Origin of the sequence: Brevibacillus choshinensis, assembly GCF_001420695.1 — a bacterium.
GTDB lineage: Bacteria > Bacillota > Bacilli > Brevibacillales > Brevibacillaceae > Brevibacillus > Brevibacillus choshinensis.
In genome coordinates this window covers 2023734-2079936 of sequence record NZ_LJJB01000010.1, presented here as the reverse complement: position 1 = coordinate 2079936, position 56203 = coordinate 2023734, and the positions used below count along the sequence as shown (strand labels likewise).

The following is a 56203-nucleotide window of genomic DNA, read 5'->3' as shown; positions in this document are numbered from 1 at the left end:
GACATCATGAGCGCGATCTCATGTACAGGAACACCAATCTTCCCAAAGGGGCCGAGCAAGCGCTCCAGTCCTTCCGTCAAGTCAATAGGAGAGGTCGTCAACGTCAACAAGGAGCTGATCAGGACGAGAAGTCCCAATCGCAAGGAAATAAAGATCGCTTGTCGAACGCCTTCTTGCTCAATCGTGAAACTTCCCCATTGATAATAGACGGTCCCACCTTTTGTAATGAAAATATGAAGGACAACCGTAAACAGGATTAAAATCCAGACTGGCTTCAAGCTTTTCAAAATATAGGAGAGAGAGAGTCGAGATAACAACGCCGTAAAAAGCGTAAACGCGATGAGTACCGAGTAAGTTACCATATTGTTCGCCAAAAATACCAAAGTAGCAAAAAGGATGATAAAGAGCAGTTTGCTCCGTGGATCCGCACGATGGAGAAAGGACTGTCCCGGCACGTATTGACCAATCGCAATATTCTGCAGCATGCCTAACTCTCCTTTGGCACGGACAGCCGTTTTTGCAAATGGTCAATCAGCTCTTCTTCCCGATAAAGGGAATGTGGCAGATGTGCGTTGTCCGGCAACAATTGATTCATAAGGGAAACTATCGCAACTGTTTCCGGTACATCGAGAGACAGTTGCTTCAACAAATCAGCTTGCATAAATACCTCACTCGGTGTTCCCTGCAAGACAACTTGTCCAGCCGCCATCACGAGTAAATAATCCGCATAACGAGCTGCTTCTTCCATACTGTGTGTGACCAGCAATGTCGTCAGTTGCTGTTCCCGATGAATGCGATTGATGCCCTCCAGAATCGCCTTTCGACCGGAAGGGTCCAGTCCTGCTGTCGGCTCATCCAATACAAGTACTTTCGGCTGCATGGCCAGTACCCCCGCGATCGCAACACGCCTCATCTGCCCGCCACTCAACTGGAAAGGAGAACGATCTTTTATCGTTTCATAATCGAGTCCGACGATCTCCAATGATTCCCGCGTCCGTGATTCAACCATTTCCGCTGGCAAATCAAAATTGAGTGGTCCAAAAGAGATGTCTTTGGCTACAGTCTCTTCAAACAACTGATGCTCAGGATACTGAAAAACCAGACCAATATCTTTTCGTCGAGCATGAGGCAGTCGCTGGGAAGGTGTTATGACCGCGTCTCCTAGAAGAATTCGGCCAGAAGTCGGTGCAAGCAACCCGTTCAGATGCTGAATTAAGGTAGACTTGCCGGAGCCGGTTTGTCCAATAATGCCAACAAAAGAACCTGACGGAATCGTCAAGGAAATCTCATTGAGGGCAAGTCGTTCAAACGGTGTTCCTTTCCCGTACAAGTGGCTTACTTGGTCAAAAGTAATCTGCATACGTGCTCCACCAGCTCCTCTTGGTGCAGTACAAACGGTAGATGAATTCCCTTGGCAGCGAGTGCATACCGTATTCGAACGGAAAACGGTACATCCAACCCGGCTGACTGGAGTCGCTCTACCTGACTGAATACGTCATGCGGTGACCCTTCCATCAGGACTTCTCCAGCATTCATAACAGTCACCCGATCAGAAAAGACAGCTTCCTCGGGAAAATGCGTGATGTTGATGATCGTAATGCCCTCTTCACGGTTGAGACGGCGAGCCAGCATCATGACTTCCTGACGCCCCTGTGGATCCAGCATAGCAGTAGCTTCATCTAAAATGATGACAGACGGTCTCATCGCCATGATTCCTGCGATCGCCACCCGTTGCTTTTGTCCGCCGGATAAACGGTGCGGCTGTGCCATCAGATACTTTTCCATCCCTACCGAGAGCAACGCTTCGTCAATTCGCTTACGCATCTCCTGAGGGTCCACACCCATGTTTTCCAGGCCAAATGCCACGTCGTCCTCGACAGTAGCTCCGACAATTTGATTGTCCGGATTTTGAAAGACCATTCCCACATGTCTGCGGATCTCCCACAGCATTTCTTCGTCTTTGGTATCAAAACCGCTAACGAGTATGACGCCGTCTTCTGGCAAAAGCAAAGCGTTCATGAGCTTTGCCAGAGTGGATTTTCCCGAGCCATTGTGTCCCAGTACGGAAACAAAAGTGCCTTTTTCGATCGTCAGGTCTACGCTTTTAAGCACCGGTACTCGCTGTCCCTCATCCCCATCGTAGGAAAAAGAAACATTACGAAATGCCAGCAAGCTCTCCTCATTCATGAGGCGTTCACATCCTCCCCAGCCTTCACAGGGAAATGAGCAGCAAAACAATAGAATTCATATTTCTCTAGATAAAGGAAAAAAGGGTTGAATCAGAGTCCAGCCTATGACCAGATCTGCCCCCACCCTTTTCGCGGTTGTTTCAGGTCAGGGAACAAGTCCCATGTCCTTGGTGAAACGACCAGATTGTATGGATCTATTAAACCAATTCGATGTAAGCCATCGGTGCAGCATCGCCACGACGAGGGCCGGTTTTGAGGATACGAGTGTATCCACCGTTACGCTCTTTGAAACGAGGAGCGATTTCATCGAACAGTTTTTGAACTGCATCGCGACCTTCTTCGTTCGCTACTTCTTTACGAACGAAAGCAGATACTTGACGACGAGCGTGCAGATCGCCACGTTTCGCGAGCGTAATCATTTTCTCAGCGATTGGGCGCAATTCTTTCGCCTTCATCTCTGTAGTTTCGATGCGCTCGTTGATGATCAGGTCAGTTACCAAGTCGCGGAACAGCGCTTTACGAGCATCGCTACGACGACCCAATTTACGTTGTGCCATGTTCTTACCTCCCTCTTACTCGAGAGAACAGAGCGTGCTTTCGGGTATACTAATGTCTCTAGTCGTCGCTGCGAAGGGACAGGCCCAACTCAGCCAACTTTTCTTGTACTTCTTCCAGAGATTTGCGTCCCAGGTTGCGCACTTTCATCATGTCCTCTTCGGTCTTCTGCGTCAGCTCTTGCACGGTGTTGATACCGGCACGCTTCAAGCAGTTGTAGGAACGAACAGAAAGATCGAGCTCTTCGATAGTCATCTCGAGCACTTTCTCTTTCTTGTCTTCTTCCTTTTCCACCATGATTTCTGCATCTTTCGCCTCGTCGGTCAGACCGACAAACAGGTTCAAGTGCTCCGTCATGATTTTGGCGCCGAGGCTAACGGCCTCTTCCGGACTGATGCTGCCGTTTGCCCAAACCTCAAGGGTCAACTTGTCATAGTTGGTCATTTGCCCTACACGGGTATTTTCCACTTGATAGTTAACACGCTTGATCGGCGTGTAGATCGAATCAATCGGAATCACACCAATCGGTAGATCCTCCGATTTATTTCCATCTGATTGAACATAACCACGACCACGTCCAGCTGTCATGCGGATATGCAGACGACCGCCATTGGCCAACGTTGCAATATGAAGATCAGGGTTTAAGACCTCCACATCACTGTCAGCACGGATATCTCCCGCTTTGACAACGCCTTCGCCTTCTGCATCGATCTCGATTACTTTTTCTTCATCGGAATGGATCTTCAGCGCCAAGCCTTTGATGTTCAGGATGATCTCGGTTACATCTTCAACGACGCCTTCAACCGTAGAGAACTCGTGAAGAACCCCATCGATTTGCACGGTACGAACTGCCGCGCCTGGCAAGGACGAAAGTAGAATTCGTCTCAGCGAGTTGCCAAGGGTAGTTCCATATCCACGCTCAAGAGGTTCTACAACAAACTTTCCGTACGAGTTGTCGTCGCTAACTTCCACAACCTCGATTTTTGGTTTTTCTATTTCTATCATTAAACAAAACCCTCCTTCAAAACGTCGAAATCCTTGGGTGGGCCGCATACGTGCCCACTCAGGAATTTCCCCGGCGGTTTACCGTTTGCGTGCATGACAAGCTATAAATCAGAATTTACCATTCTAGTATGGACATGTTCTGAACGATATAAACCAGTTACACGCGGCGACGTTTTGGTGGACGGCAACCGTTGTGCGGAATTGGCGTCACGTCTTTAATCATGTTCACTTCAAGACCAGTAGCTTGCAGGGAACGGATCGCAGCTTCACGACCTGCACCAGGGCCTTTTACTGATACTTCAAGAGAACGCATGCCGTGTTCCATCGCAACACGAGCAGCCGATTCAGCAGCCATTTGCGCAGCAAATGGAGTGCTTTTGCGGGAACCCTTGAAACCGAGGGAACCAGCACTGGACCAAGAGATCGCGTTTCCGTGTGGATCAGTGATCGTCACAATCGTGTTGTTGAATGTGGAGCGGATGTGTGCTACGCCGACTTCCACATTTTTGCGATCACGACGACGGGTACGAGCAGCTGTAGCCTGTTTTCTTTTCGCCATGTCAGATTACCCTCCTTTACTTCTTCTTGTTAGCTACTGTACGGCGTGGACCTTTACGCGTACGAGCATTTGTTTTTGAGCGTTGACCGCGAACAGGGAGCCCACGACGATGACGAATACCGCGGAAGCAGCCGATTTCCATCAGGCGCTTGATGTTCAGGGAGATCTCACGACGGAGATCGCCTTCCACCTTCACGGTTTTGTCAATGTACTCACGAAGTTTAGCAACTTCTTCTTCTGTCAGATCACGAACACGAGTGTTCGCACTTACGCCAGTGGCGGACAGAATTTTTTGAGACGTGGGGCGGCCAATACCAAAGATGTAGGTAAGAGCGACTTCAGCGCGTTTTTCGCGCGGCAAGTCAACGCCTGCAATACGTGCCATGTGTAAAAAGCACCTCCTTGTTTACCCTTGTTTTTGCTTATGCTTAGGATTTTCACAAATAACCATTACGTTACCTTTACGACGGATAACCTTGCATTTCTCGCAGATCGGTTTAACCGAAGGTCTCACTTTCATGGTTCTTGCCTCCCTTTTCTAGGGGTTTTACTAACTATTTATAGCGGTACGTAATACGTCCGCGGGTTAAGTCGTACGGCGACAGTTCAACAGTTACTTTATCCCCAGGCAGGATACGGATAAAGTGCATGCGGATTTTTCCGGAAACGTGAGCAAGGATCTTATGTCCATTCTCTAATTCTACCCGAAACATAGCATTAGGCAAAGGTTCGATTACCGTACCTTCCACCTCAATTACATCATCTTTTGCCATGGTAAACTCTCCTTTCTTCTGCTCTTCAGTCAGACCATGAGTTTTGCGAAATGATCACACAACGAACTTATCGTCGACACGTTGGACGACAATCCCAATCTAAAGGAATCCTCGTTTACGCCCGTGTAAAAATCTCATAGCCATCTTCCGTAATCGCGATGGTGTGTTCAAAATGAGCACATGTTTTCCGATCCACTGTTACTACCGTCCAATTGTCCTCCAATGTGCGGACATAACGTTCGCCGGCATTTACCATTGGCTCAATTGCCAACACCATGCCTGGTTTCAACCGTGGACCTCGATCTGGAGGGCCATAGTTAGGAACCTGCGGATCTTCGTGCAAGTTTTGCCCAATCCCATGCCCCACATACTCGCGAACGAGTGTGAAGCCGGCAGCTTCTGCATGAACCTGAATCGCATGTGAGATATCAGACAATCGTGCACCCGGTATCGCTTTTTCAAGCCCCTTGAACAACGACTCTTCTGTTACTCGCAAGAGATTCTGATTTTCTGTAGAAATTGTGCCTACCGGACACGTCCAAGCGGAGTCTCCATGGTAGCCCTCAAACTGGGCACCGATGTCTAGACTGATGATGTCTCCCTCTTGTAACGTCCGTTTTCCTGGGATCCCGTGTACGAGTTCTTCATTGACTGAAGCACAGATACTTCCTGGAAAGCCACCGTAGCCTTTGAATGACGGAACCGCGGCCATGCTACGGATAAACGTCTCGGCAATTTCGTCAAGTTGCTTCGTCGTGACACCAGGCTTGATGGCCTTGGCCAGTTCTTGATGGGTGAGTGCGACGATACGACCAGCTTCGCGCATAACCTCAAGTTCTGCTTTCGACTTTAGGATAATCATTCGCAATTACCCTCGCAACAAAGACTTAATTTCCGCAAACACTACCTGGATATCTTGTTCCCCATTGATATCTCGCAGGAGCTCCTGAGCGGAGTAATAATCGATGAGTGGTTGTGTCTGAGCAATGTTGACATCAAGTCGTTGTGCTACCACTTCCGGCTTGTCGTCTTCACGCTGATACAGTTTGCCACCATCTTTATCACACACGCCAGCCTCTTTTGGAGGGTTGAACATCGTATGATAGCTAGCTCCACACACTGGGCAGATCCAGCGACCGGTCAGACGTTCAATCAGCAGTTCCCTACGAACATTGATATTAATCACATGATTAATATCGCGTCCCAGCTCCTTTACAGTAGCTGTCAACGCTTCCGCCTGCGGAACGGTGCGAGGAAATCCATCTAACAGGAATCCTTTTTCGCAGTCGTCCATCGACAGACGTTCCCGCACAATCCCGATGACAACCTCATCGGGAACGAGCAGACCTTTATCCATATAGGATTTAGCCTCTAGTCCGAGCGGCGTTTCATTTTTGACCGCTGCTCGGAACATATCACCAGTCGAAATGTGCGGGATGTCAAACTCTTCAATGATTCGTTCTGCCTGTGTACCTTTACCAGCGCCAGGCAGCCCCATCAGAATTATATTCACGTCCATTCCCTCCGTCCCATAAAGAAAAGCTTACAGAGGCTTTTCTGTAAAAACATAGGTATTACTTGATGAACCCTTGGTAGTGGCGCTTGATCATCTGGCTTTCGATCTGTTTCATCGTATCCAGGGCAACCCCGATTACGATCAACAGCGAAGTACCACCGATGTAAATCGACTGCGGCAGATTCGCCAACTTGCTGAAGAAGAACGGCAAGACGGAAATCAGCATCAGGAAGAGAGCGCCCGCCAATGTTAAGCGGTTCAATGTACGAGTAATGTACACCTCAGTGTTTTTACCAGGTCGAATACCAGGAATGTAACCGCCATTTTTCCTCATGTTCTCTGCCATTTGTACAGGATTCATCTGTACAAAGGTGTAGAAGTAGGTAAACCCGATAATCAAGATGGCGTACAGCGCCATTCCAAGCGGTGCACTGACTTGGAAGTTTTGATAAATCCAGTTGGCAATACCTGTTCCAGATTGATCAACCCAGAACTGAGCAATTGTCGAAGGGAAAATTACGAGCGAGATGGAGAAGATGACAGGAATAACACCAGCAGAGTTGATTTTCAGTGGAATGTGGGTAGATTGACCACCGTACATTTTCCGTCCAACCACGCGCTTAGCATATTGCACTGGAATCTTACGCACACCTTGCTGCATAAAGATAACCCCGACAATAATAGCGAGGATCACCAGCAAGATAATCACAACTTTGACGATGCTGAAGAAAATGTTTTGGGATGGATCAGCAAACTGAGTGGAATAGATCGTCTCAATTCCACCAGGGATGTTCGCGACGATACCGGAAACGATCAGGATCGAAATCCCGTTACCGATTCCTTTCTCAGTAATCTGTTCACCCATCCACATCAAGAACGCGGTACCTGCTGTCAGTGTCAACGCAATGAGTGCATAGCTGCCAACGGACGTATCCTTCAACAAGCCAGGCGCCATATTGTTGAAACCAATTGTCATCCCGATGGATTGAATCGCACCGAGAATAATTGTACTGTAGCGGGTAACCGTAGCGATCTTGCGTCGACCAACCTCTCCTTCACGTGACCATTGCGTAAGCTTTGGAATCACGTCCATCGACAACAGCTGCATGATAATCGACGCCGTAATATACGGCATGATACCCATGGCAAAAATCGAGAAATTTTTCAGAGCTCCACCCGAAAAGGTGTTTAACAATCCAAGCAAGTGGTTTGTGTTCTGCTGAAACAACTCGACGTTTACGTTAGGAACTGGTACAAAACTTCCGATTCGGAACACTACCAACATCATGAGCGTAAACAGGATTTTACGACGCAGGTCGCTAATCTTAAAAATGTTAGTAAAGGACGCTAACATTAGATCACCTCGGTTGTTCCACCGACTTGTGCGATCTTCTCAGCAGCAGCTCCGGAGAACTTGTGAGCTTTTACAGTCAGCTTCACTGTCAGTTCGCCGTTAGCAAGAACCTTAACACCGTCGCGCAGCGCACTGATAACACCAGTTTCTTTCAGAAGCTCAGGTGTTACTACAGTACCCTCTTCAAAACGGTTCAGCGCGTCCAGGCTAACAATCGCGTATTCTTTACGACTGATGTTAGTGAAACCGCGTTTAGGCAGACGACGGTACAATGGGTTTTGACCACCCTCGAAACCTGGGCGTACGCCGCCACCGGAACGAGCGTTTTGACCTTTGTGACCTTTACCAGCAGTTTTGCCAGTACCGCTACCGATACCGCGACCGATGCGCTTACGAGTGTGACGGGATCCTTCTGCAGGTTGCAGTTCATGCAATTTCATACGTTGCACCTCCTAACTCTTGAGATGTTCAATTATGCTTCTACTTCTTTCACTTCAACCAAGTGCTTCACTTTGAAAACCATTCCACGGATTGCAGCGTTATCTTCCTTCACTACAGTGGAGTTGATTTTGCGAAGACCCAGTGCTTTCACAGTGTCCTGTTGATCGACAGTACGTCCGATCAGGCTGCGTTTGAGGGTGATTTGCAATTTTGCCATTTTCATTCCCTCCTTATTAACCCAACAACTCGTCAACAGTCTTACCGCGCAACTTCGCGACATCTTCCGCTGTTTTCAGACGGCCCAGGCCTTCCAGCGTAGCGTTGACCATGTTGATAGGATTGTTCGAACCAAGAGATTTGCTCAGTACGTCGCCCACACCAGCCAGCTCGAGTACGGCACGGATAGGACCACCCGCGATAACACCAGTACCAGCAGAAGCAGGCTTGATGAGAACTTTACCGGCACCAAATTGGCACAGAACTTCGTGCGGAACAGTTGTTCCTCTCATTGGTACACGGATCAATTTTTTCTTAGCGTCGTCAATCGCTTTGCGAATGGCGTCTGGAACTTCTTGAGCTTTACCCATACCAGCACCTACATGGCCGTTACGGTCACCCACAACAACCAGGGCGCTGAAGCTCATGCGACGTCCACCCTTAACCGTCTTAGCTACGCGGTTAACGGCGACTACTTTTTCTTCGAGCTCTAATTTGCTAGGGTCGATACGCATTCCTTACCCTCCTTGTTGTTAGAATTGCAGACCAGCTTCGCGAGCTGCTTCTGCCAGTGCTTTAATACGTCCATGATAGATGTAACCGCCGCGGTCAAAAATCACTTCAGTTGCACCTTTTTCTTGTGCACGCTTAGCGATCAGTGTACCAACAGCTGTAGCAGCTTCCACGTTAGCGCCATTTTTCAGGCCCAGCTCTTTATCCAGAGAAGATGCAGATACCAGAGTTGCTCCAGTCGCATCGTCAATCAGTTGAGCGTAGATGTGCTTAGAAGAACGGAACACGTTCAGACGCGGGCGAATGGTAGAACCAATCACGCGTTTGCGGATGCGCAGGTGACGTTTTTTCCGAGCTTTGTTTTTATCAGCTTTCGTAAACATTAAGCGGCCTCCTTTCTCATGAAGCTAGAAGCTTATTTACCTTTTTTACCTTCTTTACGACGAACCACTTCATCACTGTACTTAATACCTTTACCTTTGTATGGCTCAGGTTTACGCAGTGAACGGATTTCAGCGGCAATTTGTCCTACGCGCTCTTTGTTGATTCCTTTAACCACCAGAGTGGTTTGGTTTGGCACGTCGATTTCGATACCAGCTTCAGGAGTTACCTCAACTGGATGGGAGAAACCGAGAGAAAGTGTTACACCGGAACCGGTTTTCGCTGCACGGTAACCTACACCGACCAGCTCAAGAGTGCGAGTAAAACCTTCGGATACGCCTTTTACCATGTTGGCAACAAGCGCACGAGTCGTACCGTGAAGGGAACGATGCAGTTTGTTGTCGCTAGGACGCTCTACTACTACTTCGTTCTCAGCGATGTTGATTTTAATATCTTCATGAAAGTTACGAACGAGTTGACCCTTAGGGCCCTTTACCGTCAGCTCAGTTCCGTTCAGAGTGAGGGTAACGCCTGCAGGTACCACGATCGGTTTTCTACCGACACGAGACATGTGGTGCACCTCCTGTGCTTTTCTTCAATCTATTGAATTACCAGATGTATGCTAGTACTTCTCCGCCAACTGCTGCTTGACGAGCTTGCTTGTCCGTCATTACACCAGTGGATGTGGAGATGATCGCGCAACCGAGGCCACCCAAAACCTTTGGAACTTCATTGTTCTTTGCATAAACACGAAGACCTGGTTTAGAGATACGTTTCAGACCTGTGATTACACGCTCGTTCTCAGCACCATATTTCAAGAAAACGCGGATGATTCCTTGTTTGTTGTCCTCAACAAACTCCGCATCGCGGATGAATCCTTCTTCTTTCAGAATGCGCGCGATTTCCTTTTTAATGGTAGACGCCGGGATTTCCACTTTCTCGTGGCGAACCATGTTGGCGTTACGAATGCGTGTCAACATATCTGCGATTGGATCAGTCATAACCATGAGAGAAAACCTCCTTCCCGTTTCAAATTACCAGCTTGCTTTTTTCACGCCTGGAATTTGACCTTTATAAGCAAGTTCACGGAAGCAAATACGGCAGAGTTTAAATTTGCGCAATACGGAGTGAGGACGTCCGCAACGCTCGCAACGTGTGTACGCGCGTACTGCAAACTTCGGCTCCCGCTGTTGCTTGATGATCATTGATTTCTTTGCCACATTCTTCCCTCCTTACGATTGGGTTTATTTACGGAATGGCATACCCATTTGAGTCAGCAATTCACGTGCTTCCTCATCCGTTTTCGCGGAAGTGACAATTACGATGTCCATACCGCGTACCTTGTCAATTTGATCGTACTCGATCTCAGGGAAGATCAGTTGTTCCTTCAGACCAAGTGTGTAGTTACCACGGCCGTCAAATGCCTTGGAAGAAATTCCACGGAAGTCACGGACACGCGGAAGAGATACGTTCATCAGTTTGTCGAGGAATTGGTACATACGCTCGCCGCGCAGAGTAACCTTCGCACCGATCGGCATACCTTCACGCAGTTTGAAACCAGCGATGGATTTCTTAGCGCGTGTTACTACAGGTCGTTGACCAGCGATGATTTGCAGGTCTTCCACTGCAGTATCCAAGGATTTAGCGTTAGCTACCGCTTCGCCTACACCCATGTTGATGATGATCTTTTCAACTTTCGGCACTTGCATGATGGACGAGTAGCTAAACTTGCTCATCAAGCCAGGCACGATTTCATTGGTATACTTTTCTTTCAGTCTTGTTGCCATCTAAGGACATCCTCCTTTCCAACCTGACTACTTGTCGAGTACTTCGCCAGACTTTTTCGCAAAACGAACTTTCTTGCCGTTCTCCAATACTTTGTAACCGATGCGAGTAGCTTTTCCGGACTTCGGATCGATCAAAGATACGTTGGAAACGTGAATCGCTGCTTCTTGAGTCACAATGCCACCTTGCGGGTTAGCTTGAGACGGACGGCTGTGTTTCTTTACGAGGTTGATACCTTCAACCAGAACGCGTTCTTTCTTCGGATAAGCAGCGAGAACGCGACCTTTTTTGCCTTTATCTTTACCCGCATTTACGATAACAGTGTCGCCTTTTTTAACGTGCATCGCTTGGTGCACCTCCTATCGAACAAACTGCCTGAGTTTTTCCGTTCAATTAGATAACCTCTGGAGCCAGAGAGATGATCTTCATGAAATCTTTCTCGCGAAGCTCACGAGCTACAGGTCCAAAGATACGAGTACCACGAGGGGATTTATCATCTTTGATAACTACAGCCGCGTTTTCATCGAAACGGATGTAAGAACCATCTTGACGACGAACGCCACTCACTGTGCGTACTACAACTGCTTTAACTACTTGACCTTTCTTGACAACGCCGCCGGGTGTAGCGGATTTAACGGAGCACACAATAACATCACCGATGTTCGCCGTTTTGCGACCGGAACCACCCAGAACCTTGATGCACATGAGTTCCTTAGCACCGGAGTTGTCAGCAACAGCCAATCTCGTCTGAGTTTGGATCATTTACTGTTCCTCCTTTCGGAATTGTTTATCCGAAAATCAATCTTATACGATTACTGCCTCTTCGACGATACGTACCAAACGAAAACGTTTGTCTTTGGACATTGGACGTGTTTCCATGATTTCTACGATGTCGCCCACTTTAGCCGTGTTGTTCTCGTCGTGAGCCTTGAACTTTTTGGAGAATTTCATGCGTTTACCGTACAATGGGTGTGTCTTGTAAGTTTCAACAAGAACAACAATGGTTTTATCCATCTTGTCGGAAACGACGCGACCTACAACGGTTCGACGCATATTGCGATCTGCGGTCATCGTTCAAACCTCCTTCCTTTAATTAGCCGATTCCCAATTCTCTCTGGCGTAGGATGGTTTTCGCACGTGCGATATCCTTACGCACTTGTTTGATACGAGATGTGGTTTCGAGTTGACCCGTAGCCAGCTGGAAACGAAGGTTGAACAACTCTTCTTTCAAAGAAGTAACGTTTTGTTCGATCTCGGCAGTGGTCAAATTACGGTACTCATTAGCCTTCATGTGCGTCACCACCCACTTCTTCACGCTTCACGAACTTGCACTTGATAGGCAGTTTGTGCATAGCCAGACGCATAGCTTCGCGAGCGACTTCTTCAGGAACCCCAGCAAGTTCAAACATGATCTTGCCTGGCTTCACTACCGCTACCCATTTCTCAGGAGAACCTTTACCGGAACCCATCCGTACTTCGAGCGGTTTTTGTGTAACTGGTTTGTCAGGGAAGATTTTGATCCAAACTTTACCACCACGTTTGATGTAACGAGTCATCGCGATACGAGCAGCCTCGATCTGACGGTTCGTTACCCAAGATGGTTCCATTGCTTGCAATCCGTATTCACCGAACGCAATAGTAGTACCGCCTTTTGCGTTACCAGCCATTTTTCCGCGGTGTTGTTTACGGTGTTTCACGCGTTTTGGCGTCAACATGATTACTTGCCTCCTTCCTCAGTAGCGACGTTCTTTCTCGCTGGAAGGACTTCTCCACGATAGATCCACACTTTTACACCGATACGACCATAAGTGGTATGTGCTTCAGCAGTACCGTAGTCGATGTCAGCACGCAGTGTGTGAAGCGGAACAGTACCTTCGCTGTAACCTTCAGAACGTGCGATGTCAGCACCGCCAAGGCGACCGCTAACCAAAGTTTTGATACCTTTTGCGCCAGAGCGAAGCGTACGAGTGATCGATTGCTTTTGCGCACGGCGGAAAGAAATGCGGTTTTCCAATTGGCGTGCAATATTTTCAGCTACCAGAGTAGCATCCAGGTCAGGACGTTTTACTTCGTTGATGTTGATATGAACGCGTTTGCCAGTCAGTTCAGTAAGGGATTTACGCAAAGTTTCAACTTCTGCTCCACCTTTACCAATTACCATACCAGGCTTAGCGGTGTGAATCGTAACGTTCACGCGATTAGCTGCGCGTTCGATTTCGATAGTGGATACTGCAGCATCTTTCAGACGCCCTTTTACATACTTACGGATTTTCAAGTCTTCGTGCAACAGTGTTGCGAAGTCCTTATCAGCGTACCACTTGGACTCCCAGTCACGAATAACTCCGATCCGAAGACCGACCGGGCTTACCTTTTGACCCACACGTAATCCCTCCTTATTTCTCGTTTAGTACCACTGTAATGTTGCTCGTGCGTTTATGGATGCGGCTAGCGCGACCCATAGCGCGCGGACGGAAACGCTTCAACGTAGGACCTTGATCCACGAAGATTTTGCCAACAACCAAGCTATTTGGATCCAGCTCGAAGTTATGCTCAGCGTTTGCAATAGCGGACTTCAGTAGCTTTTCAACAACCGGAGAAGCTGCTTTAGGCGTGTGTTTCAAGATCGCCAAAGCTTCACCTACTTGCTTGCCTCTGATCAAGTCAACCACCAGGCGGACTTTACGAGACGCGATGCGAATATTGCGTGCAACTGCTTTTGCTTCCATCTTTGTACCTCCTCTCTGTCAAGAGAAAATTAGCGCTTCTTGGATTTCTTGTCGTTGTCGACGTGACCCTTGAAGGTACGAGTTGGTGCGAATTCACCCAATTTATGACCAACCATGTCTTCTGATACGTAAACTGGTACGTGTTTGCGGCCATCATAAACTGCAAACGTGTGTCCAACGAAATCAGGGAAAATGGTGGAACGACGGGACCAAGTTTTGATCACTCGCTTCTCGTTCTTTTCATTTTGCTCGTCAACTTTTTTCATCAAGTGGTCATCCACGAAAGGACCCTTTTTTAAGCTACGTCCCATTAGTGAACCTCCCTTCGCCAAAGGCGTTCGGTTATAGTATCAGCCTAGCTTACTTCTTGCGACGGCGGATAATGTACTGATCGGATTTGTTTTTCTTCTTCCGAGTTTTGAGACCCAGAGTTGGTTTGCCCCAAGGAGTAACAGGTGCTTTACGTCCGATTGGAGCGCGACCTTCACCACCACCGTGTGGGTGATCGTTAGGGTTCATTACGCTACCACGTACAGTCGGGCGAATACCCAACCAGCGGGAACGTCCTGCTTTACCAATGTTCAGCAGTTCATGATCTTGGTTACCTACTTGACCGATGGTAGCACGGCAAACGTTATGAATGCGGCGTGTTTCACCAGAAGATAGGCGCACGATTACGAACTCGCCATCACGACCAAGCAATTGAGCGGAAGTACCAGCTGCACGAACCAGTTGGCCACCTTTACCAGGTTTCAACTCAATGTTATGGATCGTAGTACCTACCGGGATTTTCTCCAAAGGCAGTGCGTTACCGATTTTGATGTCGGCATCTGCTCCGGATACGATCTGGTCGCCCACTTTCAGGTTGTGTGGAGCGATAATGTAACGCTTTTCACCGTCTGCATAGTTGATCAGTGCGATGTTAGCGGAACGGTTTGGATCGTATTCAATGGTTGCTACGCGACCAATGATACCATCTTTGTTACGTTTGAAGTCGATAATACGGTACTTACGTTTGTGACCGCCACCTTGATGACGAACGGTAATTCTACCTTGGTTGTTGCGTCCAGCTTGTTTGCTGAGAGGCGCCAACAAGGATTTTTCAGGAGTCGATGTGGTGATCTCCTCGAAAGTAGAAACCGTCATTTGGCGACGACCAGGAGAAGTCGGTTTAAACTTTTTGATACCCATGTTAATACCCTCCTTTTCGGTAGTCGTCGAGGTTATACTCCCTCGTAGAAGGCCAATTCTTTGCTGTCATCAGTCAGCTTAACGATTGCTTTCTTCCACTCGGATGTGTAACCGGAGTATTTTCCGTAACGTTTTGGTTTTGCAGGAACACGAACGGTGTTAACTGCTTCAACTTTTACGCCAAATACTTTCTCAACCGCTTGCTTGATCTCTGTTTTGTTGGCTTTGAGAGGTACTTCGAAAACGTACTTTTTCTCAGCCATCATATCAGTGGTGCGCTCGGTAATGACAGGGCGTTTAAGGACATCATGAAGGCTCTTCATTAGGCGAGCACCTCCTCTACTTTCGCAATCGCTTCTTTCGTTACGATTACTTTGTCATGCGCTACCAGATCCAGAACGTTAATGCCTGCAGCATCTACGATTTTTGCACCTGGGATGTTGCGGGAAGAGAGCGCTACGTTTTGATCATACTCGGAGGTAACGATCAGAACTTTGCGATCTACTTTCAAGCTGCTCAATACAGCTGTCATTTCTTTGGTCTTAGGAGCTGCGAAATTCAGAGCTTCCAGTACCAGCAGTTCGTTGTTTTGTACTTTTGTGGAGAGTGCAGATTTCAGTGCCAGACGACGAACTTTACGGTTCAGTTTGTAACCGTATTTGCGCGGAGTTGGACCGAATACAACACCGCCACCTTTCCATTGCGGAGAGCGAATGGAACCTTGGCGTGCGCGACCTGTACCTTTTTGGCGCCATGGCTTGCGGCCACCACCACGTACTTCGGAGCGGTTCTTTACATCATGTGTACCTTGACGTTGGGATGCTTGTTGCATCACGATCGCTTCGTACAGAACTGCGCTGTTAGGCTCAATCCCAAATACGCTGTCTGCCAAATCGATTTCGCCAACTTGAGAACCAGTTTGGTTATAAAGAGCTACTTTCGGCATGTCAGTTCCTCCTTTCCTAACTATTTACTCTTGACTGCCGTCGATACCAATACACAACCGTTTTTCGGACCAGGCACGGAGCCTTTTACGAGAATCAGGTTACGATCAGCATCTACTTTAATCACTTCCAGGTTTTGAATGGAAACATTGTCGCCACCCATTTGACCTGGCAATGGTTTGCCTTTAAATACGCGGTTTGGGGCTACAGCACCCATGGAACCTGGTCGACGATGGTAACGCGAACCGTGAGCCATAGGACCGCGGGATTGGTTGTGACGTTTGATCGATCCTTGGAAACCTTTACCCTTGGATACGCCAGCTACGTCAACAATATCTCCCTCGGCAAAAATGTCAGCCTTCAACTCTTGACCAACCTCAAAGTCAGCGAGGTTAACTCCGCGAATTTCGCGAACGAAGCGCTTAGGAGCAGTGTTAGCTTTTGCTGCATGTCCTTTTTCCGGCTTGTTAGCGCGCTGTTCTTTTTTGTCTTCGAAGCCGATTTGGATTGCTTCGTAACCGTCATTCTCCACATCTTTCTTTTGGAGAACTACGTTAGAACCAGCCTCGATGACCGTTACAGCGATCGCTGTTCCGTTTGGACCAAAAACTTGAGTCATTCCAAGTTTTTTCCCTAAGATTCCTTTGGTCATTTGTGCCACCTCCTGTGCTTAATTCAATAAAACGTTTTTAATGTTGTATCAAGTCCCGCCCGATGCGCAGGGGTGCCATTTCAGGGGTTTGTTGCTTGGTATAACACGCTTATCAAGACAACGTCTGCGCGTGTGTCGCGTTTTGGGACCTTACAGTTTGATCTCGATATCCACACCAGATGGTAGATCCAGACGCATCAAAGCATCTACTGTTTGTGGTGTTGGATTCAAAATGTCGATCAAACGTTTGTGTGTACGCATCTCGAATTGCTCACGAGAATCTTTGTACTTATGAACCGCACGCAGGATTGTGTAAACTGCTTTCTCCGTAGGGAGTGGAATTGGACCGGATACATTTGCACCGGAACGCTTCGCAGTGTCTACAATTTTCTCTGCAGACTGATCCAGGATTTTGTGATCATACGCCTTCAAACGAATACGAATCTTTTGCTTTGCCATTTTAGTCCCTCCTTTTTCGCCCATTTTCTAAACAGACATTTCTCCGTGGAAATATCCTGCACCCCGGTCATGGCAAAGGGGCCGGGTGTGTCAGCAACCTCCCACATCATCGCAAGTCCATGACCAACATTCACTATTGTACTAAAAAGCTTTGGGCAACGCAAGTTTTTTCTTAGGCTGCTGCAACTTTTTTGTACAAGCGAGCAAAACGAATTGACTCACTCTGAACATATTACAGAGATCATGGTGGAATAGCAAGCGGGATTGGTTGCCAACTCATTTTCAAAACTATCTATAATAGAAGGAAGACGTTATACTATGAGTGGACTTGTTTACGTAAAGGAGGAGTTCACTGATGTCCAACGACAATCGCACCCCTTATGAAATGATTGGTGGAGCAGATACCTTAGCTCGCCTTGTCGATATTTTTTATGATCATGTAAAACAGCATCCTGATATATCCCCTCTCTTTCCAGATGACTTTACTGAGGTCAAGGAACGACAGTATCAATTTCTTACTCAGTTCCTGGGTGGCCCAACCCTTTATTCCGATCTTCACGGACACCCCATGCTACGTGCTCGTCATATGCGTTTTCCCATCGGCACGGTCCAAGCTGAAGCTTGGTTATCCTGCATGAAGAAAGCAATGGATGAAACCGGGCTCGAAGATAACATTCGTCAACAGATCTTTGATAGGCTGCGCCTCACTGCTCATCACATGGTGAATCAATGGGAACAAAAAGAAGAAGCGTAGGGATTATCCCCTACGCTTTTGTCGTTAAATCGGAAGGCACTACTGTAGGCACGGGTGACGGCTTCGCCTGATTACGAGACCCAAGATACACTCCACCTACGATCATAAGTAATGCTAGCAAGTGCACCAGTTGCAATTGTTCTCCCAAAAACAGTGCAGCAAACAATAAACTGGCCAATGGCATACCATTCAAAAACATCGCTGTTCTACTCGCTCCCAGCTGACGGATACCGTAATTCCATCCCACCGAGCCTATTGCTGTTGAGAGCACGGCCGAAGCCAATATGACAAGCCATTGAAATGGAGTTACTTCCAGACCTATATAATAGGAAGCCGGCTGAATCATTAGTGCAGAAATCCAAAGAAAAAAAACTCCAAACCATTGTGACATTACCGTAATCAGCAAAACGGGTACTCCTCGTAAAGCGAGCTTTCGAATGAGCAATCCACCCGTTACATACATCAGCATTGAGAAGAACATAATGGCGTCTCCCCAGCCATTCATATGAATACCACCATGCTGAGAGATGACAACAATCAACACCCCTGCGAAACCAACCGCGATTCCCAACCCTTTTCGCCAAGACATCCCTTCACCCAGCAATAACATCGCTAACAGCGCAGTCGCTAATGGGTTCAGACCTAAAATAAGTGAAGCATTCCCTGCTGAAGTATACTGTACTCCCGTCGCGAGTGTGATTTGATGAAGAGCAATCGAGCTTGCTCCGACTCCGGCAAGCAATATCCAGTTTGTCGTTCCAACGCGAAGATTTTTACGGTATTGATAAATAATTGGAGCTAAGATAATTCCGGCAATCGTCATTCGGATCGCTGCAACATACATAGGCGGAAACATCGTTAGGTATTTCACCATGACGACATTCAGTCCCCACAGCGTTACTACGCCCGCCAACATTAAAAACAACAAGCGCTCTTTGTTTCTCATCTCTTCTGCCCCCATCCAAATCCTGTTCGTATTGTAGCACATTCCTATCCCACTACCGCCTGAATCATTTTGATGGGAGTTATGAAAATATCCGATAATTGGAAAAGCCAAAATAAAAAAACCCGACAACATATAGCTGTCGGGTTTTTGTATGAATCGATTAGGATTCGATGGAAGCTACAACACCAGCGCCTACTGTACGGCCACCTTCGCGAATAGCGAAGCGAGTACCTTGTTCCATCGCTACTGGAGCGATCAGTTCAACGGTGAACTCAGTGTTGTCGCCAGGCATGATCATTTCAACGCCTTCTGGCAGTTGGATGATACCTGTAACGTCAGTTGTACGGAAGTAGAATTGTGGACGGTAGTTAGCAAAGAAAGGAGTGTGACGTCCGCCTTCTTCTTTGGACAGAACATAAACTTCTGCTTTGAACTTGGTGTAAGGCTTAACGGAACCTGGTTTCGCCAAGCATTGTCCACGCTCGATGTCTTTACGTTCAACACCGCGCAGCAGAGCACCGATGTTGTCACCAGCTTGAGCGGAATCCAGCAATTTGCGGAACATCTCAACACCAGTTACAGTTGTAGTTTTTGTTTCTTCAGCCAAACCGATGATTTCTACTTGCTCACCAACTTTAACAACACCACGTTCTACACGACCAGTAGCAACGGTACCACGACCAGTGATCGTGAACACGTCCTCTACAGGCATCAGGAACGGTTTGTCAGTTGCACGCTCAGGAGTTGGGATGTAGGTGTCAACAGCGTCCATCAACTCAGCGATTTTAGCTGCCCATTCACCAGTTGGGTTGTCCAAAGCTTCTTTAGCAGAACCTTTGATTACTGGAGTGTCGTCACCTGGGAACTCATATTGAGACAGCAGGTCACGGATTTCCATTTCAACCAGTTCCAACAACTCTTCGTCGTCTACCATGTCGCATTTGTTCATGAATACTACGATGTATGGTACACCTACTTGTTTGGACAACAGGATGTGTTCGCGAGTTTGTGGCATTGGGCCATCAGCTGCGGATACAACCAGGATTGCGCCGTCCATTTGAGCAGCACCAGTAATCATGTTTTTCACGTAGTCCGCGTGACCAGGGCAGTCAACGTGAGCATAGTGACGGTTGTCAGTTTCGTACTCAACGTGAGCAGTGTTGATAGTGATACCGCGCTCTTTTTCTTCTGGAGCAGCGTCAATTGCAGCGTAGTTCATAGCTTGTGCTTTACCTTGAGTTGCCAATACAGTTGTGATAGCAGCAGTCAGGGTAGTTTTACCATGGTCAACGTGACCGATAGTACCGATGTTAACGTGTGGTTTATTCCGTTCAAATTTCGCTTTTGCCATGAGAAAAAGCCTCCTTATAATAAGGGTATATGTGTTGAAGAAAGGTTTACCTTACGAATAGTTGTCCCTTCAATATTGTAAACCTTTCCTGTTTCAAGATAAAGTCGAACCAGAAATTATTCGCCTTTGGATTTCTTAACGATTTCTTCAGCGATGAATTTCGGTACTTCTTCGTAGTGGTCGATAACCATGGAGTAAACGCCACGGCCTTGGGTACGGGAACGAAGAACTGTAGAATAACCAAACATCTCGGACAGTGGTACCATAGCACGGATTACTTGTACGTTAGCACGAGCTTCCATACCTTCGATACGACCACGACGGGAGTTCAGGTCACCCATAACATCGCCCATGTACTCTTCAGGCATTGTAACTTCTACTTTCATGATTGGCTCGAGCAATACTGCGCCACATTTTTTCGCAGCTTCCTTCAGTGCGAGGGAACCTGCTACTTTAAATGCCATCTCGGAGGAGTCGACATCATGGTAGCTACCATCTACAACAGTAGCTTTGATATCTACCAGCGGGAAGCCAGCGATAACACCATTTTTCATCGATTCTTCGATACCCGCTTGAACAGCAGGGATGTATTCACGCGGTACTACACCACCGACGATTTTGTTTTCGAATTGGAAGCCTTGACCAGCCTCGAGAGGAGCAAACTCCACCCAAACGTGACCGTATTGACCACGACCACCGGACTGACGAACGAATTTACCTTCCACTTTAGCTGGCTTACGGAATGTTTCACGGTAAGCAACCTGTGGTGCACCTACGTTCGACTCGACTTTAAATTCGCGTTTCAGACGGTCAACAATGATCTCCAGGTGAAGCTCACCCATACCAGAGATGATCGTTTGACCTGTTTCTTCATCTGTACGAGTTCTGAACGTTGGATCCTCTTCAGCCAGTTTGGACAGGCCGATACCCATCTTGTCTTGGTCTGCTTTGGATTTTGGTTCGATCGCAACAGAGATAACTGGCTCTGGGAAATCCATGGACTCCAGAATTACAGGAGACTTTTCATCACACAGAGTGTCACCAGTTGTGGTATCTTTCAAACCAACAGCTGCAGCAATGTCACCGGAGTAAACCGTTTGGATCTCTTCGCGGTGGTTTGCGTGCATTTGCAGGATACGACCAACACGCTCGCGTTTACCTTTGGTAGAGTTGAGCACGTAAGAACCGGAATTCAGAACGCCGGAGTATACGCGGAAGAAAGTCAGACGGCCTACATACGGGTCAGTCATGATCTTGAACGCAAGAGCAGAGAACGGACCGTTGTCGTCAGCAGGACGTTCAACTTCGTCTTCAGTGTCAGGAAGAGTACCTTTGATAGCAGGGATATCTACCGGAGATGGCAGATAAGTTACTACGTTATCGAGCATAGGTTGAACACCTTTGTTACGATAAGAAGAACCGCACATTACAGGTGTCAATTTGCACTCGATAGTACCCTTACGCAGAGCAGCACGAATTTCGTCGTTGGTCAGCTCTTCGCCTTCCAAGTACTTCATCATGAGCTCTTCGTCTTGTTCTGCTGCTGCTTCAACCAAAGCGAGGCGAAGCTCTTCACATCTGTCTTTCAGATCAGCTGGAATTTCAGCAGAGTCAGAAGTTTTACCCAAGTCATCAGTGTATACGATTGCCTTCATTTCGATCAGGTCAACCATGCCTTTGAATTGGTCTTCTGCACCAATTGGATATTGGATTGCTACTGGATTAGCACCCAGGCGAGATTTGATCTGGCCCAAGCACATATCGAAGTTAGCACCGATGATATCCATTTTGTTGATGTAGCACATACGCGGTACGCCGTAGCGGTCAGCTTGGCGCCATACAGTTTCGGTTTGCGGCTCAACGCCACCTTTTGCGTCAAAAACGGTTACAGCACCGTCAAGAACGCGCAGGGAGCGCTCAACTTCTACAGTGAAGTCTACGTGGCCTGGTGTGTCGATGATGTTGATTCGATGACCATTCCATTGAGCAGTAGTAGCAGCCGAAGTGATGGTAATACCGCGCTCTTGCTCTTGTTCCATCCAGTCCATGGTAGCTGCACCTTCGTGCACCTCACCAATTTTATGAACGCGACCAGTGTAGAACAGAATACGCTCAGTCGTTGTCGTTTTACCAGCATCGATGTGAGCCATGATACCGATATTACGCGTATTCGGCAAAGAGAACTCGCGAGCCATTCAGGTATGCTCCTTCCATACTCGTGTTTTTGAATAAACGGGTATCCAAGTCGGACACCCGATTCAATTTCCTACCAACGATAGTGAGCAAACGCTTTGTTCGCTTCAGCCATCTTGTGCGTGTCTTCACGCTTTTTCACTGCTGCACCGGTGTTGTTAGCAGCATCCATGATCTCGTTAGCCAGACGTTGTTCCATGGTTTTCTCACCGCGGTTACGGGAGTAGTTAACCATCCAACGCAGACCAAGAGTGGTGCGGCGCTCCGGTTTTACTTCGATTGGTACTTGGTAGTTAGCACCACCTACACGGCGAGCTTTAACTTCAAGTACTGGCATTACGTTTTTCAGTGCTTCTTCGAAAACTTCCATCGGGTTGCGACCTGTGCGCTCCTGGATGATGTCAAATGCGTTGTAGAGAATGTTCTGAGCTACACCGCGCTTACCATCCAACATCAGACGGTTAATCAAACGAGTAACCAGTTTGCTGTTGTGAATAGGGTCAGGCAGCACGTCACGACGGGTTACAGGACCTTTACGAGGCATCGTATTCCCTCCTTCTTTTCGTTATCAATTCACGCCACTTCACAGGCGTTTTCTTATTTCTTTTTCGCTGCTGCAGCTGCTTGACCTGGCTTCGGACGCTTAGTACCGTATTTGGAACGACCTTGTTTACGGTTGTTCACACCAGCAGTGTCAAGAGCACCACGAACGATATGGTAGCGTACCCCTGGCAAGTCTTTTACACGACCGCCGCGCACAAGCACGACGCTATGCTCTTGCAGGTTGTGGCCAATACCACCGATGTAAGCTGTTACCTCGATACCGTTAGTCAAACGCACACGAGCGTATTTACGCAACGCGGAGTTTGGTTTTTTCGGAGTCATGGTACCTACACGGGTGCAAACACCACGTTTTTGAGGAGAGCTTTGGTTGGTTTGGCTTTTCTTGAAGCTGTTGTACCCTTTTTGAAGAGCTGGGGACTTCGACTTCACAACCTTATCCTCGCGACCTTTACGTACCAATTGGTTAATTGTAGGCATGATGTTACCTCCCTTCTTAATACCCAATCTCAAGACCACAGATCCAGGTGAGTCATTTTGAGGTCAAATAGAAAGTCCTTGTCCAAACTTACGCAACGTGTAAACACGGACAAAAACATCGTTAACCACTTTTTTTAATCGCGGCAGTAGCCGCTCCCACTTCGATTCCGCACGCTTTGCCTAAACGATGCATGGAATCTACATGAATGACTGGAACACCCTTCTCTTTGCAAAGGAGCTCGACTTTTTGGGTCAAACGCTTATCAGCATCAATAGCGATATATACCGCTTCTACCTGTTGGTTTTCAACAGCTTTAATCGTTTGTTTGATACCGATCGTTAACTCCTTGGCCCGCTCTACTTTTTCATAAGACATGATTCTCATATCCTCCAAAGTACAGATGTCAGGCACACTTGAATATAATATCAGGTGGGCTTTCGAATGTCAACGGCCCGACTACTATTTTTTTAATTTGGAAAGCGCCCACGTAAAAGCATGGGCGCTTTTCCCTGACTACTCGACAGAAACTGCTTCTTGTTGCGCGTTCAACGCTTCAAGCTCTGTTTCGTAATCTACTTGACTTGCTACTTTGATATTGCGGTAACGGGACATACCTGTACCAGCTGGTACCAGTTTCCCAATAATTACATTCTCTTTCAGACCTAGCAGGCGGTCCACTTTTCCTTTGATCGCTGCATCGGTAAGAACACGAGTCGTTTCTTGGAAGGAAGCTGCCGACAGGAAGGAGTCGGTTTCGAGGGACGCTTTTGTAATCCCCAAAAGAACCGGACGGCCAACTGCAGGACTTCTGCCTTCGATCAAAACTTTTGCGTTCGCTTGCTCGAACTCAGGAACTTCTACATAAGAGCCTGGCAAGAGATCTGTATCGCCACTGTCGATGACACGCAGTTTGCGGAGCATCTGACGAATCATAACCTCAACGTGCTTGTCGTTAATTTCTACCCCTTGCATACGGTAAACTTTTTGTACCTCTTGCAAGATGTAGTTGGAAACGCCGCGCATGCCGCGAACTTTCAGCATTTCTTTCGGGTCTACAGAACCCTCAGTGAGCTCATCCCCGGCATTCAGCTTGGCACCAACAGAGACCTTGATACGCGAGCCATACGGAGCAGCATACACTTTGTTTTCGGCTTCCCCACGAACTTCAATTTCACGACGATCTTTACCTTCGCGAATATCGACCACTTCCGCGTCGATCTCGGAGATAACGGCTTGCCCTTTCGGATTACGTGCTTCGAAAAGCTCCTGAATACGCGGCAAACCTTGGGTAATATCATCTCCCGCAACCCCACCGGTATGGAAGGTACGCATGGTCAACTGTGTACCAGGCTCACCAATGGACTGAGCAGCGATGATACCAACTGCTTCCCCAACTTCCACTTCGGCACCTGTTGCCAGGTTGCGTCCGTAGCACAACTTGCAGACACCATGGCTGGTACGGCAAGCAAGTACATTACGGATATATACTTCTGTAATGCCTTCATTCTCGATATACTCGGCAACTTCTTCGGAAATCTCCTCGTTGCGGCCGATAATTACTTCTTTGGTTACAGGATGACGCAGCGTCTCGAAGCATGTACGTCCAATGAGACGGTCAGACAGCTTCTCGATTTCTTCCTTACCATCCTTGATAGCTGTAACGCGAATACCTTTATCGGTTCCACAATCTCTTTCGCGGACAATCACGTCTTGGGCAACGTCTACGAGACGACGGGTCAAGTAACCCGAGTCCGCTGTACGCAATGCCGTATCGGCGAGACCTTTCCGCGCACCGTGCGTGGAGATAAAGTACTCCAATACGGTCAGACCTTCACGGAAGTTCGATTTAATCGGCAACTCGATGATTCGACCAGATGGGTTGGCCATCAGACCGCGCATACCAGCCAGCTGAGTGATCTGGGATACGTTACCACGGGCACCGGAGTTCGCCATCATGAAGATCGCATTGAACTTATCCATCGATTTCATCAACACTTCAGTTACCTCATCCTTGGCTTTGGACCAAATGGAGATAACGCGGTCATAGCGCTCGTCTTCGGTAATCAGACCGCGACGGAATTGCGTCATGACAGTTGCGACTTTAGCATCGGCTTCATCGAGGATGTCTTTCTTCTTACCTGGTACAGCAATGTCCGCTACGGCAATCGTGATACCGGCTTTCGTGGAATACGTAAAGCCGAGTTCTTTGATTTTGTCGAGGATCATCGATGTTTTCATAGTACCGAAGCGACGGAAGCACTCGGAGATGATTGTACCCAGGAAGCCTTTTTTCACAGCACCCGGATCTGGAAGAGCTTTGACAAACGCGGTTACATCGGTACCTTTTTCGAAAATAAAGTACTCATCCGGAACCATGTTTTGCAGGTTTGATTTTGTCGGAGAATTAATGAACGGCAGCTCTGGTGGGAAGATCTCATTGAAGATCACTTTCCCTACAGTTGTGACGAGCAGTGCATTCTCTTGACGTTCGGTAAAGCTGGTTTTCTTCAGGCTCTTCGCTGGAATGGCAATACGCGTCTGCAAGCTCACAAAGCCTTGTTGGTACGCTGCAATTGCATCGTGCGGGTCACGATAGATGGTACCCTCACCGCGGTCGCCTTCCCGTTCCAACGTAAGGTAGTAAGAACCAAGCACCATATCCTGGGATGGAGTTACTACTGGCTTACCGTCTTTCGGGTTCAAGATATTTTGCGCTGCCAGCATGAGGATGCGTGCTTCTGCTTGCGCCTCAGCGGACAACGGAACGTGTACAGCCATTTGGTCACCGTCAAAGTCCGCGTTGTATGCAGTACATACGAGTGGATGCAGACGGATTGCGCGACCTTCAACCAATACTGGTTCAAACGCCTGGATACCCAGACGGTGCAAAGTGGGGGCACGGTTCAGCAGTACTGGATGCTCGCGAATAACATCTTCGAGAACGTCCCATACTTCAGGCTGAACGCGTTCTACCTTGCGCTTTGCGCTCTTGATGTTGTGAGCGAGGCCTTTTGCCACCAGTTCTTTCATCACGAACGGCTTGAAGAGTTCCAGTGCCATTTCTTTTGGCAAACCGCACTGATACATCTTCAGGTTTGGTCCTACTACGATAACGGAACGACCGGAGTAGTCAACACGTTTACCGAGCAGGTTTTGGCGGAAGCGTCCTTGTTTCCCTTTCAGCATGTGGCTGAGGGATTTCAACGGACGGTTACCCGGTCCTGTTACTGGACGTCCACGACGACCATTATCGATAAGCGCGTCCACTGCTTCCTGCAGCATCCGCTTTTCGTTTTGTACGATAATGTCAGGAGCACCCAGTTCGAGCAGGCGCTTCAGACGGTTGTTCCGGTTGATCACACGACGGTACAGATCGTTCAGGTCGGAGGTAGCGAAGCGGCCACCATCCAATTGAACCATCGGACGAAGCTCTGGCGGGATCACTGGCAGTACGTCCAGTACCATCCAATCCGGGTGGTTACCGGAGTTGCGGAAAGCCTCGAGTACTTCCAGACGTTTGATCGCACGGTTGCGACGTTGTCCTTGTGCCGTTTTCAGATCTTCTTTCAACGTTTCCACATCTTTATCCAGATCGATCTCAGCGAGCAGACGCTTGATCGCTTCTGCACCCATCATCGCTTGGAAAGAGTGGCCGTATTTTTCCCGATAGTTGCGGTACTCTTTTTCGGAGAGTAGCTGCTTTTTATCGAGAGGTGTATCGCCTGGGTCAGTTACAACATAAGAAGCAAAGTAGATTACTTCTTCCAGGGAACGCGGAGACATATCGAGAACCAAACCCATACGGCTTGGAATCCCTTTGAAGTACCAGATGTGAGAAACTGGGGCAGCCAGTTCAATGTGCCCCATACGCTCACGACGTACTTTGGCGCGAGTCACTTCCACGCCGCAACGATCGCACACAACACCTTTATAACGAACGCGCTTGTATTTACCGCAATGGCACTCCCAGTCTTTGGTCGGTCCAAAGATGCGTTCACAGAACAAGCCGTCTTTTTCCGGTTTCAGTGTACGGTAGTTGATCGTCTCCGGCTTTTTGACTTCCCCGAAAGACCACGAACGGATCTTATCGGGGGAAGCCAAGCCGATCTTCATATATTCGAAGTTGTTCACGTCTATCACAGGGCGTTACCTCCCTTTGTACCGGAATCTTACTCGTCCTCGTTCAAGCTTCCGCCTTCGAGTACGAGGTTCAGTTTTTCACCGCTACCCTCATCCTCGTCTTCCATTTCACGCATTTCAATCTCTTGCTCGTCTCCAGACAGGATCTTCACGTCCATACCCAAGCTTTGCAGTTCCTTGATCAATACTTTGAACGACTCAGGAACGCCTGGTTCTGGAACGTTTTCTCCTTTGACAATCGCTTCGTACGTTTTCACGCGACCCACGACGTCATCGGACTTGACGGTAAGGATTTCCTGCAAGGTGTAGGCAGCACCGTATGCTTCCAGTGCCCAAACCTCCATCTCCCCGAAACGTTGTCCACCAAATTGAGCTTTACCGCCCAATGGCTGCTGGGTAACGAGAGAGTATGGTCCCGTAGAACGGGCGTGGATCTTGTCATCCACCAAGTGAGCCAGTTTCAGCATGTATACACAACCGACTGTAACACGGCGATCAAACGGTTCACCTGTACGACCATCGAACAGGATCGTTTTTCCGTCACGGTCCAACCCGGCTTCATCCAGTGTTTCGAATACTTCTGCTTGGCGCGCACCGTCAAATACCGGTGTTGCCACGTGAATACCCAAGAGCTTGGCTGCCATACCCAAGTGAGTCTCCAGTACCTGACCGATGTTCATCCGCGAAGGTACACCCAACGGGTTGAGAACGATCTCTACTGGCGATCCATCTGGCAGGAACGGCATGTCTTCTTCGGCCATGATCCGGGCAATAACCCCTTTGTTACCATGGCGTCCCGCCATTTTGTCACCCACGGAGATTTTCCGTTTTTGGGCGATGTAGACACGTACAAGTTGATTTACGCCAGGAGGCAGCTCGTCGCCGTTCTCACGTGTAAATACTTTTACGTCTACGATAATACCGGAACCACCATGCGGTACGCGCAGGGATGTATCGCGAACTTCACGTGCTTTTTCTCCGAAAATCGCGTGCAAGAGTCGCTCTTCTGCTGTCAGCTCGGTAACCCCTTTAGGTGTAACCTTACCTACCAGAATATCGCCATCCTGAATTTCCGCACCCACACGGATAATTCCGCGTTCGTCCAGGTTTTTCAGCGCGTCTTCCCCTACGTTCGGGATGTCACGCGTGATTTCTTCTGGACCGAGCTTGGTGTCACGAGCTTCGGATTCGTATTCCTCGATATGGATAGACGTATAAACGTCATCTTTAACCAGTTTTTCACTTAGAAGAATCGCATCTTCATAGTTGTACCCTTCCCACGTCATAAACGCGACGATCACGTTACGACCGAGAGCCAATTCACCTTTTTCAGTGGATGGGCCGTCACCAATGATATCGCCTTTTTCAATCCAGTCGCCGCGGCTTACGATCGGGCGTTGGTTGATACACGTACCCTGGTTGGAACGGATAAATTTATGCATTTTGTACTTGTCGATATCCCCAGCAACTTTCTTGCCGTCGATTTCCTTGTAACGACGAATCCAGATCTCACGGGCAGTCACACGTTCTACTTGACCCGGATGCTTGGCTACGATCGCTACCCCGGAATCCTGTGCTGCTTTGTGTTCCATACCAGTACCGACGAACGGTGCTTGTGGAATCAAAAGCGGAACGGCCTGCCGCTGCATGTTGGAACCCATCAGCGCGCGGTTGGCGTCATCGTTTTCCAGGAACGGAATCAATGCTGTCGCGACAGATACAACCTGTTTCGGCGATACGTCCATGAAGTCAACCTTGTCACGTGGTACGCTCAGGATCTCACCTTTACGTCGGCAAATAACCATGTCGTTGACAAAGCGTCCTACTTCATCGAGTGGTTGGTTTGCCTGAGCCACGTTGAACACATCTTCTTCATCCGCTGTCAGGTAGCTGATATCGGTCAAAACGTAACCGGTCTCTGGGTCTACCTTACGACGAGGCGTCTCAATAAATCCGTAGTCGTTGATGCGTGCAAAGGACGACAGGGAGTTGATCAAACCGATGTTTGGACCCTCTGGCGTTTCAATTGGACACATACGACCGTAGTGGGAATGGTGAACGTCACGCACTTCAAAGCCAGCGCGCTCACGTGTCAAACCACCAGGTCCGAGTGCAGAGAGACGACGTTTGTGCGTCAGCTCAGCAAGCGGGTTTGTTTGGTCCATGAACTGAGACAACTGCGAGCTTCCGAAGAACTCCTTCAGTGAAGCAATCACTGGACGGATGTTGATCAGTGCCTGCGGTGTAATCTGGTTCTGATCCTGGATGGACATGCGCTCGCGTACTACGCGCTCCATACGAGACAACCCGATACGGAACTGGTTCTGCAAGAGCTCACCCACGGAACGAAGACGACGGTTACCCAAGTGGTCAATATCGTCTGTAGAACCTACACCGTGCAGGAGGTTCATGAAGTAGTTAATCGCCGATACAATATCGGAAGGGGTAATATGTTTGAACGATTTATCTACATTTCCGTTTCCGATTACCTTGATGATTTTTCCATCTTCAATCGGAGAGAAAATATTAATTGATTGCAGATGAATCGCTTCGTCTTCCAAAACGCCGCCATGTGTACGAACGTCAATGAAGTTGATGTCCCCTTCAAGTGCTGGCAGGATACGATCCAAGATACGACGATCGATCATTTGACCAGCTTCGGCAAACATCTCGCCCGTGCTCGTATCTACCAATGTTTCTGCCAAACGTTGATTGTACAGGCGGTTTTTCAGATGAAGCTTTTTGTTCATTTTGTAACGACCAACAGAAGCGAGGTCATAACGCTTTGGATCGAAGAAGCGAGAGATCAAAAGGCTCTTCGCGTTTTCGACTGTTGGTGGCTCACCCGGACGAAGGCGCTCATAGATTTCGATCAGCGCTTTCTCAGTAGAGTCGGTATTGTCTTTTTCCAGCGTGTTCTTGATGTACTCGTCTTCACCCAGTAAGTTGAGGATCTCGATGTCAGAACCAAAGCCCAGTGCACGCAAAAGAACCGTTACCGGGATTTTTCGCGTACGGTCGATGCGGACATAAATTACGTCTTTCGCATCGGTCTCCAACTCCAGCCATGCCCCACGATTCGGGATTACAGTAGCTGTAAACGTCTGCTTGCCGTTTTTGTCCACTTTGGTGTTGTAATATACACTGGGGGAACGAACAAGCTGGCTGACAATGACACGCTCAGCCCCGTTAATAATGAAGGTTCCCGTTTCAGTCATGAGCGGGAAATCCCCCATGAAGACTTCTTGTTCCTTCACTTCACCCGTCTCTTTGTTCAACAAACGTACCTTCACACGCAGAGGCGCCGCATAGGTGACGTCACGTTCTTTCGACTCGTCAACATCGTACTTCGGTTCTCCCAAGCTGTAGTCGATAAACTCCAGCACGAGATTACCTGTGAAGTCCTGGATTGGCGAAATGTCTTGGAACATCTCACGGAGCCCCTCATCAAGGAACCATTGGTAGGACTTTTGCTGAATCTCGATGAGATTTGGAAGGCCCAGCACTTCGTTAATACGTGAATACGTACGACGCTGGCGGTGTCGGCCACTTTGAATCACTTTACCTGCCAACTTATTCACCCCTCAGGTTGTGTTTTCACACACAGAAACTTGGCATTCGGCCACTTCAGAACGCAGACGAATGCCTCAAAATTAAAAATGGGTTAAACCAGTAAAGCCATTTTTAACCCAGAGGAACTCTATTTTAAAAGAATTCCCATGTTTTTACTCGAACATTCCTCCCAAAGGAAAAAAGAAGAAAATGCTTGACAGACAGGGAATTACTGAAAAATAGACATTTATCCCATATTGACATTTTATAATGCTACCACAATGAAATATACGCGTCAAGAAAACTTTTCTAAGATTAGTTTCTTGACTTTTTCTATTTCACTGCCCGGAAAATGAAATAGCCTTTGGAACGGTCTACTTCTTCTACTTCACGGTACATTTCCTGCAACTTCTTTAATGCAGACGGAGCGCCCTGCTTCTTTTGAATGACCACCCACATCTCTCCGCCTTCCGCGAGAAGATCGTAGCCTTCCGTAAAGATACGGTGAACAATCTCTTTTCCCGCGCGGATCGGTGGGTTCGTCAAGATGACATCAAACGTTTCGCCTTGCACTCCGCTATAAACATCACTGACGCGGATATCGACATTCTTGATGCCATTTCCTTCCGCATTTCGACGAGCGAGATTGACTGCGCGTTCATTCACGTCAATCATTGTCACTCGCCCTTGCTCAGCGAGTCTGGCAGCAGTCAAGCCGATGGGACCGTAACCACAACCCACATCGAGTACTCGCGCACGGGGAGCTACCTTCATCGTTTCGATTAGCAGTACACTACCGAAGTCGATTCGATCGCGAGAAAAGACTCCCGCATCCGTATAAAAGCGCAGCTCGAACCCACGTAGTAGAAAAGAAAATTGCTGTTCATCATGCGCAGCACCTGGTCGATTGGTGTAGTAGTGATCTGACACGTATGTGATCCACCTTTCCTCATCCATACAACAAGCATTGGTAACGCTCTAACGTACACAGTAAAGACCTACAGAAAAACCCCCTGCCGCAGGCAAGGGGAATTCCATTAGGAAGCTAACTTACTTTACTTCTACTTGAGCGCCAGCTTCTTCGAGTTTTGCTTTGAGAGCTTCTGCTTCGTCTTTGGAAACGCCCTCTTTGAGTGTTTTTGGAGCGTTGTCTACCAGGTCTTTTGCTTCTTTCAGACCCAGACCAGTCAGCTCACGAACAACTTTGATAACGTTGATTTTGGAAGCGCCGCCGCTTACCAGAGTTACGTTGAATTCAGTTTGCTCAGCAGCAGCTTCAGCAGCGCCACCAGCAACTACAGCTACAGGAGCTGCAGCAGTTACACCGAATTCGTCTTCAATTGCTTTTACCAAGTCGTTCAGTTCGAGAACGGACATGCCTTTGATGGCTTCCAAGATTTGCTCTTTAGACATTTTGAAATCCTCCCATTCAAGGAAAAGTTTAGTTGTTAGAACCCGATCAGGCGATTACGCGCCTTGACCTTCTTTTTGCTCGGCCACTGCTTTGACTGCCAGTGCAACGTTGCGCATTGGAGCTTGCAGGACGGAGAGAAGCATGGAAAGGAGACCTTCGCGGGATGGTAGGGATGCCAGTTCCTTGATTTGGTCAGCACCAACTACTTTACCTTCGATTACGCCACCTTTGATTTCCAGCTTGTCGTTTTTCTTCGCGAAGTCAGCGATGATTTTCGCTGGAGCGATAATATCGTCTTTGGAGAACGCCAGAGCGTTCGGGCCAGTCAGATATTGATCCAGTTCAGTCAGGCTTTCCTTCTCTGTAGCAAGACGAGTCAGGGAGTTTTTCAACACCTGGAACTCAACACCCGCTTCACGCAATTGTTTGCGCAGCTCGGTTACTTGGGCTACAGTCAGACCGCGGTAGTCAGCCACTACTGTGGTTTGGCTTTCGCGCAGTTTGCCAGCGATTACGTTGATCGCTTCAACTTTTTCTTCACGAATAACGGTTGGACGAATTTCTGCCATTGTTTACACCTCCCGTGCTCTATCCTAGAAAATGAAGAATGCCCTCGCAGACATTCACGAGGGCATAATGCTATATCGTCAAAGGAAAGCTTCGTTTCCTCTTTCGTACATTACACGCCTCGGAGGGATATTAAGCGTTGCTCTTGCAAGCTTCGCACCTTCTGTCTACGGCATATTCTTTTCATCAACAGGCACTATCGTATCAACTTCCCAAAAGGAAGTCAAGTGTCATTATTTTACAGCAACGCGTACACCAGGTCCCATAGTGGAGCTCAGTGTTACATTTTTCATGTAAATGCCTTTTGCTGCAGCTGGTTTCGCACGGTTCAGTGCATCAGTCAACGCAGCGAGGTTTTCAACCAATTTCTCACCATCGAAGGATGCTTTACCGATAGGAGCGTGGATGTTACCTGCTTTGTCAACGCGGTACTCAATTTTACCAGCTTTGATTTCGTTAACCGCTTTCGTTACATCAAATGTAACAGTACCGGTCTTAGGGTTTGGCATCAGGCCTTTTGGACCGAGTACACGACCCAATTTACCTACTTCACCCATCATATCTGGAGTAGCTACTACGACATCAAAGTCGAACCAGCCACCTTGAATTTTTGCGATCATGTCTGCATCGCCTACGAAGTCTGCTCCAGCTGCTTCTGCATCTTTCGCTTTTTCGCCTTTTGCGAATACCAGAACACGTTGAACTTTACCAGTACCATGAGGCAGTACAACTGCACCACGGATTTGTTGGTCAGCACGCTTAGGGTCTACACCCAGGCGGAATGCTGCTTCAACAGTCTCGTCGAAATTAGCGGTAGCTGCTTTTTTAACCAGCTCAATCGCTTCCGTTACTTCGTAAACTTTGTTTTTATCAACGAGCTTTACAGCCTCTTGATATTTCTTACCTTTTTTGGCCATTTTTTAAATCTCCCTTCAATGTGGTCGTAGCGGTTAATCCTCCCACAGACAGGGGGGCACAGCGTCTGTGCCCCCTTGCACTAAGACAATTAGTCTTCGATTACGATACCCATGGAACGAGCGGTACCTTCTACCATGCGCATAGCCGCTTCAACGGATGCTGCATTCAGGTCAGGACGCTTCAGTTCAGCGATTTCACGAACTTTGTCGCGTTTCAGGGTTGCAACTTTTGTTTTGTTTGGTACGCCAGAACCGGACTCGATGCCAGCAGCTTTTTTCAAGAGAATAGCAGCTGGTGGAGTCTTCGTGATGAAAGTGAAAGAACGGTCTTCAAACACGGTGATTTCTACCGGAATGATCATACCTACTTCGCTTTCAGTGCGAGCGTTGAATTCTTTACAGAATCCCATGATGTTTACACCAGCTTGACCGAGAGCCGGACCTACTGGAGGTGCAGGATTCGCTTTACCTGCTGGGATTTGCAATTTGATTACGCGGATAACCTTCTTAGCCACGTAAGACACCTCCTTACTTCACATGTGGTTATTACGGGGGAATGCCCCCTCCCACCGTTTGGTGAAAGTCTAAAAGACTTTCGATCTATAGTGAGAGTGCAAGAAACCCCAAATATTGTTGTGGGATTGTAAAAACAAGATGAAATGTATCACATAGCGCGACACTTTTCAAGTTGAATCCTAATCCAATTTCTGAACTTGTGTAAAGTCTAGCTCTACCGGTGTTTCGCGACCGAAGATGTCCACCAATACGCGGACCTTCTGCCTGTCCGGGTGAATCTCGATAATCTCCCCGGTGCGATTAGAAAACGGACCATCTGTGACGCGCACCATATCGCGGAGAGCAAAATCGACTCTGATCTTGGGAATTTCGATTCCCATTTGCTTGAGAATCGTATCGGCCTCTTCAGGACGCAGCGCTGTCGGCTTAGAACCGGCGCCCGTGGATCCGACAAAGCCGGTAACCCCAGGAGTGTTGCGCACGACATACCAAGAGTCGTCCGTCATCACCATTTCAACAAGGACGTATCCAGGAAAGACTTTTTTCGTGACGATGCGCTTTTTGCCATCCTTGGTTTCCACCTCTTCTTCAGTGGGAACGAGAACGCGAAAGATCTTGTCTTCCATGCCCATCGACTCAAGTCGCTTCTCTAGATTAGTTTTAACCTTGTTTTCGTAACCTGAGTACGTATGAAGTACATACCATGCTTTTTCCATATCCAACAGGACGATAACCGTCCGTCCCTCCTAAGACTTGCAAAATTACGTTCCTAGAATCAAATCGATCAAGCGCGAGATACCCAAATCAACGACGAAGAAGAATATCGCCAAAAGCACAACAGTAACCATAACAACCAATGTATAGGTCGTTAATTCTTTACGGTTGGGCCAACGCACTTTCTTCAGTTCGGACATTACGTCGCCAAAAAATCCACCGGTTCGGCGAAAACTGGCTCCGATTCGTGCTAAAAAACCCACTTTGCCACCCCCAGACTTCGTCGCATCAACCATTACTTCGTCTCGCGATGAAGGGTTTGCTTCTTGTCACGGGAGCAATACTTTTTCAGTTCAACACGTTCAGTTGTGGTGCGTTTGTTCTTGGTGGAGATATAGTTACGCTCGCCACACTCGGTGCACGCTAACGTGATGTTTACTCGCATTTATTGCCACCTCCATCTCATTTCAAACCTGCTATTAGTTGAAAGTAAACCCGATGATTAATAGTACGGGAAAACCGCTACTTTTTCCAGACCATTTCACCAAAGCAACCATAGAACAAGAGAGATAAGAGTCTATGGCTACCTAAACAAATTTATCACACCCAAAAACTCATGTCAACAAAACGGCTTGACAAGAGGAAAACATTTTGTTCCATTAAAAGCCCAGATTTTACCTAGCTTATGGGAATGGCGGATAAAAGATACTACATGAAAAGAAATAAAAGAGAGATTCTCTGAATTACAGATGAATCTCTCTACCTTCCAGGTAACGCTCCAGCTTGCGCTTGACGCGCTGCAGGGCATTATCGATCGATTTGACGTGACGCTTCAGCTCGACTGCAATCTGCTGATACGATCTGCCATCGAGATAGAGCATCAGCACCTGTCGCTCCAGGTCACTTAAAATCTCACTCATTTTGCCTTCGATATCATCAAACTCTTCTCGGTTGATGAATAACTCCTCGGGATCCGTGACCTTCGTGCCAGAAATGACATCAAGAAGGGTACGGTCTGAGTCCTCATCGTAGATTGGTTTATCCAATGACACGTAGGAGTTGAGAGGAATATGTTTTTGTCTTGTAGCTGTCTTGATAGCCGTAATGATTTGACGTGTGATGCACAGTTCGGCAAATGCCTTGAAAGAAGTGAGCTTGTCCCCTCGGAAGTCGCGAATCGACTTGTACAGGCCAATCATGCCTTCCTGCACGATATCTTCGCGGTCAGCCCCAATAAGAAAATAGGATCTCGCTTTGGCACGCACAAAGTTTTTATACTTGTTAATCAAGTACTCCAACGCTTCGGCGTCATTTTCGCGAACCAGGTCGACAACTTCTTCGTCGGTCATTAGTTCATATTGGGCATGCATTAGCTCCTTGAGGTCAACACTCACAAATGATCCCTCCGCCAACCGGTTTCTCCATAGATAGCGTTATTATACATGTGCCGTAAAAAAGCGTCAACCGAATCCAAGTTATTCCCTTCTCCATTTTTCGAATATTTTCGCTATTTCATCATTCAACGGAATTCGTTTGGAGAAACGTTCTTCCCTGGATTGGACCACTTGCTGCCTGATTTCTTTTCCTGCCACTTCCATGTCAAGTAATAACTCCCGCGCGGATTTGCGCAATGCTCCCTGACCAAAAATGACACGCTGGGAAGTATAGTCTGAGGTAGCTACGTAGATTTGTCGATTTTTCTGCTGAAATTCGGAGACTAGCTGCTCAATTTTTTCGTCAGCCGTCTCCTTTTTCTTCGTGAAATAGACCTCGACCTGATAGTCCTCAATTTGTCGTCCGATCCCCGGCACATTGTAAGCATCAAATACGACGATGACTTTCGTACCTGTAAAGCTCTGGTATTCTGCCATTTTGGAAACCAATTGATCACGGGCCTCGTCCATTCGATCCTGATCTTTCAACAAGCGCAGATCCGGCCAGGCACCGATGATATTGTAGCCATCCACGATCAACAGCTGCTTGGCTTTCTTCTTGGCCATTTTATTTCACCCGCGTAGGTAGTGGACTCCTGGAACGATAAACTTCGTACATCAACAAGGCAGCAGCCACGGATGCGTTGAGCGAGGTGACGTTACCGGCCATAGGCATGCTGTACAGAAAATCACAGTTTTCTCGGACCAATCGGCTCATCCCTTTGCCTTCACTGCCGATGACGATCGCGAGAGGCATGGTGTAATCACCTTGGCGGAAATCTTGCTTGGCGCTTGCGTCCGTGCCTGCAATCCACACTCCACGCTCTTTGAGCTCTTCCATTGTGCGAACCAGATTGGTGACCCTCGCAACTGGTACGTAGTTAATCGCACCAGCAGAAGCCTTGGCTACTGTCGCTGTCAGACTCACCGAACGTCTCTTCGGAATGATGACACCATGAGCTCCCACCGCATCTGCCGTCCTCATGATCGAACCAAGATTATGCGGATCCTCCAGCTCGTCCAACAACAAAATAAATGGAGGCTGGTTCTTCTCTTCTGCCCGCTTCAGGATATCGTCCACTTCTACATAATCATAAGCAGCAACAGAAGCCACTACGCCCTGGTGGTTATCCGAGGAGACAAGCTGATCCAGTTTTTTGCGATTGGCTGTAGTAACGATGACCCCTGCATCCTTTGCCAACGCAAAGACTGGTGCCATCAAGTTTTTATTCGTTCCCTCTGCAATCCAAATCTTATTTATGGTGCGCCCAGAACGCAGCGCTTCGATAACCGGGTTTTTCCCGAGAATCCACTCTTCACTCATTCTTTATTCTCCTTCCACAATTGCAAAAGCCTGCTGCATAATTTCAGCAATCCGCTCTTCTTTCCCATTTAAGTACAGGTATCCGATGAGGGCTTCAAAAGCCGTCGCATGTCGATAGTCAATAATATCCGCATTTTTTGCGGTTGACCCAGACTTGGCATTTCTCCCCCGCTTCACTACGTTTACTTCATCTTCCGGCAAAGTAGGCAGCAGGGTCAACAAAATGTTTGCCTGCGCCTTCGCCGAAACGTAACGGTTTGCCGTTTTGTGGAGCTGGTTTGGTTTCACCAGCCCCTTGGCAATCAAATGATACCTCACACAATGGGCATACGTAGCGTCGCCGAGAAAAGCAAGCACCAATGGATTGGTCTGATTAGGATCTCGGGTCAATTCTTCTTTTTGCATTTCGTCTCTTCGGCCCCTTATTTTCGGCGCCAGCGAACACCCTGTGGAGTGTCTTCCAGCACGATTCCTTTTGCAGCAAGCAGGTCGCGAATTTCGTCTGAACGCGCAAAGTTACGTGCCTTGCGTGCTTCTGTCCGCTCCTCGATCAGCGCATCAATCTCACTGTCCAGCAATTCTTCTTCTTGTTCAAGCACCAGTCCGAGTATGCCAGTAAGCTCCACGAGCAAATCCTTGTAAGCCTGGATCTCGCGGGTACCCACATTATCATGGCGCATGTACAGATTCGCTTCTTTCACCACATCAAACAAAACGGTGATGGCATTTGCCGTATTGAGATCGTCGTCCATTTCGGTGATGAATCTCTCCCGCAGCTCGCCTATGATACGTGCCTGCTCTTCCGCCTGTCCGTTCGGTTCTTCCGCGCGGGACATTCCCAGACGATAGGTCAAGTTGTTGTAAGCCGTCTTGATTCTCTCCAAGCCGTTGGATGCTTGATCCAGCAGGTCATCGCTAAAATTGATCGGGTTGCGATAGTGAGCTAGCAGCATGAAAAAGCGAATCAGCTGACCACCAAATTGTTTAACCAAATCTCTCGCCAACAGGAAGTTACCCAGTGATTTGGACATTTTTTCGTTATTGATATTGAGCATTCCATTGTGCAGCCAGTAACGGGCAAATACCTTGCCTGTAAAGCACTCCGACTGCGCAATCTCATTTTCATGATGGGGGAACACCAGATCGGTACCACCGGCATGAATGTCGATTTCTTCTCCAAGAAACTTCAATGCCATCGCCGAGCACTCAATATGCCACCCAGGGCGACCTTCGCCCCACGGGCTGCTCCAAGCGACTTCACCTGGTTTTGCTGACTTCCATAGAGCGAAATCGAGCGGATGTTCCTTCTTCTCGTTAATTTCTACTCGTGCTCCTGCCTGCAAGTCATCCAATGGTTGGTGGGACAGCTTGCCGTATTCTTCAAATCGACCCGTGCGGAAATATACGTCCCCTTCACTCTCGTACGCGAAGCCTTTTTCGATCAGACCCTCCACGAACTCAATGATTTCAGGGATCGTCTGCATCACGCGCGGCTGGATATCTGGGGGCAACACGTTTAAGGAACGCAAATCTTCGTTATAAGCATCCGTAAAGCGGTCAGCCACTTCTTTGACCGTCGTCCCCTCTTCATTTGCCACACGAATCAGTTTATCGTCCACGTCCGTTATGTTTCGCACGAAGGTCACTTGGTACCCGCGATATTTCAAATATCGACGAAGCGTGTCGAAAACAATTGCCGGACGGGAGTTCCCGATGTGGATGTAGTTGTACACGGTAGGGCCGCACACGTACATTTTCACCTTTCCTGGCTCCAATGTCACAAACGGTTCCTTTCGCCTGGTCAATGTATTAGTCAACTGAATGCTCATGGCTCTTTTTATCCTCCCTCAAATGTTCCAATTCCTTGCGCAAGTGATCAATTTCCCGTTGCATCTGACGGATCGTATCAGCGACAGGGTCAGGTAAATTCACATGGTCCAGATCGCATTTGACGCGCTTTCCATCCTGTATGACGATGCGTGCTTTAATTCCGACCACAGTAGAGTTGGGAGGCACTTCCTGTAACACAACCGCGCCTGCCCCTATCTTTGAATTATCGCCAATCTTGAAGGAACCCAACACTTTGGCTCCCGTAGCAATAATGACATCATTGCCGACAGTAGGATGTCGTTTTCCTTTTTCTTTCCCTGTCCCCCCCAAGGTCACTCCCTGGTAAACGGTCACGTTGTCGCCAATCTCACATGTTTCCCCAATTACGACACCCATTCCGTGATCGATAAACAATCCTCTACCAATTCGCGCGCCCGGATGAATCTCAATGCCCGTAAAAAAGCGAAACATCTGAGATACTGCCCGCGCCAGCGTACACCACTCTGCCTTCCACAACTTGTGGGCAATGCGGTGCCCCCATATCGCGTGCAAACCGGAGTAAGTCATGACAACCTCCAGAGTACTGCGCGCAGCCGGGTCTCGTTCAAATACGACCTGTATGTCGTCTCTTAATTGTGCAAACACTGGGTGGCACCTCCTGCCTGATTTTCTTTCTAAAATAAAAAACGTCCCTGCCCCTTCACATAGAAAGGGACAGAGACGGCTTTTTACCGTGGTTCCACTCTGCTTTCGATCGATTCGCGTGTCGTTCATCAACCACGAAACGATCGAGCTCAATAACCCGATAACGGCGGGCTGCCGATTCACCTACTGATGCCCACTTCAACGGACAGGTTCAGCTCATAGCTCACAGGCGCATTTCCATACGGGACACGTCGGATGGCTCTCACCTTTCCATCCTCTCTGTAGGCGTGCCTACCGCTGTACTTCTCCTGATCTTCGCATGCTTCTATTGTGAAAAGGAAAGGTCTGACCTATTCCCCGTTTGCAATCACTCGGTTCGTGCGATCCAGCACTTTGTCACGGCCTAGCAAGTAGAGCGTCTCCGCGAGATCTCGTCCGTGCGCTTGGCCAGTTGCTCCTACACGTACTGGCATGAACAACGCCTTGCCCTTGTGTCCCGTTTCTTTTTGAACCTCTTTCAGCGCAGCCTTGATAATATCTACATGATATTCCTCTTGTGCTGATAGGTGCTTCACAAATGACGAGAGAACTTCTGGCAATTGCGGTTCTTTCAAAACCAGTCTTGCTTCCTCATCGTACACCACTTCGTCGAGGAAGAAAAGAGCTGCCAGCGGAACGATTTGCGCGCAATATGACATTTGCTCCTGGTACAACCCTACAATACTGCGGACCCAATCGCGTTTGTCACCAGACAACGTCTCTTCGATGAACCCTGCTTTTTGCAGATGAGGAACACACAGATCTGTGATCATATCAAGTGGTTGACGCTTCAGATAGAAGTTGTTCATCCAGTTCATTTTGGTCGCATCAAATACGGCCGGAGACTTGTTGACGCGGTCCATCGAGAACAGCTTGATGAGATCGTCTATGAGAAAAATCTCTTCTTCGCCACCTGGGGACCAGCCTAGAAGCACGAGGAAGTTTACGATCGCTTCTGGCAAGAAGCCCAGGTCGCGGTATTGCTCGATGAACTGGAGAATGCTTTCATCGCGCTTGGACATTTTTTTGCCTTCTTGGTTCAGAATCAGAGCCAAGTGAGCAAATTGTGGTGACTCCCAACCAAACGCCTCATAAATCATCAATTGACGTGGCGTATTGGACAGATGCTCTTCCCCACGAATGACATGGCTGATTTTCATCAGGTAGTCATCAATCACAACTGCAAAATTATAGGTAGGAATTCCATCAGGACGGCAGATGACAAAGTCGCCCATCTCATTGGAATTAAAAGTAACTTGTCCACGAATCATATCATCAACAACGTACTCTCGATCGTCATGGACGAGGAAGTGAATAGATGGAACGCGTCCTTCGGCTTCGAACTGCGCACGTTCTTCATCTGTTACGTGGCGATGCTTTTCCAGAATGCGAGGTGTCTCTCCGCGAGCGATCTGCTCTTCGCGTTCTGCATCCAGCTCTTCCTTGGTTGCGTAGCAATAGTACGCCTTGCCTTCAGCGAGCAATTGTTCGATATAGGTACGATAGATGTCCAGACGTTCCATTTGGCGATATGGCCCATAAGGACCGCCAACGTCTGTACCCTCTTCCCACTTCACACCGAGCCATTTCAGGTTTTTCATTTGCTCTTCGTCAGCATTTTCCTTGTTGCGTGTTTGGTCCGTATCTTCAATCCGAACGATGAACGAACCTCCGTGATGTTTTGCAAACAAGTAATTGAAAAGCGCTGTACGTGCGCCGCCGATATGTAAATGCCCCGTAGGACTAGGAGCATATCGCGTGCGGATTTCTTTCGCCATGGGTAGCACCATCCTTATGAATGTAAACGAAAAAATGTTTTCTAATGCCTTATGTTACACCTTGCCCCTCTACTTGACAAGCAAGCATGCAGCCTGGGCAGCGATTCCTTCTCCCCGACCTGGGAAGCCCAGCTTTTCTGTCGTCGTCGCTTTCACGTTGACTTGCGAGAGATCCTCTGCTTCCAGTACGCGGGCAATGACTTCTTGCATTTGCGGGATGTAAGGAGCCATTTTTGGAGCTTGCGCAATAATGGTCGCATCCACATTCCCCAGTCGGTATCCCCGTTCTTTTACCAGTGCCCACACGTGCTGAAGCAGCTTGACACTATCCGCATCCTTGAAGGCTGGATCGGTATCTGGAAAATGCCTTCCGATATCTCCTTCGCCGATGGCTCCGAGTATTGCATCGCTAATCGCATGCAAAAGCACATCTGCATCCGAATGCCCTAGCAATCCTTTTTCGTAGGGGATCGTAACGCCACCAATGATGCAAGGCCGTCCCTCTACCAGTTGATGCACATCAAACCCTTGTCCAATACGCATGAGTTACTCTCCCTTTCGTTTACGCAAGATCTCTTCACCTAGCCACAAGTCATCAGGGGTGGTGATTTTTATATTCTCATAGCTTCCTTGCATGACTGTCACAGGATGCCCTAACCATTCAACCAGCATAGCGTCGTCTGTTCCCATCTTGCCCGTTTCCACTGCCGTCCGGTGTGCGTCTCGCAGCAAAGACATACGAAAAGCTTGTGGGGTTTGAACAGCCCACAAGCTTTCACGTGCTGGGGTCGACTCGACAATTCCAGTCGTCCCCACCACTTTTATCGTATCCTTCACTGGCACTGCCATGATCGTTGCTTGATCCTGTTGTACTTGTTTGATCATAGCACTGATCTGCTTGCGAGTAACGAAAGGTCGGGCAGCATCGTGAACGAGCACATAGGAGCATTCGTTGGAGAGTGCGGACAGACCATTTCTCACGCTGTCCTGTCTTTCGGCACCGCCCAAGGTAACTGTCACACGGATTCGCTCGCGATCGAGCCATTTCAGTACACTGCTATGGTCTTCTGTGCTGACAACCAGCACGATCTCATCAATCTCTCGGTGTGTCGCAAACAGGCGAACCGTATGAGCCAAAATAGGCTCACCACCCAGAGGCAACCACAGCTTGTTTCGTTCGCCACCCATCCGTTTTCCGGAACCAGCGGCAACGATCACGACTCCCGTACCCACGATCTTCCCTCTCCTGTCTCTCTACAATGCTTTTTCCAACAGCTTTGGCTTAGCGAAAATCATTCGACCCGCCGAAGTTTGCAGCACGCTGGTCACGAGAACATCTACATCGTTGCCGATATACTCGCGTCCGCCTTCTACGACGATCATCGTGCCATCGTCCAGATAAGCAACCCCTTGACCGTGCTCCTTGCCGTCCTTGATGACTTGAACGTTCATTTCTTCACCTGGCAGGACAACCGGCTTGACCGCGTTTGCCAAATCATTGATGTTCAAGACGGAGACACCTTGCAATTCGCATACTTTGTTCAGGTTGAAGTCATTCGTCACGACTTTCCCATTCATGACTTTTGCCAGCTTGATCAGCTTGCTGTCGACCTCGGAGACTTCTTCAAAATCGCCTTCCCAAATTTGCACTTTTACTTTCATCTCTTTTTGAATCTTATTCAAAATATCAAGTCCCCGGCGTCCTCTGTTTCTCTTCAGCACGTCGGAGGAATCAGCAATGTGTTGTAGTTCCTCTAGCACAAATCCCGGAATGACAAGCACACCTTCCAAAAAGCCAGTGCGGCAAATGTCTGCAATGCGACCGTCGATGATAACACTCGTATCCAAGATTTTATTTTCTACGTTCGTCGCGGTATTGCTATTGTCCTTTTTCTTATCCTTCCGACCGATGGAAAAAACCGACATAATTTCATCCCGTTTGCGGAATCCAACTTGGAATCCCAAGTAACCAAGCAAACCAGACACAACCAACGGCAACAGATCACCTATGATAGGGATCGGAATTTTACTGATGGGCAGGAATAATAAAAAGGCAACAATAAGACCACTAATCAACCCCATCGCTCCGAACATGACATCCACAATTGGCATTTTGACGAGTGTCTCTTCTCCCCAACGAATCACCCTCAAAATATAATCCAAGAGCCAATTAGCTAAAAAGAAGAACAAAATGGCACCAAGAACCGCACCAATGTATTGCGTCCCTGCTACTTCTCCGAAATTTAACAGCTTATTTAGCAATGAGAACAAGTCAGCACCGTACTGGTAGCCCAAGCCCCCACCAATCAAAACAAAAAAGATTTTTCCTATGCGGCGTACCATGCCTTCACCTCCTTTTATTAATATAGACAGAAGCCTATAAGTAAAAACCTATTTCTTTCCAAATGGCAAAAACCCTTCTTCACCACTTTCACCCCACTATAGCAAAATTTAATTTACCATGTCAAATAGCCAAAAATTTTAACATAGTTGTCATTTTGCCGTCAACCTCGAACATCCGTTTCCTTCTGAATCAAATTGACAGAGAGCAGACTCCCTTCTTATAATGGCTGTAGCGCAATGTGCGAAAATTGTGACGATAATTATAGCCTAAAGCAGAGGTGAACCATATGGACAAAAGCAATGTAGACGGCTTCCAAACGCAAGTCTCAGAACTCTTGATCAGGCACCGCAGCGTACTCGACGTCATGTCCAAAGTTCAGGAAACTGCATCCCGCATCAACCGTTCGTTGACCAAAGCCATTACAGAATGTGGCTGTGTCGAGGTAGTCGCCAAAAAGCAGACGTACGATTCGAACAAAAACATGGAAGAGAACAAATCACAACTGGATACTCATTTCACTGGCCCCTTGTGTGAGCATTGCCGCGATGTGTTGACCGCTGAGCTGGGAAAAAACCTGTTTTACATTACTGCATTGTGCAACATCACGGACATCAAACTCGAAGACGTGCTGCAAAAAGAATCCAATCGGCTGAATACGTTGGGTGTTTTCAACCTTTCATAGGCCTCCCCTCGTAATACGAACGAACCCCTAAAAAAGTTGCATAAAAAACTCCTATCGATGATTGTTCATGGAGGAGCTTGCACGTAAAAAAAGAAAAACCCGCTCAATTTCAGCGGGTTTTTTCCTTGTTTTGACTCATTCAAAAGGAACGGATTCCTCTTCTTTGTTTTTTCTCTTACGAAACTTTTTGACGAGAAAGTCAACGTTTTTTTTTATTCCGTACAAGGCATAGAAAGCTAGCGGCAAAAAGACGATTTTCGGAAACTGCTGCGGGTATTCGACCGCCACAACAACTACGATGGCGATAATGACAGGAGTAATCCAGTATGCCGATTTAGGAATTCCCACTTTTTTGAAGTTAGGGTATTTGACCTTCGACACCATCAAGAATGCCAGCAAAAGCATGCTCACTGCCAGCATGACTGCATTAAATACCTGATGGTACAGCGCAAGAGTCGCGAGTACTCCGCCTGCAGCCGTAATCGGCAGGCCGATGAAATATCCGGGAACGCCAGCCTGTACGTTAAAACGAGCCAAACGCAACGCCCCACAAATCGGGAAGATCGCTGTGATAAAGATTCCGAGCCAGTTAAAATCATTCAAAACGACGACATACATGATAAAGGCAGGCGCTACACCAAAAGTAATGACATCAGAAAGGGAATCGAGTTCCTTTCCAAACTCACTTTGTGCATTCAACATTCGCGCCACACGACCGTCTAGACCGTCTGCCAGCATGCCTATAATCACCGTAATGGCTGCATAATCGACGAATTCATCGCCCCGAAACGCCAGAATGATTGCTAGTACACCCAGAAACAAGTTACTTACGGTTAGTATGTTCGGTAACGATTTCACGAACATAGACTACCTCCTGATTTCTTTTGCGAAGGAGACGAGTATCCTGTTGACCCTTTTTCATTCGGGTCCCCTAGGCAAATGTTTAATACAAATAATGCCTTAATCCTATTCTACTTTAAATGTGCCTGTCAATGAACACTTGCTCCTGAATCCGTTTCAATCCATCCTTGATGGCTCTCGCACGTACTTCCCCAATACCTTCGACTTCGTCCAATTCCTCGATGGTTGCCATCATAATTCGAGGTAAATTATGAAAATGTTCGACAAGATTAGCGATGATCGACATCGGTAGCCGTGGGATTTTGTGCAGGATCCGGTACCCACGGGGAGAGACAGATTCCTCCAGCATACTAGCGTTCGAGGAATAGCCCAGCACACGCAAAAACGAACTCATTTCCAGCATTTCATCAGAGCTCAACTTTTTCATGTCACGCAGAACTTGATCGGGAGAAAGTGCGAGATCTCGACAATAATCGCGAATGAGCATGTGGGCCTCTTCCTCAATGTTTGAAACAAGTTCCTCCATCTGCATGCTCACCAATCTACCCTCGACTCCAAGTTCACATATGTACTTGGAAACCTCTGTTTTGATTCGCAGCACCATTTCTATACGCTGCAAAACAGACGTCACTTCATGCAAGGTGACCAGTTCCTCAAACTCCAGAGCCCCTAGATTTGTCAAAGTCTGATCCAGCACGGCCTTGTACTTCTCCAACGTGGAAACCGCCTGATTTGCCTTTGCCAAGATCACACTAATTTCGTTGAGGACATAGCGAAAATTTCCTTGATACAGTGTGATGACATTGCGTCGCTGGGAAATCGCGATAACGAGGTAATTCGTTTGGATAGCTGTTCGCTGTGCCGTCCGATGGCGCGTCCCCGTTTCACTGGTGGATATGGAAGCAGGGGGGAAAAGCTGTGTATTGGCGTACAAGATACGTTTGGCGTCCTCACTTACTATGATCGCCCCATCCATCTTCGCCAATTCATACAAATGTGCAGGCGAGAAATCACAATTGATAGAAAAACCCCCATCGACAATGTGCTTCATCTCAGGCCCATAGCCAACTACGATCAAACCGCCCGTCTTTGCCCGCAACACATTTTCCAGACCTTCCCGCAGCTGCGTCCCGGGAGCGACCAAGCGGAGAACGTCACTGAACAGCGGATTCTTTTTTTGGCTATCTGGCATCCGCCCCTACCCCCTTATCACCTCGTTCAAAGCCTCCCCGATGTTCGATACGCCGATCACCTGAATATCATCTGGAGCTTCTAGCCCACGGATGTTCTTCTCTGGGATAATGACACGTTTGAATCCGAGCTTGTGCGCCTCTCGAACACGTTGTTCGATGCGGGATACACCGCGTACTTCTCCTGTGAGACCAATCTCACCGATTACTACATCATGTGGATTCGTCGCATGATCACGGAAGCTGCTGGCAATACTCACTGCTATCGCTAGATCAACAGCAGGCTCATCGAGACGGACTCCACCTGCTACGTTTACATAGGCATCCTGATTTTGCAGCATCATGCCCATTCTTTTTTCCAGCACAGCCATGATCATCGCCACACGCTGATGATCCACTCCCGTAGCCATCCTACGTGGGGTCACAAAGCTCGTAGGCGCTACCAGTGCCTGCAGCTCTACCAGGACGGGCCGAGTGCCCTCCATGCTGGCTACAACAGTAGACCCTGCTACGCCGAAGGGACGTTCCGCCAAGAAGATCTCAGAGGGATTCGCCACTTCCTCCAGCCCACGGTCCTTCATCTCGAAAATCCCGATTTCATTTGTCGATCCAAATCGATTTTTGACTGCGCGTAAAATGCGGAACGTATTGTGTCGTTCCCCTTCGAAATACAAAACGGCATCCACCATATGCTCAAGCATTCGCGGACCGGCAATGGAGCCTTCCTTGGTCACGTGGCCCACAATAAACGTACCAATCCCTTTTCCCTTGGCTATCCTCATCAGCTGTGCGGTTGCCTCACGTACTTGAGCGACACTTCCTGCTGCAGATTGAACGGCAGGGTGAAAGACGGTCTGAATCGAGTCAATGATCAATACATGGGGGTCTACCTGATTAATATGCTGTTCGATCAAATCCAAATCATTTTCTGCTAAAACATACATAGGAGGAGTTTTTGATCCGAGACGGTCGGCACGTAGCTTGATTTGCTTTGCCGACTCCTCACCAGAAACATATAAAACTTTCGCGCCTTGATGCGCCAAAGCAAAGGAGGTCTGCAGCAGCAGCGTCGATTTCCCAATCCCCGGGTCACCGCCGACCAAAATGAGTGATCCTGGTACCAGTCCGCCGCCTAGAACACGATTTAACTCCCCGATAGTCGTGTCCATGCGTGGATCTTCATCACTCGCTACCTCTGTCAACGGCATAGCGGCTTGTTTCTGTCCACCGCTCATTCCTTCGTGTCGGTGTGCCGTTTTGACGGTCATTTCCTCGACCATGGTATTCCAGCTGTTACAGCCTGGACATTTCCCCATCCATTTTGGCGATTCATAGCCACATTCTTGACACGCGTATTTCGTTTTATACTTTGACATATTCGCACCCTCGTTTGGATTTTATCCTCTATTTTTATCATACATGGGCACCCAAAAAAAGAATACCTCCTGTTTGGGAGGCATTCTATGTGTTGTTCTGAGTTTGTTATAGCTTTGATTTTTCCAAACGTTTAACCACCAATTGACCTTCCTCGGAATCGATATTGACGGTGTCACCTTTGCTGATATTGCCCTTCAACAGCTCTTCGGACAATCTGTCCTCGATGTGACGTTGAATGGCTCTACGCAATGGACGTGCACCATAGGCCGGATCGAAACCTTCTTTGGCCAATACTTTCTTGGCTTCTTCGGTCAATTGGAAATCAATGCTCTGTTCTTTCAAGCGTTTACGCAGCTCGTCGGTCATCAACGAAACGATCTGCTCGATGTGTTCTTGCTCCAGGGAATGGAACACGATCACTTCATCAATCCGGTTCAGGAATTCAGGACGGAAGCTCTTTTTCAGCTCATCCATCACTTTGTCCTTCATGTCTTGGTATTTTCTTTCGACATCGCCGGTCGTGAAGCCCAACGTTGTGTTTTTCTTGATCATGCTTGCACCCACGTTGGAGGTCATGATCACTACTGTGTTGCGGAAGTCGACAGTACGTCCTTTGGAATCAGTCAAGCGACCATCATCCAGGACTTGCAGCAGGATGTTGAATACGTCCGGATGCGCTTTTTCGATCTCATCCAGCAAGATGACGGAGTACGGTTTGCGGCGTACCTTCTCGGTCAATTGACCACCTTCATCATAGCCCACATATCCAGGAGGGGCACCGACCAGACGCGCCGTCGAATGCTTCTCCATGTACTCGGACATGTCGACGCGGATCATAGCATCTTCATCGCCAAAGAGCGTCTCTGCCACAGCACGCGCCAATTCGGTTTTCCCGACACCCGTAGGGCCCAGGAAAATGAACGAGCCTACAGGGCGCTTCGGATCCTTCAGACCGGCACGGGCACGTCGAACAGCTCGAGAGACGGATTTGACTGCTTCGTCCTGCCCAATGACACGACTATGCAGAATTTCCTCCATTTTCAACAAGCGTTCGGCTTCCTCTTCCTTCAGCTTGAGTACAGGGATACCCGTCCAGCTAGCCACGACCTGTGCGATATCTTCAGGGGTCACTTCCATGTTTAACTGGCCTTGACGTTCTTTCCAGTCTTTTTTCGTTTTATCAAGCTCTTCGCGCAGTTTTTGCTCTTGATCACGAAGGGCTGCAGCTTCTTCAAATTCCTGCGATTGTACCGCCGCATCTTTTTCCTTGCGCACTTCTTCCAGACGACCTTCCAGTTCCTTGAGGTTCGGAGGAACAGTAAAGGACTGAAGGCGTACTTTCGAAGCAGCTTCATCGACGAGGTCGATCGCTTTGTCTGGCAGGAAACGATCTGTGATATAGCGATCAGACAGCTTTACTGCCTGCTCAATAGCTTCATCTGTAATTTTAACGCGGTGATGTGCCTCGTAACGATCACGCAGACCGTGTAGAATTTTGACTGCGTCTTCTGCAGTCGGTTCATCTACCTGAATTGGTTGGAAACGCCGTTCCAGCGCAGCATCTTTCTCAATGTATTTGCGGTATTCGTCCAGAGTCGTTGCCCCTACGCACTGCAATTCTCCACGAGCTAGAGCCGGCTTGAGAATGTTGGAGGCGTCGATGGCACCTTCTGCTCCACCTGCGCCAATCAAAGTATGCAATTCGTCAATAAACAGAATGATGTTTCCGGCTTGACGAATTTCGTCCATGATTTTCTTCAGGCGGTCTTCAAATTCACCGCGATACTTGGTTCCTGCCACGACAGTACCCATATCCAGCGTCATGACGCGTTTGTCGCGCAGTGTCTCTGGAATTTCGTTGTTCACAATCTTCTGTGCCAGTCCTTCGGCGATCGCTGTTTTCCCAACGCCTGGTTCCCCGATCAGCACGGGATTGTTCTTGGTACGTCTGCTCAACACTTGAATAACACGCTCAATTTCTTTCATTCGACCAATGACAGGGTCGAGACCACCGTCGCGTGCAATGGCGGTCAGATCGCGAGCCAGACCGTCCAGAGTAGGCGTGTTGGCTGCCGGATTACCACCCGATGGCTGATGGGACGCCATCATTTCCGAGCTGCCTAGGAGCTGTAGAACTTGCTGACGAGCTTTGTTCAGGCTGACACCCAGATTGTTCATGATTCTTGCCGCAATGCCTTCCCCTTCACGGATCAGACCAAGCAGAATATGCTCGGTGCCCACGTACGTGTGGCCCAGCTTGCGGGCTTCATCCATGGACAGCTCAATGACCTTTTTGGCACGAGGTGTATAGTTTGGAGTGTAATTACTGCCGGACTGCTCCGTACCGCGTCCGATCAACGACTCCACTTCACTTTGGATTTTGTCGAGACCAAGCCCAAGTGATTGTAGAGCTTTCGCCGCAATCCCTTCGCCTTCCCGAATCAATCCCAACAGTACGTGCTCAGTCCCAATATCTTTGTGGCCAAGACGGACTGCTTCTTCCAGGGCAAGCGCCAATACTTTTTGTGCTCGTTCTGTAAAACGTCCAAACATCATATCGTACACCTCCAAGGTAACCGTGTTTATTCTCTATGGGTTAACTGTTGCGTATTGCCTATGTTTATTTATTAGCCATTTTACTTTTCTGTGTCTGCAATGCGCTCCCGAATTAACCGCGCTCTGCGTTCGTCCCGTTGATCCGGAGTCAGCTTTTGGCCTGCATGCTGCTGCAGGAACCCCGGTTGCGTCGTAACGAGCAGTTCGTTCAACACCAATGGTGAAACGTCTGGAATCACACCGAGATCAATCCCTAGGCGCACATCGGATAGGCGCTGTGCAGCTTCTTTGGATTCGACCGTGCGCGCGTACATCAAAATCCCATACGAGCGAAAAATGCGATCTTCCAGCGAAACGCGGGTGTGTTCGAGTAAGTACGTACGTGCAACACGCTCTTGTTCAATAATTTGTCTAGCTACTCCGTACAGGTTGGAGAGAATGTCTGATTCCGACATGCCCAACGTCACCTGATTGGAAAGCTGAAACAGATTACCTAATGCTTCGCTACCTTCTCCATAAATTCCTCGTACGACCAGACCAACTTGATTAATCGCCTGCAGAATACGACTGATCTGCTGAGTCATGACCAATGCAGGAAGATGGAGCATCACGGAAGCGCGAATTCCAGTACCTACGTTGGTCGGGCAACTCGTAAGGTACCCTCTGGTCTCGTCGAAGGCGTAATTTAAATTCCTCTCGAAAATATCATCTATTTTTGTACCGATTTCCCAGGCGTCATTCAAACGAAACCCTGGTAACAGGACTTGAATACGGATGTGGTCTTCTTCATTAACCATAATACTCACAGATTCATCAGGACTAAGCAAAACTGCCCCTTTGCGAGACTCCTCGGCTAGATGTGGGCTGATCAAATGTTTTTCCACCAGCACGCGTTTTTCCAGAGGGTTTACTTGATCCATTTGAATCACTTGCAGATGGTGTCGTTTGCGCATGGCATCCGACTCGCTGACTTCCGTTACCTTTCTTACCACTTCCTCCCCTTGGGAATCAGTCGCAAGCAACGGAAAAGGGTGCTGGCGCAGGTTACGGGCGATGCGTAACCGTGTGCTGATGACGATATCGGAATCAGGTCCTTCCCCTTTCATCCAATTGCTCCACGGGTTCTGCATAAACTGCTGTTGCGACATCCAGCTAAACCTCCCCTTGTTACGATTGGGCCATCTTTTGTTCCAAGGCACGAATTCGGTCCCGCATCTCTGCGGCCTTTTCAAACTCTTCACTGGCTACATGGGTTTGCAGGGCTTGTTTTAATTGTTCCAGCTCTTTGCGGATTTTCAATTGGCCACCAGTACGTTCAGGCACTTTGCCGATATGCTGTGTATTTCCGTGGATGCGGCGGAACAGTGGGTCCAGCCGATCCCCTAGAAAAGTATAGCAATCGCTGCAGCCGAATCGTCCGCTCTTGCTAAACTGGGCGAAAGTGAGCCCGCAGGTTTCACATCGGAGCGTTTTGTTCGCTGACGATTCCTTGGCGCTCTTCTGCATCGGGTCGAATTTTAATAATCCTGAAAGGAGATTGTTGATGCTGAAATTGTGAAAGCCGGTAAAGACGTCCCCTTTTTCCTGAGCGCAATGCTCACAAATATGGTATTCGGTTTTTTCGCCATTGACGATTTTCGTCAGATGAAGTGTCGCCGGTCGTTTTCCGCATTCCTCACAGTTCATCACATCATCCCTCCTAGCGCTTGCTTCATTACTTCAACAGAATAGCTGCGATCATCTGCTTTAAAATGTTTGCCCGCAAACGATCCCGCAATTCCGTCTCCACGGTTAAAACTGCACGAGAGGTGGCAATTTTCATCAGGGTTGCTTCCCGGATGTTCACCAAGCCTTCCTCCAAGAGACGCTCAACGATAGCATTGCCCACACTCTGTGTGATAGCCTCACCAATCAGCTCCTCGGTCAAAAGTTCCTGCAGGCGTGCCTTGCTGACGATCTGCACTTTGCGAATGCGAATGTACCCGCCACCGCCACGCTTGCTTTCCACAATATACCCTTTTTGAACTGTGAATCGGGTATTAATGACGTAGTTGATCTGAGATGGTACACATTGAAAATGGTCGGCTAGCTCACTACGCTGAATCTCGATAGAGCCATTGGGACTCTCGGTAATGATGCTTTTCAAGTGATGTTCAATGATGTCCGAGATGTTACGCAAGTCATCGCCTCCTATTCTCACTGTGTTTGACTATTGACTTTGACTATCTTTGACGTTAATTATAATGGGTTTACTACACGCATGCAAGTGGTGAATACACTTTCTATTGTGGGCAAAATGTGGCCGCTTGAAACCACGAAAAAACCACTCCTTGACGGAATGGTTTATGTTTGACTTTGCTTGATGGTGTCGATTTCTGGCAAATGATCGAGCAATTGAGGAAAATCAGTTATGATCACATCTGCTCCATCCAACTCACCTGGCTTGGCAAAGCCAAAGTCGCAGCCAATCGTAAACAAACCATTCGATGTACCTGCCTCGACGTCTGAATGGCGGTCACCAACCATAATCGCTTTTTTCACCTGATAGTCCTTTAACAATTTCGCGACCAGATCGTTTTTGGTGCGCGTACGAAAACGTCCAGCCGAATATAAATCGGTCAGTAATGGTTTCAAGTTATACTCATCACAGAGTGCATCAATGTATGCTTCTTGACCGTTGCTGGCGACAAATAGCGCAACCCCTCGCGCATGCAAATCACGCAGGGTATCTAGTACTCCCGGATATAAGTCCGTTACCCGTTCATGAATCAGTTGAATCTCATTTTCCAGCAAAAAAGTATCTGCTGCCTCAATGGCTTCATCACTTGCTCCTGGCAGCAGCTTATTCCATACCTGGTCAATCGTCATCCCCAAAATATTGGTGATCTCACTCTCGTCAGGTGTTTCCCCTTCCCAAAGACTTTTTTTACGCAACTGATCAAACGTCCGTTGAAAGGCAGGCGTCGAGAGTTTCTCAGTCTGCAGTAGGGTACCGTCCATATCGAACAGGATCGCATAAGGTATGCTCATGATTTCCTCCACATCCTCCTGATCAAATCAAGCATCAAATGTCGCTATCATGGTTGCAGCTCATCTTCATCGTTCATCATTTTCATATCGTCACGAATGAATTCGGCAATACGTTGGGCGGCATCAGGCTTGGAAATTTTATGTGCCATTCTCCGCATGTAGTCAACTTTCGAGGGGCTGTGCAGTAACTCCTCAATAAAATAGATCAATTGCTCAGACAAGTTGGCATGTACTGCGCAACCATTGTTCAACAGAAAATGGCTGTTTCGCTCTTCCTGTCCTGGCAGTGGGTTGTAAATAATCATTGGGACTCGTTTGCTCATCACTTCTGCTGAAGTTAGACCGCCCGATTTTGTCACTATCAGATCAGCCGTCTCCAGGTACTCATGAAAATTGTTAACAAATTTTAGTGGCACAACCTCATGTCGATACGTACGATTGCTTACTTTTCGAAACAGCTTTTCATTGCTCCCCGTCAAAATAAAGGCTTTGATGGGCATACCGATTTCTTCCAATCCGTCGAGCACTTTTTCCATTGAGCCAAGACCTAGGCCGCCCCCAGAGAGAATGATACTTTTTTGCTCGGTCTGTAGCCCTAACTTTCTTCGTATCTGCTCCCCATCCAGCGGCAAACGGAATTTTCGCATGATCGGAATACCCATGGGAATGAATTTTTGATGGTCCTGTCGATAAAGATCGACGAGATAGTACAGCTGCTCGTGGCCAATAAAATAGTAGTTGATGTGATGATTGATCCATGACGGATGTATGGTGTAGTCCGTAATGATGGTGTAAATGGGTTCTTTCCAATCATTTCTTCCTTTTAGTACGGAAAGCATACAACTGGCAAAAGGATGCGTCGCAATAAACGCATCCGGCTGGACACTGTTTATTAATTTCTTCAGCTTGTTTGCCAGTAATTTATTCATGAGCACGTTCATATCAAAAAATCTACTTTTTTCGGTGTTGTGGTAGATTCTCCCCCACATTTTAGGAGACAATCTCAATAAGTTCATATAGCTTTCCAGCAAGATCTTGTGGAACGTAGGACTGATATATTCCAACGTATCAATGATCATCGACGTATAGCCATTTTCAGCCAGACTTTCCTGCATAGCTCTGGCCGCTTGATTGTGACCGTTACCGATGGAAGCCGAAAAGATCAAGATTTTCTTCATTAATTATTCTCCTTCATAAACCATACCTTGCCAACTCTACCTTTTGAATCAGGTACCTTCTCATGTTAGTCTACCGCCTCTCTGCTCTGCAAGGGGTAACTTGTCGGTCATTCGCCCTAACTTGTCGACATAAACAGCGTAATAGGAGAATGATCTGTAATGATTATCCTCCAGAAGGCTGTACAAAACAAAAAAACCTCTTTACCCATTCTGTGGTAAAGAGGTTCATTTCATTCCTTGAAAACTGGATCTGCATGTTTGCTAAGAGTGTGTGGATAAGTCCTCGACCGATTAGTATTCGTCAGCTCCACGTGTTGCCACGCTTCCACACCGAACCTATCAACCTCATCGTCTATGAGGGGTCTTACCAGCTTGCGCTGTGGGAAGTCTCATCTTGGAGGGGGCTTCACGCTTAGATGCTTTCAGCGCTTATCCCGTCCGCACATAGCTACCCAGCTGTGCCACTGGCGTGACAACTGGTGCACCAGCGGTGCGTCCATCCCGGTCCTCTCGTACTAAGGACAGCTCTCCTCAAACTTCCTACGCCCGCGACAGATAGGGACCGAACTGT

At 48.1% G+C, this 56203-nt stretch carries 70 protein-coding genes and 3 other annotated features (2 of these 73 only partly in view); of the genes, 2 read left to right on the top strand and 68 right to left on the bottom strand.

Going from position 1 to position 56203, the window contains the following annotated elements:
• The 33 genes from AN963_RS20100 to rpsJ form a co-directional block, all read right to left on the bottom strand.
• A protein-coding gene (locus tag AN963_RS20100) for an energy-coupling factor transporter transmembrane component T family protein (RefSeq protein WP_055746231.1) crosses the window boundary here: on the bottom strand, positions 1-485 show its 5' portion. The gene continues 313 nt to the left of window position 1, outside the view; the window shows 485 of its 798 coding nt (coding positions 1-485); its start codon is at positions 483-485; the stop codon falls past the left edge of the window.
• A 2-nt stretch (positions 486-487) separates the two neighbouring features.
• Positions 488-1360: an energy-coupling factor transporter ATPase gene (locus AN963_RS20095; protein WP_055746379.1), complete on the bottom strand. Its 873-nt coding sequence runs from the start codon at positions 1358-1360 to the stop codon at positions 488-490.
• On the bottom strand, positions 1336-2187 hold the full coding sequence (locus AN963_RS20090) for an energy-coupling factor transporter ATPase (RefSeq protein ID WP_055746230.1): 852 nt from the start codon (positions 2185-2187) through the stop codon (positions 1336-1338). The genes AN963_RS20095 and AN963_RS20090 overlap by 25 nt, the downstream gene beginning before the upstream one ends.
• 199 nt (positions 2188-2386) lie before the next feature.
• Positions 2387-2746: a 50S ribosomal protein L17 gene (rplQ, locus tag AN963_RS20085; protein ID WP_055746229.1), complete on the bottom strand. Its 360-nt coding sequence runs from the start codon at positions 2744-2746 to the stop codon at positions 2387-2389.
• A 58-nt stretch (positions 2747-2804) separates the two neighbouring features.
• Complete coding sequence (locus AN963_RS20080) at positions 2805-3749, bottom strand: DNA-directed RNA polymerase subunit alpha (RefSeq protein WP_049742248.1); 945 nt, start codon at positions 3747-3749, stop codon at positions 2805-2807.
• A 157-nt stretch (positions 3750-3906) separates the two neighbouring features.
• Entirely contained in the window at positions 3907-4308 is a 402-nt protein-coding gene (rpsK, locus tag AN963_RS20075; protein ID WP_055746228.1) for a 30S ribosomal protein S11, read from the bottom strand.
• A gap of 16 nt (positions 4309-4324) precedes the next feature.
• Positions 4325-4693 (bottom strand): 30S ribosomal protein S13, encoded by a 369-nt coding sequence (gene rpsM / locus AN963_RS20070; RefSeq protein WP_055746227.1) that lies wholly within the window; start codon positions 4691-4693, stop codon positions 4325-4327.
• Positions 4694-4714: 21 nt separating this feature from the next.
• A complete protein-coding gene (gene rpmJ, locus AN963_RS20065) occupies positions 4715-4828 on the bottom strand; it encodes a 50S ribosomal protein L36 (RefSeq protein ID WP_003333770.1) in 114 nt (37 codons plus the stop codon).
• Positions 4829-4862: 34 nt separating this feature from the next.
• Complete coding sequence (gene infA / locus AN963_RS20060; RefSeq protein WP_023558720.1) at positions 4863-5081, bottom strand: translation initiation factor IF-1; 219 nt, start codon at positions 5079-5081, stop codon at positions 4863-4865.
• Positions 5082-5196: 115 nt separating this feature from the next.
• Positions 5197-5943: a type I methionyl aminopeptidase gene (map, locus tag AN963_RS20055; protein ID WP_055746226.1), complete on the bottom strand. Its 747-nt coding sequence runs from the start codon at positions 5941-5943 to the stop codon at positions 5197-5199.
• Between the two features lie 6 nt (positions 5944-5949).
• Entirely contained in the window at positions 5950-6594 is a 645-nt protein-coding gene (locus AN963_RS20050; RefSeq protein WP_055746225.1) for an adenylate kinase, read from the bottom strand.
• 61 nt (positions 6595-6655) lie between these two features.
• A complete protein-coding gene (secY, locus tag AN963_RS20045; RefSeq protein WP_055746224.1) occupies positions 6656-7951 on the bottom strand; it encodes a preprotein translocase subunit SecY in 1296 nt (431 codons plus the stop codon).
• Positions 7951-8391 carry a 50S ribosomal protein L15 gene (gene rplO / locus AN963_RS20040; protein ID WP_055746223.1) on the bottom strand — a complete coding sequence of 147 codons (441 nt, stop codon included), beginning with the start codon at positions 8389-8391 and terminating at the stop codon, positions 7951-7953. The genes secY and rplO overlap by 1 nt, the downstream gene beginning before the upstream one ends.
• 32 nt (positions 8392-8423) lie before the next feature.
• Positions 8424-8609, bottom strand: a complete 186-nt coding sequence (rpmD, locus tag AN963_RS20035; protein WP_007716270.1) for a 50S ribosomal protein L30 — start codon at positions 8607-8609, stop codon at positions 8424-8426.
• 16 nt (positions 8610-8625) lie between these two features.
• Positions 8626-9123: a 30S ribosomal protein S5 gene (gene rpsE / locus AN963_RS20030; protein WP_055746222.1), complete on the bottom strand. Its 498-nt coding sequence runs from the start codon at positions 9121-9123 to the stop codon at positions 8626-8628.
• An 18-nt stretch (positions 9124-9141) separates the two neighbouring features.
• Positions 9142-9504: a 50S ribosomal protein L18 gene (gene rplR, locus AN963_RS20025; protein ID WP_055746221.1), complete on the bottom strand. Its 363-nt coding sequence runs from the start codon at positions 9502-9504 to the stop codon at positions 9142-9144.
• A gap of 32 nt (positions 9505-9536) precedes the next feature.
• Positions 9537-10073: a 50S ribosomal protein L6 gene (gene rplF / locus AN963_RS20020; RefSeq protein WP_055746220.1), complete on the bottom strand. Its 537-nt coding sequence runs from the start codon at positions 10071-10073 to the stop codon at positions 9537-9539.
• 37 nt (positions 10074-10110) lie between these two features.
• Entirely contained in the window at positions 10111-10509 is a 399-nt protein-coding gene (rpsH, locus tag AN963_RS20015; protein ID WP_055746219.1) for a 30S ribosomal protein S8, read from the bottom strand.
• A gap of 27 nt (positions 10510-10536) precedes the next feature.
• Complete coding sequence (locus AN963_RS20010; protein ID WP_007716256.1) at positions 10537-10722, bottom strand: type Z 30S ribosomal protein S14; 186 nt, start codon at positions 10720-10722, stop codon at positions 10537-10539.
• A gap of 24 nt (positions 10723-10746) precedes the next feature.
• Positions 10747-11289 (bottom strand): 50S ribosomal protein L5, encoded by a 543-nt coding sequence (gene rplE, locus AN963_RS20005; RefSeq protein WP_055746218.1) that lies wholly within the window; start codon positions 11287-11289, stop codon positions 10747-10749.
• A gap of 27 nt (positions 11290-11316) precedes the next feature.
• A complete protein-coding gene (rplX, locus tag AN963_RS20000) occupies positions 11317-11631 on the bottom strand; it encodes a 50S ribosomal protein L24 (protein ID WP_055746217.1) in 315 nt (104 codons plus the stop codon).
• 49 nt (positions 11632-11680) lie between these two features.
• Entirely contained in the window at positions 11681-12049 is a 369-nt protein-coding gene (gene rplN / locus AN963_RS19995) for a 50S ribosomal protein L14 (protein ID WP_049742236.1), read from the bottom strand.
• A 42-nt stretch (positions 12050-12091) separates the two neighbouring features.
• Positions 12092-12358 carry a 30S ribosomal protein S17 gene (rpsQ, locus tag AN963_RS19990; protein ID WP_055746216.1) on the bottom strand — a complete coding sequence of 89 codons (267 nt, stop codon included), beginning with the start codon at positions 12356-12358 and terminating at the stop codon, positions 12092-12094.
• A gap of 22 nt (positions 12359-12380) precedes the next feature.
• Positions 12381-12578, bottom strand: a complete 198-nt coding sequence (rpmC, locus tag AN963_RS19985) for a 50S ribosomal protein L29 (protein ID WP_055746215.1) — start codon at positions 12576-12578, stop codon at positions 12381-12383.
• Complete coding sequence (gene rplP / locus AN963_RS19980; protein ID WP_055746214.1) at positions 12568-13002, bottom strand: 50S ribosomal protein L16; 435 nt, start codon at positions 13000-13002, stop codon at positions 12568-12570. The genes rpmC and rplP overlap by 11 nt, the downstream gene beginning before the upstream one ends.
• Before the next feature lie 2 nt (positions 13003-13004).
• The gene (gene rpsC / locus AN963_RS19975) at positions 13005-13667 is read right to left on the bottom strand and encodes a 30S ribosomal protein S3 (protein ID WP_055746213.1); all 663 of its coding nucleotides are present in this window, start codon (positions 13665-13667) and stop codon (positions 13005-13007) included.
• A gap of 13 nt (positions 13668-13680) precedes the next feature.
• The gene (rplV, locus tag AN963_RS19970) at positions 13681-14013 is read right to left on the bottom strand and encodes a 50S ribosomal protein L22 (RefSeq protein ID WP_055746212.1); all 333 of its coding nucleotides are present in this window, start codon (positions 14011-14013) and stop codon (positions 13681-13683) included.
• A gap of 29 nt (positions 14014-14042) precedes the next feature.
• Complete coding sequence (rpsS, locus tag AN963_RS19965; protein ID WP_007716246.1) at positions 14043-14324, bottom strand: 30S ribosomal protein S19; 282 nt, start codon at positions 14322-14324, stop codon at positions 14043-14045.
• A gap of 49 nt (positions 14325-14373) precedes the next feature.
• Complete coding sequence (gene rplB, locus AN963_RS19960; protein ID WP_055746211.1) at positions 14374-15204, bottom strand: 50S ribosomal protein L2; 831 nt, start codon at positions 15202-15204, stop codon at positions 14374-14376.
• A 32-nt stretch (positions 15205-15236) separates the two neighbouring features.
• Positions 15237-15527 (bottom strand): 50S ribosomal protein L23, encoded by a 291-nt coding sequence (gene rplW / locus AN963_RS19955; RefSeq protein ID WP_007716243.1) that lies wholly within the window; start codon positions 15525-15527, stop codon positions 15237-15239.
• A complete protein-coding gene (gene rplD, locus AN963_RS19950) occupies positions 15527-16150 on the bottom strand; it encodes a 50S ribosomal protein L4 (RefSeq protein ID WP_055746210.1) in 624 nt (207 codons plus the stop codon). Before rplD ends, rplW begins: the two co-directional genes overlap by 1 nt.
• A 20-nt stretch (positions 16151-16170) precedes the next feature.
• Complete coding sequence (gene rplC / locus AN963_RS19945) at positions 16171-16800, bottom strand: 50S ribosomal protein L3 (RefSeq protein WP_055746209.1); 630 nt, start codon at positions 16798-16800, stop codon at positions 16171-16173.
• Positions 16801-16950: 150 nt separating this feature from the next.
• Positions 16951-17259, bottom strand: a complete 309-nt coding sequence (gene rpsJ, locus AN963_RS19940) for a 30S ribosomal protein S10 (protein WP_005828858.1) — start codon at positions 17257-17259, stop codon at positions 16951-16953.
• Between the two features lie 355 nt (positions 17260-17614).
• Between rpsJ and AN963_RS19935 the strand changes: the two genes are divergently transcribed.
• Positions 17615-18013 (top strand): globin domain-containing protein, encoded by a 399-nt coding sequence (locus tag AN963_RS19935; protein ID WP_055746208.1) that lies wholly within the window; start codon positions 17615-17617, stop codon positions 18011-18013.
• Between the two features lie 10 nt (positions 18014-18023).
• Here AN963_RS19935 and AN963_RS19930 read toward each other — a convergent pair whose 3' ends face one another.
• From AN963_RS19930 to AN963_RS19805, 26 genes are all read right to left on the bottom strand, one after another.
• On the bottom strand, positions 18024-18959 hold the full coding sequence (locus tag AN963_RS19930) for a DMT family transporter (protein ID WP_055746207.1): 936 nt from the start codon (positions 18957-18959) through the stop codon (positions 18024-18026).
• Positions 18960-19119: 160 nt separating this feature from the next.
• Positions 19120-20310, bottom strand: coding sequence for an elongation factor Tu (tuf, locus tag AN963_RS19925; protein ID WP_055746206.1), 1191 nt, complete (start codon positions 20308-20310; stop codon positions 19120-19122).
• Between the two features lie 116 nt (positions 20311-20426).
• The gene (gene fusA / locus AN963_RS19920) at positions 20427-22505 is read right to left on the bottom strand and encodes an elongation factor G (RefSeq protein ID WP_055746205.1); all 2079 of its coding nucleotides are present in this window, start codon (positions 22503-22505) and stop codon (positions 20427-20429) included.
• A gap of 71 nt (positions 22506-22576) precedes the next feature.
• Positions 22577-23047, bottom strand: a complete 471-nt coding sequence (rpsG, locus tag AN963_RS19915) for a 30S ribosomal protein S7 (RefSeq protein ID WP_007716226.1) — start codon at positions 23045-23047, stop codon at positions 22577-22579.
• 53 nt (positions 23048-23100) lie between these two features.
• A complete protein-coding gene (gene rpsL / locus AN963_RS19910; RefSeq protein ID WP_005828873.1) occupies positions 23101-23544 on the bottom strand; it encodes a 30S ribosomal protein S12 in 444 nt (147 codons plus the stop codon).
• Between the two features lie 121 nt (positions 23545-23665).
• The gene (locus AN963_RS19905; protein ID WP_055746204.1) at positions 23666-23920 is read right to left on the bottom strand and encodes a 50S ribosomal protein L7ae-like protein; all 255 of its coding nucleotides are present in this window, start codon (positions 23918-23920) and stop codon (positions 23666-23668) included.
• 138 nt (positions 23921-24058) lie between these two features.
• A complete protein-coding gene (gene rpoC / locus AN963_RS19900; protein ID WP_055746203.1) occupies positions 24059-27685 on the bottom strand; it encodes a DNA-directed RNA polymerase subunit beta' in 3627 nt (1208 codons plus the stop codon).
• 29 nt (positions 27686-27714) lie between these two features.
• Entirely contained in the window at positions 27715-31257 is a 3543-nt protein-coding gene (gene rpoB / locus AN963_RS19895) for a DNA-directed RNA polymerase subunit beta (RefSeq protein ID WP_055746202.1), read from the bottom strand.
• 313 nt (positions 31258-31570) lie between these two features.
• Complete coding sequence (locus AN963_RS19890) at positions 31571-32167, bottom strand: class I SAM-dependent methyltransferase (RefSeq protein ID WP_055746201.1); 597 nt, start codon at positions 32165-32167, stop codon at positions 31571-31573.
• 120 nt (positions 32168-32287) lie between these two features.
• A complete protein-coding gene (gene rplL, locus AN963_RS19885; RefSeq protein ID WP_055746200.1) occupies positions 32288-32650 on the bottom strand; it encodes a 50S ribosomal protein L7/L12 in 363 nt (120 codons plus the stop codon).
• A 54-nt stretch (positions 32651-32704) separates the two neighbouring features.
• The gene (gene rplJ / locus AN963_RS19880) at positions 32705-33220 is read right to left on the bottom strand and encodes a 50S ribosomal protein L10 (protein ID WP_055746199.1); all 516 of its coding nucleotides are present in this window, start codon (positions 33218-33220) and stop codon (positions 32705-32707) included.
• Between the two features lie 24 nt (positions 33221-33244).
• Positions 33245-33409 (bottom strand) — a sequence feature (ribosomal protein L10 leader region).
• A gap of 42 nt (positions 33410-33451) precedes the next feature.
• Complete coding sequence (gene rplA, locus AN963_RS19875) at positions 33452-34135, bottom strand: 50S ribosomal protein L1 (protein ID WP_055746198.1); 684 nt, start codon at positions 34133-34135, stop codon at positions 33452-33454.
• A gap of 89 nt (positions 34136-34224) precedes the next feature.
• Positions 34225-34650, bottom strand: a complete 426-nt coding sequence (gene rplK, locus AN963_RS19870) for a 50S ribosomal protein L11 (RefSeq protein ID WP_007716214.1) — start codon at positions 34648-34650, stop codon at positions 34225-34227.
• Positions 34651-34830: 180 nt separating this feature from the next.
• Positions 34831-35367, bottom strand: coding sequence for a transcription termination/antitermination protein NusG (nusG, locus tag AN963_RS19865; protein WP_055746197.1), 537 nt, complete (start codon positions 35365-35367; stop codon positions 34831-34833).
• Positions 35368-35412: 45 nt separating this feature from the next.
• Entirely contained in the window at positions 35413-35661 is a 249-nt protein-coding gene (gene secE, locus AN963_RS19860) for a preprotein translocase subunit SecE (RefSeq protein ID WP_055746196.1), read from the bottom strand.
• Positions 35661-35810 (bottom strand): 50S ribosomal protein L33, encoded by a 150-nt coding sequence (gene rpmG / locus AN963_RS19855; protein WP_003392018.1) that lies wholly within the window; start codon positions 35808-35810, stop codon positions 35661-35663. Before rpmG ends, secE begins: the two co-directional genes overlap by 1 nt.
• 298 nt (positions 35811-36108) lie before the next feature.
• Positions 36109-36759 (bottom strand): RNA polymerase sporulation sigma factor SigH, encoded by a 651-nt coding sequence (sigH, locus tag AN963_RS19850; RefSeq protein WP_055746195.1) that lies wholly within the window; start codon positions 36757-36759, stop codon positions 36109-36111.
• Positions 36760-36840: 81 nt separating this feature from the next.
• Positions 36841-37365, bottom strand: a complete 525-nt coding sequence (locus AN963_RS19845; protein ID WP_055746194.1) for an NYN domain-containing protein — start codon at positions 37363-37365, stop codon at positions 36841-36843.
• Position 37366: 1 nt separating this feature from the next.
• Complete coding sequence (gene rlmB / locus AN963_RS19840; protein ID WP_055746193.1) at positions 37367-38122, bottom strand: 23S rRNA (guanosine(2251)-2'-O)-methyltransferase RlmB; 756 nt, start codon at positions 38120-38122, stop codon at positions 37367-37369.
• Between the two features lie 3 nt (positions 38123-38125).
• Positions 38126-38527 carry a Mini-ribonuclease 3 gene (locus AN963_RS19835; RefSeq protein ID WP_055746192.1) on the bottom strand — a complete coding sequence of 134 codons (402 nt, stop codon included), beginning with the start codon at positions 38525-38527 and terminating at the stop codon, positions 38126-38128.
• Between the two features lie 17 nt (positions 38528-38544).
• Positions 38545-39951: a cysteine--tRNA ligase gene (gene cysS, locus AN963_RS19830; RefSeq protein ID WP_055746191.1), complete on the bottom strand. Its 1407-nt coding sequence runs from the start codon at positions 39949-39951 to the stop codon at positions 38545-38547.
• The gene (cysE, locus tag AN963_RS19825; RefSeq protein ID WP_055746190.1) at positions 39932-40597 is read right to left on the bottom strand and encodes a serine O-acetyltransferase; all 666 of its coding nucleotides are present in this window, start codon (positions 40595-40597) and stop codon (positions 39932-39934) included. Before cysE ends, cysS begins: the two co-directional genes overlap by 20 nt.
• Before the next feature lie 68 nt (positions 40598-40665).
• Positions 40666-40922: a binding site (T-box leader), on the bottom strand.
• Between the two features lie 25 nt (positions 40923-40947).
• The gene (gltX, locus tag AN963_RS19820) at positions 40948-42414 is read right to left on the bottom strand and encodes a glutamate--tRNA ligase (protein ID WP_055746189.1); all 1467 of its coding nucleotides are present in this window, start codon (positions 42412-42414) and stop codon (positions 40948-40950) included.
• Between the two features lie 69 nt (positions 42415-42483).
• Positions 42484-42957, bottom strand: a complete 474-nt coding sequence (gene ispF / locus AN963_RS19815; protein ID WP_055746188.1) for a 2-C-methyl-D-erythritol 2,4-cyclodiphosphate synthase — start codon at positions 42955-42957, stop codon at positions 42484-42486.
• 3 nt (positions 42958-42960) lie between these two features.
• Positions 42961-43647 carry a 2-C-methyl-D-erythritol 4-phosphate cytidylyltransferase gene (ispD, locus tag AN963_RS19810; RefSeq protein WP_055746187.1) on the bottom strand — a complete coding sequence of 229 codons (687 nt, stop codon included), beginning with the start codon at positions 43645-43647 and terminating at the stop codon, positions 42961-42963.
• A 21-nt stretch (positions 43648-43668) separates the two neighbouring features.
• Entirely contained in the window at positions 43669-44757 is a 1089-nt protein-coding gene (locus AN963_RS19805; protein ID WP_055746186.1) for a PIN/TRAM domain-containing protein, read from the bottom strand.
• 287 nt (positions 44758-45044) lie between these two features.
• On the opposite strand from AN963_RS19805, the gene AN963_RS19800 reads away from it, so the two are divergent.
• Positions 45045-45440: a nucleoside triphosphate pyrophosphohydrolase family protein gene (locus AN963_RS19800; RefSeq protein ID WP_055746185.1), complete on the top strand. Its 396-nt coding sequence runs from the start codon at positions 45045-45047 to the stop codon at positions 45438-45440.
• Between the two features lie 135 nt (positions 45441-45575).
• On the opposite strand, the gene pssA is transcribed toward AN963_RS19800, so the two are convergent.
• The 9 genes from pssA to AN963_RS19755 form a co-directional block, all read right to left on the bottom strand.
• Complete coding sequence (gene pssA / locus AN963_RS19795; RefSeq protein ID WP_055746184.1) at positions 45576-46304, bottom strand: CDP-diacylglycerol--serine O-phosphatidyltransferase; 729 nt, start codon at positions 46302-46304, stop codon at positions 45576-45578.
• A gap of 112 nt (positions 46305-46416) precedes the next feature.
• Positions 46417-47493: a DNA integrity scanning diadenylate cyclase DisA gene (gene disA / locus AN963_RS19790; protein WP_055746183.1), complete on the bottom strand. Its 1077-nt coding sequence runs from the start codon at positions 47491-47493 to the stop codon at positions 46417-46419.
• A gap of 6 nt (positions 47494-47499) precedes the next feature.
• Entirely contained in the window at positions 47500-48867 is a 1368-nt protein-coding gene (radA, locus tag AN963_RS19785; protein WP_055746182.1) for a DNA repair protein RadA, read from the bottom strand.
• Positions 48868-48973: 106 nt separating this feature from the next.
• Positions 48974-51424 (bottom strand): ATP-dependent Clp protease ATP-binding subunit, encoded by a 2451-nt coding sequence (locus AN963_RS19780; RefSeq protein ID WP_055746181.1) that lies wholly within the window; start codon positions 51422-51424, stop codon positions 48974-48976.
• Positions 51425-51504: 80 nt separating this feature from the next.
• Complete coding sequence (locus tag AN963_RS19775; RefSeq protein ID WP_055746180.1) at positions 51505-52572, bottom strand: protein arginine kinase; 1068 nt, start codon at positions 52570-52572, stop codon at positions 51505-51507.
• Between the two features lie 19 nt (positions 52573-52591).
• Positions 52592-53110 (bottom strand): UvrB/UvrC motif-containing protein, encoded by a 519-nt coding sequence (locus AN963_RS19770; protein WP_055746179.1) that lies wholly within the window; start codon positions 53108-53110, stop codon positions 52592-52594.
• Between the two features lie 28 nt (positions 53111-53138).
• The gene (locus AN963_RS19765; protein ID WP_055746178.1) at positions 53139-53603 is read right to left on the bottom strand and encodes a CtsR family transcriptional regulator; all 465 of its coding nucleotides are present in this window, start codon (positions 53601-53603) and stop codon (positions 53139-53141) included.
• Positions 53604-53767: 164 nt separating this feature from the next.
• Positions 53768-54454 (bottom strand): HAD hydrolase-like protein, encoded by a 687-nt coding sequence (locus tag AN963_RS19760; RefSeq protein WP_055746177.1) that lies wholly within the window; start codon positions 54452-54454, stop codon positions 53768-53770.
• A 47-nt stretch (positions 54455-54501) separates the two neighbouring features.
• Entirely contained in the window at positions 54502-55632 is a 1131-nt protein-coding gene (locus tag AN963_RS19755; RefSeq protein ID WP_055746176.1) for an MGDG synthase family glycosyltransferase, read from the bottom strand.
• 271 nt (positions 55633-55903) lie between these two features.
• Positions 55904-56203, bottom strand: a sequence feature (mutual gap in cmsearch alignment for this rRNA model is longer than 100); it runs 2567 nt beyond the window's last position.

What these genes read in the sequence shown, in the direction of transcription:
- AN963_RS20095 (WP_055746379.1), bottom strand. Translation starts at nt 1,360, where the DNA reads ATGCAGATTACTTTTGACCAAGTAAGCCACTTGTACGGGAAAGGAACA.
- AN963_RS20090 (WP_055746230.1), bottom strand. Translation starts at nt 2,187, where the DNA reads ATGAATGAGGAGAGCTTGCTGGCATTTCGTAATGTTTCTTTTTCCTAC.
- rplQ (WP_055746229.1), bottom strand. Translation starts at nt 2,746, where the DNA reads ATGGCACAACGTAAATTGGGTCGTCGTAGCGATGCTCGTAAAGCGCTG.
- AN963_RS20080 (WP_049742248.1), bottom strand. Translation starts at nt 3,749, where the DNA reads ATGATAGAAATAGAAAAACCAAAAATCGAGGTTGTGGAAGTTAGCGAC.
- rpsK (WP_055746228.1), bottom strand. Translation starts at nt 4,308, where the DNA reads ATGGCGAAAAGAAAACAGGCTACAGCTGCTCGTACCCGTCGTCGTGAT.
- rpsM (WP_055746227.1), bottom strand. Translation starts at nt 4,693, where the DNA reads ATGGCACGTATTGCAGGCGTTGACTTGCCGCGCGAAAAACGCGCTGAA.
- rpmJ (WP_003333770.1), bottom strand. Translation starts at nt 4,828, where the DNA reads ATGAAAGTGAGACCTTCGGTTAAACCGATCTGCGAGAAATGCAAGGTT.
- infA (WP_023558720.1), bottom strand. Translation starts at nt 5,081, where the DNA reads ATGGCAAAAGATGATGTAATTGAGGTGGAAGGTACGGTAATCGAACCT.
- map (WP_055746226.1), bottom strand. Translation starts at nt 5,943, where the DNA reads ATGATTATCCTAAAGTCGAAAGCAGAACTTGAGGTTATGCGCGAAGCT.
- secY (WP_055746224.1), bottom strand. Translation starts at nt 7,951, where the DNA reads ATGTTAGCGTCCTTTACTAACATTTTTAAGATTAGCGACCTGCGTCGT.
- rplO (WP_055746223.1), bottom strand. Translation starts at nt 8,391, where the DNA reads ATGAAATTGCATGAACTGCAACCTGCAGAAGGATCCCGTCACACTCGT.
- rpmD (WP_007716270.1), bottom strand. Translation starts at nt 8,609, where the DNA reads ATGGCAAAATTGCAAATCACCCTCAAACGCAGCCTGATCGGACGTACT.
- rpsE (WP_055746222.1), bottom strand. Translation starts at nt 9,123, where the DNA reads ATGCGTATCGACCCTAGCAAATTAGAGCTCGAAGAAAAAGTAGTCGCC.
- rplR (WP_055746221.1), bottom strand. Translation starts at nt 9,504, where the DNA reads ATGTTTACGAAAGCTGATAAAAACAAAGCTCGGAAAAAACGTCACCTG.
- rplF (WP_055746220.1), bottom strand. Translation starts at nt 10,073, where the DNA reads ATGTCTCGTGTCGGTAGAAAACCGATCGTGGTACCTGCAGGCGTTACC.
- rpsH (WP_055746219.1), bottom strand. Translation starts at nt 10,509, where the DNA reads ATGGTTATGACTGATCCAATCGCAGATATGTTGACACGCATTCGTAAC.
- rplE (WP_055746218.1), bottom strand. Translation starts at nt 11,289, where the DNA reads ATGGCAACAAGACTGAAAGAAAAGTATACCAATGAAATCGTGCCTGGC.
- rplX (WP_055746217.1), bottom strand. Translation starts at nt 11,631, where the DNA reads ATGCACGTTAAAAAAGGCGACACTGTTATCGTAAATGCGGGTAAAGAT.
- rplN (WP_049742236.1), bottom strand. Translation starts at nt 12,049, where the DNA reads ATGATCCAAACTCAGACGAGATTGGCTGTTGCTGACAACTCCGGTGCT.
- rpsQ (WP_055746216.1), bottom strand. Translation starts at nt 12,358, where the DNA reads ATGACCGCAGATCGCAATATGCGTCGAACCGTTGTAGGTCGCGTCGTT.
- rpmC (WP_055746215.1), bottom strand. Translation starts at nt 12,578, where the DNA reads ATGAAGGCTAATGAGTACCGTAATTTGACCACTGCCGAGATCGAACAA.
- rplP (WP_055746214.1), bottom strand. Translation starts at nt 13,002, where the DNA reads ATGTTGACGCCAAAACGCGTGAAACACCGTAAACAACACCGCGGAAAA.
- rplV (WP_055746212.1), bottom strand. Translation starts at nt 14,013, where the DNA reads ATGGAAGCAAAAGCAGTTGCACGCAATATTCGCATCGCGTCTCGTAAA.
- rpsS (WP_007716246.1), bottom strand. Translation starts at nt 14,324, where the DNA reads ATGGGACGTAGCTTAAAAAAGGGTCCTTTCGTGGATGACCACTTGATG.
- rplB (WP_055746211.1), bottom strand. Translation starts at nt 15,204, where the DNA reads ATGGGTATCAAAAAGTTTAAACCGACTTCTCCTGGTCGTCGCCAAATG.
- rplW (WP_007716243.1), bottom strand. Translation starts at nt 15,527, where the DNA reads ATGAAGAGCCTTCATGATGTCCTTAAACGCCCTGTCATTACCGAGCGC.
- rplD (WP_055746210.1), bottom strand. Translation starts at nt 16,150, where the DNA reads ATGCCGAAAGTAGCTCTTTATAACCAAACTGGTTCTCAAGTTGGCGAA.
- rplC (WP_055746209.1), bottom strand. Translation starts at nt 16,800, where the DNA reads ATGACCAAAGGAATCTTAGGGAAAAAACTTGGAATGACTCAAGTTTTT.
- rpsJ (WP_005828858.1), bottom strand. Translation starts at nt 17,259, where the DNA reads ATGGCAAAGCAAAAGATTCGTATTCGTTTGAAGGCGTATGATCACAAA.
- AN963_RS19935 (WP_055746208.1), top strand. Translation starts at nt 17,615, where the DNA reads ATGTCCAACGACAATCGCACCCCTTATGAAATGATTGGTGGAGCAGAT.
- AN963_RS19930 (WP_055746207.1), bottom strand. Translation starts at nt 18,959, where the DNA reads ATGAGAAACAAAGAGCGCTTGTTGTTTTTAATGTTGGCGGGCGTAGTA.
- tuf (WP_055746206.1), bottom strand. Translation starts at nt 20,310, where the DNA reads ATGGCAAAAGCGAAATTTGAACGGAATAAACCACACGTTAACATCGGT.
- fusA (WP_055746205.1), bottom strand. Translation starts at nt 22,505, where the DNA reads ATGGCTCGCGAGTTCTCTTTGCCGAATACGCGTAATATCGGTATCATG.
- rpsG (WP_007716226.1), bottom strand. Translation starts at nt 23,047, where the DNA reads ATGCCTCGTAAAGGTCCTGTAACCCGTCGTGACGTGCTGCCTGACCCT.
- rpsL (WP_005828873.1), bottom strand. Translation starts at nt 23,544, where the DNA reads ATGCCTACAATTAACCAATTGGTACGTAAAGGTCGCGAGGATAAGGTT.
- AN963_RS19905 (WP_055746204.1), bottom strand. Translation starts at nt 23,920, where the DNA reads ATGTCTTATGAAAAAGTAGAGCGGGCCAAGGAGTTAACGATCGGTATC.
- rplL (WP_055746200.1), bottom strand. Translation starts at nt 32,650, where the DNA reads ATGTCTAAAGAGCAAATCTTGGAAGCCATCAAAGGCATGTCCGTTCTC.
- rplJ (WP_055746199.1), bottom strand. Translation starts at nt 33,220, where the DNA reads ATGGCAGAAATTCGTCCAACCGTTATTCGTGAAGAAAAAGTTGAAGCG.
- rplA (WP_055746198.1), bottom strand. Translation starts at nt 34,135, where the DNA reads ATGGCCAAAAAAGGTAAGAAATATCAAGAGGCTGTAAAGCTCGTTGAT.
- nusG (WP_055746197.1), bottom strand. Translation starts at nt 35,367, where the DNA reads ATGGAAAAAGCATGGTATGTACTTCATACGTACTCAGGTTACGAAAAC.
- secE (WP_055746196.1), bottom strand. Translation starts at nt 35,661, where the DNA reads ATGGTTGATGCGACGAAGTCTGGGGGTGGCAAAGTGGGTTTTTTAGCA.
- rpmG (WP_003392018.1), bottom strand. Translation starts at nt 35,810, where the DNA reads ATGCGAGTAAACATCACGTTAGCGTGCACCGAGTGTGGCGAGCGTAAC.
- AN963_RS19845 (WP_055746194.1), bottom strand. Translation starts at nt 37,365, where the DNA reads ATGGCCAAGAAGAAAGCCAAGCAGCTGTTGATCGTGGATGGCTACAAT.
- rlmB (WP_055746193.1), bottom strand. Translation starts at nt 38,122, where the DNA reads ATGAGTGAAGAGTGGATTCTCGGGAAAAACCCGGTTATCGAAGCGCTG.
- AN963_RS19835 (WP_055746192.1), bottom strand. Translation starts at nt 38,527, where the DNA reads ATGCAAAAAGAAGAATTGACCCGAGATCCTAATCAGACCAATCCATTG.
- cysS (WP_055746191.1), bottom strand. Translation starts at nt 39,951, where the DNA reads ATGAGCATTCAGTTGACTAATACATTGACCAGGCGAAAGGAACCGTTT.
- gltX (WP_055746189.1), bottom strand. Translation starts at nt 42,414, where the DNA reads ATGGCGAAAGAAATCCGCACGCGATATGCTCCTAGTCCTACGGGGCAT.
- ispF (WP_055746188.1), bottom strand. Translation starts at nt 42,957, where the DNA reads ATGCGTATTGGACAAGGGTTTGATGTGCATCAACTGGTAGAGGGACGG.
- AN963_RS19805 (WP_055746186.1), bottom strand. Translation starts at nt 44,757, where the DNA reads ATGGTACGCCGCATAGGAAAAATCTTTTTTGTTTTGATTGGTGGGGGC.
- AN963_RS19800 (WP_055746185.1), top strand. Translation starts at nt 45,045, where the DNA reads ATGGACAAAAGCAATGTAGACGGCTTCCAAACGCAAGTCTCAGAACTC.
- pssA (WP_055746184.1), bottom strand. Translation starts at nt 46,304, where the DNA reads ATGTTCGTGAAATCGTTACCGAACATACTAACCGTAAGTAACTTGTTT.
- disA (WP_055746183.1), bottom strand. Translation starts at nt 47,493, where the DNA reads ATGCCAGATAGCCAAAAAAAGAATCCGCTGTTCAGTGACGTTCTCCGC.
- radA (WP_055746182.1), bottom strand. Translation starts at nt 48,867, where the DNA reads ATGTCAAAGTATAAAACGAAATACGCGTGTCAAGAATGTGGCTATGAA.
- AN963_RS19780 (WP_055746181.1), bottom strand. Translation starts at nt 51,424, where the DNA reads ATGATGTTTGGACGTTTTACAGAACGAGCACAAAAAGTATTGGCGCTT.
- AN963_RS19775 (WP_055746180.1), bottom strand. Translation starts at nt 52,572, where the DNA reads ATGTCGCAACAGCAGTTTATGCAGAACCCGTGGAGCAATTGGATGAAA.
- AN963_RS19770 (WP_055746179.1), bottom strand. Translation starts at nt 53,110, where the DNA reads ATGAACTGTGAGGAATGCGGAAAACGACCGGCGACACTTCATCTGACG.
- AN963_RS19760 (WP_055746177.1), bottom strand. Translation starts at nt 54,454, where the DNA reads ATGAGCATACCTTATGCGATCCTGTTCGATATGGACGGTACCCTACTG.
- AN963_RS19755 (WP_055746176.1), bottom strand. Translation starts at nt 55,632, where the DNA reads ATGAAGAAAATCTTGATCTTTTCGGCTTCCATCGGTAACGGTCACAAT.